Origin of the sequence: Flavobacterium macrobrachii, assembly GCF_014486675.1 — a bacterium.
Classification (GTDB): domain Bacteria; phylum Bacteroidota; class Bacteroidia; order Flavobacteriales; family Flavobacteriaceae; genus Flavobacterium; species Flavobacterium macrobrachii.
Genome location: NZ_JACTAC010000015.1, coordinates 1 through 52344, shown reverse-complemented (window position 1 = coordinate 52344; position 52344 = coordinate 1). Strand labels below are relative to the sequence as shown.

41 protein-coding genes, 1 pseudogene and 2 riboswitches are annotated in these 52344 nt (G+C 32.2%); of the genes and pseudogenes, 33 read left to right on the top strand and 9 right to left on the bottom strand.

Features of this window, described 5'->3' with window-relative positions; all coding sequences use genetic code 11:
- From IAI56_RS05450 to IAI56_RS05410, 9 genes and pseudogenes are all read left to right on the top strand, one after another.
- Window positions 1–414 (top strand): ATP-grasp domain-containing protein (locus tag IAI56_RS05450; RefSeq protein WP_483400931.1); only part of this gene is annotated, 414 nt, incomplete at its 5' end.
- A 184-nt stretch (window positions 415–598) separates the two neighbouring features.
- Window positions 599–1690, top strand: a complete 1092-nt coding sequence (gene gwsS, locus IAI56_RS05445) for a grasp-with-spasm system SPASM domain peptide maturase (RefSeq protein WP_187656910.1) — start codon at window positions 599–601, stop codon at window positions 1688–1690.
- Window positions 1683–1910 (top strand): annotated as a pseudogene (locus tag IAI56_RS05440) (cysteine peptidase family C39 domain-containing protein); the annotation flags it as partial. The gene gwsS (IAI56_RS05445) and the pseudogene IAI56_RS05440, both read left to right, overlap by 8 nt.
- A 283-nt stretch (window positions 1911–2193) precedes the next feature.
- Complete coding sequence (locus tag IAI56_RS05435) at window positions 2194–2457, top strand: hypothetical protein (protein ID WP_187656909.1); 264 nt, start codon at window positions 2194–2196, stop codon at window positions 2455–2457.
- Between the two features lie 138 nt (window positions 2458–2595).
- Window positions 2596–4344 carry a hypothetical protein gene (locus IAI56_RS05430; protein ID WP_187656908.1) on the top strand — a complete coding sequence of 583 codons (1749 nt, stop codon included), beginning with the start codon at window positions 2596–2598 and terminating at the stop codon, window positions 4342–4344.
- A 9-nt stretch (window positions 4345–4353) separates the two neighbouring features.
- Window positions 4354–5280, top strand: a complete 927-nt coding sequence (locus IAI56_RS05425) for an ATP-grasp domain-containing protein (protein WP_187656907.1) — start codon at window positions 4354–4356, stop codon at window positions 5278–5280.
- 152 nt (window positions 5281–5432) lie between these two features.
- Window positions 5433–6524, top strand: a complete 1092-nt coding sequence (gwsS, locus tag IAI56_RS05420) for a grasp-with-spasm system SPASM domain peptide maturase (RefSeq protein ID WP_187656906.1) — start codon at window positions 5433–5435, stop codon at window positions 6522–6524.
- Complete coding sequence (locus IAI56_RS05415) at window positions 6517–8709, top strand: peptidase domain-containing ABC transporter (RefSeq protein WP_187656905.1); 2193 nt, start codon at window positions 6517–6519, stop codon at window positions 8707–8709. The genes gwsS (IAI56_RS05420) and IAI56_RS05415 overlap by 8 nt, the downstream gene beginning before the upstream one ends.
- Window positions 8710–8746: 37 nt before the next feature.
- Window positions 8747–10030, top strand: coding sequence for an HlyD family secretion protein (locus IAI56_RS05410; protein ID WP_187656904.1), 1284 nt, complete (start codon window positions 8747–8749; stop codon window positions 10028–10030).
- Between the two features lie 4 nt (window positions 10031–10034).
- Here IAI56_RS05410 and IAI56_RS05405 read toward each other — a convergent pair whose 3' ends face one another.
- Both IAI56_RS05405 and IAI56_RS05400 read right to left on the bottom strand, forming a co-directional pair.
- Entirely contained in the window at window positions 10035–10649 is a 615-nt protein-coding gene (locus tag IAI56_RS05405; RefSeq protein ID WP_187656903.1) for a deoxynucleoside kinase, read from the bottom strand.
- Window positions 10649–11446: a hypothetical protein gene (locus IAI56_RS05400; protein ID WP_222940979.1), complete on the bottom strand. Its 798-nt coding sequence runs from the start codon at window positions 11444–11446 to the stop codon at window positions 10649–10651. The genes IAI56_RS05405 and IAI56_RS05400 overlap by 1 nt, the downstream gene beginning before the upstream one ends.
- A gap of 122 nt (window positions 11447–11568) precedes the next feature.
- Between IAI56_RS05400 and IAI56_RS05395 the strand changes: the two genes are divergently transcribed.
- Window positions 11569–12447, top strand: coding sequence for a GLPGLI family protein (locus IAI56_RS05395; protein WP_187656902.1), 879 nt, complete (start codon window positions 11569–11571; stop codon window positions 12445–12447).
- A gap of 7 nt (window positions 12448–12454) precedes the next feature.
- On the opposite strand, the gene IAI56_RS05390 is transcribed toward IAI56_RS05395, so the two are convergent.
- The gene (locus IAI56_RS05390; RefSeq protein WP_187656901.1) at window positions 12455–13135 is read right to left on the bottom strand and encodes a response regulator transcription factor; all 681 of its coding nucleotides are present in this window, start codon (window positions 13133–13135) and stop codon (window positions 12455–12457) included.
- Window positions 13125–14696, bottom strand: a complete 1572-nt coding sequence (locus tag IAI56_RS05385; RefSeq protein ID WP_187656900.1) for a sensor histidine kinase — start codon at window positions 14694–14696, stop codon at window positions 13125–13127. The genes IAI56_RS05390 and IAI56_RS05385 overlap by 11 nt, the downstream gene beginning before the upstream one ends.
- Before the next feature lie 121 nt (window positions 14697–14817).
- Here IAI56_RS05385 and IAI56_RS05380 point away from each other — a divergent pair, with 121 nt between their 5' ends.
- Complete coding sequence (locus IAI56_RS05380; protein ID WP_187656899.1) at window positions 14818–15663, top strand: GLPGLI family protein; 846 nt, start codon at window positions 14818–14820, stop codon at window positions 15661–15663.
- Between the two features lie 25 nt (window positions 15664–15688).
- Window positions 15689–18418 (top strand): carboxypeptidase-like regulatory domain-containing protein, encoded by a 2730-nt coding sequence (locus tag IAI56_RS05375; protein WP_187656898.1) that lies wholly within the window; start codon window positions 15689–15691, stop codon window positions 18416–18418.
- 36 nt (window positions 18419–18454) lie between these two features.
- On the opposite strand, the gene IAI56_RS05370 is transcribed toward IAI56_RS05375, so the two are convergent.
- Together IAI56_RS05370 and metK are read right to left on the bottom strand one after the other, a co-directional pair.
- Window positions 18455–19381 carry a hypothetical protein gene (locus tag IAI56_RS05370; protein ID WP_187656897.1) on the bottom strand — a complete coding sequence of 309 codons (927 nt, stop codon included), beginning with the start codon at window positions 19379–19381 and terminating at the stop codon, window positions 18455–18457.
- Between the two features lie 514 nt (window positions 19382–19895).
- Window positions 19896–21146 carry a methionine adenosyltransferase gene (metK, locus tag IAI56_RS05365; protein ID WP_187656896.1) on the bottom strand — a complete coding sequence of 417 codons (1251 nt, stop codon included), beginning with the start codon at window positions 21144–21146 and terminating at the stop codon, window positions 19896–19898.
- Between the two features lie 799 nt (window positions 21147–21945).
- Between metK and IAI56_RS05360 the strand changes: the two genes are divergently transcribed.
- The 19 genes from IAI56_RS05360 (at window position 21946) to IAI56_RS05270 (ending at window position 48293) form a co-directional block, all read left to right on the top strand.
- Window positions 21946–23238: an O-acetylhomoserine aminocarboxypropyltransferase/cysteine synthase family protein gene (locus IAI56_RS05360; RefSeq protein WP_187656895.1), complete on the top strand. Its 1293-nt coding sequence runs from the start codon at window positions 21946–21948 to the stop codon at window positions 23236–23238.
- A 62-nt stretch (window positions 23239–23300) separates the two neighbouring features.
- Entirely contained in the window at window positions 23301–23996 is a 696-nt protein-coding gene (locus IAI56_RS05355; RefSeq protein ID WP_187656894.1) for a phosphoadenylyl-sulfate reductase, read from the top strand.
- Window positions 23997–24020: 24 nt separating this feature from the next.
- Window positions 24021–24926, top strand: coding sequence for a sulfate adenylyltransferase subunit CysD (gene cysD, locus IAI56_RS05350; RefSeq protein ID WP_187656893.1), 906 nt, complete (start codon window positions 24021–24023; stop codon window positions 24924–24926).
- Between the two features lie 24 nt (window positions 24927–24950).
- On the top strand, window positions 24951–26189 hold the full coding sequence (locus IAI56_RS05345) for a sulfate adenylyltransferase subunit 1 (protein WP_187656892.1): 1239 nt from the start codon (window positions 24951–24953) through the stop codon (window positions 26187–26189).
- 4 nt (window positions 26190–26193) lie between these two features.
- Entirely contained in the window at window positions 26194–27018 is an 825-nt protein-coding gene (gene epsC, locus IAI56_RS05340; protein ID WP_187656891.1) for a serine O-acetyltransferase EpsC, read from the top strand.
- 18 nt (window positions 27019–27036) lie between these two features.
- Complete coding sequence (gene cysK / locus IAI56_RS05335; RefSeq protein ID WP_187656890.1) at window positions 27037–27948, top strand: cysteine synthase A; 912 nt, start codon at window positions 27037–27039, stop codon at window positions 27946–27948.
- A gap of 49 nt (window positions 27949–27997) precedes the next feature.
- Window positions 27998–28816 carry a uroporphyrinogen-III C-methyltransferase gene (gene cobA, locus IAI56_RS05330; protein ID WP_187656889.1) on the top strand — a complete coding sequence of 273 codons (819 nt, stop codon included), beginning with the start codon at window positions 27998–28000 and terminating at the stop codon, window positions 28814–28816.
- Window positions 28806–30458: a diflavin oxidoreductase gene (locus IAI56_RS05325; RefSeq protein ID WP_187656888.1), complete on the top strand. Its 1653-nt coding sequence runs from the start codon at window positions 28806–28808 to the stop codon at window positions 30456–30458. The genes cobA and IAI56_RS05325 overlap by 11 nt, the downstream gene beginning before the upstream one ends.
- A gap of 25 nt (window positions 30459–30483) precedes the next feature.
- Window positions 30484–32124, top strand: coding sequence for an NADPH-dependent assimilatory sulfite reductase hemoprotein subunit (locus IAI56_RS05320; protein WP_187656887.1), 1641 nt, complete (start codon window positions 30484–30486; stop codon window positions 32122–32124).
- A gap of 125 nt (window positions 32125–32249) precedes the next feature.
- Window positions 32250–34820, top strand: coding sequence for a TonB-dependent receptor (locus tag IAI56_RS05315; protein ID WP_187656886.1), 2571 nt, complete (start codon window positions 32250–32252; stop codon window positions 34818–34820).
- 41 nt (window positions 34821–34861) lie between these two features.
- Window positions 34862–36313 carry a TSUP family transporter gene (locus IAI56_RS05310; protein ID WP_187656885.1) on the top strand — a complete coding sequence of 484 codons (1452 nt, stop codon included), beginning with the start codon at window positions 34862–34864 and terminating at the stop codon, window positions 36311–36313.
- A gap of 168 nt (window positions 36314–36481) precedes the next feature.
- Window positions 36482–36585, top strand: a riboswitch (SAM riboswitch).
- Window positions 36586–36658: 73 nt separating this feature from the next.
- Window positions 36659–40045: a bifunctional aspartate kinase/homoserine dehydrogenase I gene (thrA, locus tag IAI56_RS05305; RefSeq protein WP_187656884.1), complete on the top strand. Its 3387-nt coding sequence runs from the start codon at window positions 36659–36661 to the stop codon at window positions 40043–40045.
- Between the two features lie 8 nt (window positions 40046–40053).
- The gene (locus tag IAI56_RS05300; RefSeq protein ID WP_187656883.1) at window positions 40054–40479 is read left to right on the top strand and encodes an OsmC family protein; all 426 of its coding nucleotides are present in this window, start codon (window positions 40054–40056) and stop codon (window positions 40477–40479) included.
- Complete coding sequence (locus tag IAI56_RS05295; protein WP_187656882.1) at window positions 40476–41651, top strand: trans-sulfuration enzyme family protein; 1176 nt, start codon at window positions 40476–40478, stop codon at window positions 41649–41651. Before IAI56_RS05300 ends, IAI56_RS05295 begins: the two co-directional genes overlap by 4 nt.
- 68 nt (window positions 41652–41719) lie before the next feature.
- Window positions 41720–41824, top strand: a riboswitch (SAM riboswitch).
- A gap of 225 nt (window positions 41825–42049) precedes the next feature.
- Window positions 42050–43027, top strand: a complete 978-nt coding sequence (locus IAI56_RS05290) for a homocysteine S-methyltransferase family protein (protein WP_187656881.1) — start codon at window positions 42050–42052, stop codon at window positions 43025–43027.
- Between the two features lie 10 nt (window positions 43028–43037).
- Window positions 43038–43550, top strand: a complete 513-nt coding sequence (locus tag IAI56_RS05285) for a hypothetical protein (protein ID WP_187656880.1) — start codon at window positions 43038–43040, stop codon at window positions 43548–43550.
- A 144-nt stretch (window positions 43551–43694) separates the two neighbouring features.
- Window positions 43695–46370: a methionine synthase gene (gene metH / locus IAI56_RS05280; RefSeq protein WP_187656879.1), complete on the top strand. Its 2676-nt coding sequence runs from the start codon at window positions 43695–43697 to the stop codon at window positions 46368–46370.
- A 69-nt stretch (window positions 46371–46439) separates the two neighbouring features.
- Window positions 46440–47396 carry a methylenetetrahydrofolate reductase [NAD(P)H] gene (gene metF / locus IAI56_RS05275; protein ID WP_187656878.1) on the top strand — a complete coding sequence of 319 codons (957 nt, stop codon included), beginning with the start codon at window positions 46440–46442 and terminating at the stop codon, window positions 47394–47396.
- 48 nt (window positions 47397–47444) lie between these two features.
- Entirely contained in the window at window positions 47445–48293 is an 849-nt protein-coding gene (locus tag IAI56_RS05270; protein WP_187656877.1) for a TlpA family protein disulfide reductase, read from the top strand.
- 121 nt (window positions 48294–48414) lie between these two features.
- Here IAI56_RS05270 and IAI56_RS05265 read toward each other — a convergent pair whose 3' ends face one another.
- From IAI56_RS05265 to IAI56_RS05255, 3 genes are all read right to left on the bottom strand, one after another.
- On the bottom strand, window positions 48415–48972 hold the full coding sequence (locus tag IAI56_RS05265) for a transcriptional regulator (protein WP_187656876.1): 558 nt from the start codon (window positions 48970–48972) through the stop codon (window positions 48415–48417).
- 2 nt (window positions 48973–48974) lie between these two features.
- The gene (locus IAI56_RS05260) at window positions 48975–49316 is read right to left on the bottom strand and encodes a type II toxin-antitoxin system HigB family toxin (RefSeq protein WP_187656875.1); all 342 of its coding nucleotides are present in this window, start codon (window positions 49314–49316) and stop codon (window positions 48975–48977) included.
- A gap of 165 nt (window positions 49317–49481) precedes the next feature.
- A complete protein-coding gene (locus IAI56_RS05255; RefSeq protein WP_187656912.1) occupies window positions 49482–50714 on the bottom strand; it encodes an ABC transporter permease in 1233 nt (410 codons plus the stop codon).
- 4 nt (window positions 50715–50718) lie between these two features.
- Between IAI56_RS05255 and IAI56_RS05250 the strand changes: the two genes are divergently transcribed.
- Entirely contained in the window at window positions 50719–51963 is a 1245-nt protein-coding gene (locus IAI56_RS05250) for an exo-beta-N-acetylmuramidase NamZ family protein (RefSeq protein WP_187656874.1), read from the top strand.
- Complete coding sequence (locus IAI56_RS05245; protein WP_187656873.1) at window positions 51956–52258, top strand: hypothetical protein; 303 nt, start codon at window positions 51956–51958, stop codon at window positions 52256–52258. Before IAI56_RS05250 ends, IAI56_RS05245 begins: the two co-directional genes overlap by 8 nt.
- The last annotated feature ends 86 nt before the right edge of the window (window positions 52259–52344 follow it).

Sequence of the window (52344 nt, the reverse complement as noted above, 5' to 3'; positions counted from 1 at the left end):
GTTTATTGTTATACAAAATTTGTGGATAAGAATTTAAAAAAGAAGGAGCATTTTTTCCCTTCTTTATTACAAGAATACATCCAAAAGAAGTATGAATTAAGAATATTTTTTTTAAACGATAAGTTATATTCAATGGCTATATTTTCTCAGGAAAGCGAGCAAACTAAAATAGACTATAGAAATTATCAAAAAGAAAAGCCTAATAGAAGAGTTCCTTATAAATTACCAATAGAAATCGAAGAAAAATTGATTTTTTTTATGAGAAAAATTGAGCTTAATTCAGGTTCAATAGATATGATTGTTACTTATAGTAATGAATATTATTTTTTAGAAGTTAATCCGGTTGGTCAATTTGGAGCCTTATCATATAATTGTAATTATAATATTGAAAACTTAATAGCAGACTATTTATGATATGAATAAAAGTGAAGTAAAAAAAATAGTAAAAAGAAATTTAATTAAAATGCCATTGATTTATAATACAGAATTAGATTATAAAGAGAGTGCGGTCTCAGATGGTAAAATAACAAAATCACTAAAGTTTGTAAGCAATAGATTTGCTATATCTTCATTTTATAAACAAATTTCTAGATTTTAAATGGTGGACAAGAATTATTATAATTTTTTTTCAACCTCTATTGTTTCAACAGGAGCTAATAGAGGTTTAATTATTGATTTACAAAGACAGAATTTTCATATTGTTCCTAATACCTTTATTGATGTTATAGAGTTTTTTAAAAAGAAAGTGTCTATTGAGGATGTTTATGAAATGTACAATGAAGAAAGTAAAGTTGTTATGAACGAGTATATGGAGTTTTTATCTAGCAATAGTCTAGGTTTGACATGTGATAGTGATGAATTTGATAGATTTGTTGATATGGATACTACTTTTGATTTTCCTTCATATTGTAGTAATGCGATAGTTGAAGTTTGTCCAGATACATTAAAACATTTAGAAAAAATCGTAAATTGTCTAGAAAAACTTCTTCTTGTAAATGTACAGTTTACATGTTTTTATCCAATTCCAATAGAAGATTTAAAGCATCTTTTAGTTGTAACCAAAAGTATTGAGGCTAGAGGAATTGAGTTAATTTTAGAATTTTCTGAAGATCTTTTAGTTTTTCTACCTAAAATAGACGAATATAATTTTAGTATTACATCAATCACCATTCATAATACAAAGAAGGAAATTCTTTATGGTAAAAAAACAACCTTTAAATTGAATTTTTTAAAAAACAAAATAGAGTCTTTTAAACATTGTGGAATTGTTGATATAAAATATTTCAATACTAATAAATTAAAAGTACTAGAATCATTAAATCACAATTCTTGTCTGCATAAAAAAATCTCCATAGACAAAGATGGTAACATAAAAAACTGCCCATCAATGTCACAAAGCTTTGGCAACATAAAAGACACTACACTAGAAGAAGCATTGAATCATCCTGATTTTAAAAAATACTGGAACATTACCAAAGATCAAATAGATGTTTGTAAAGATTGTGAGTTTAGGCACATTTGTACTGATTGTAGAGCTTATGTTGAAGAACCCGAAAATCAGTACTCAAAACCATTAAAATGTGGTTACAATCCTTATACAAACGAATGGGCAGAATGGAGTACAAATCCATTGAAGCAAAAAGCAATTGAGTATTATGGAATGCAAGAATTGGTAAAAAAAGATGGGTAAAAAATTTCCTCACTACAAACAAGCCGATTCCAAAGACTGCGGTCCAACTTGCATGAAAATCATAGCTAAATACTATGGTAAAACTCTTAACATACAACAACTTCGTAATTTATCTGAAACAACCTGAGAAGGAAGTAATTTGTTAAACCTCTCCGAAGCTGCCGAGCAAATTGGTTTCAGGACTTTGGGCGTTAAAATCAGCACTAGTAGGTTAAGGGAAATAGTATAGTCTAGTGTATTGCTTTGAACAAGTTAGAATTAGCTTGTTTAAAGATTATTGAGAATATGTTATGAATTCAAATATTGTCTAAAGAAATATTCTCTAAAAGGTTAACATAATTAGGATAAAAAGTAGCGTTACTTTTTATTTATTCCTTATAGATTTGAAATAATTAAAATCATTCTTACATTATGTTATATTGAAACAAAGTGTACGTTGTGGAAAGTAAGCTTATGTATAATGTTTTTAGGAAATCAATTTAATAATTAAAATTTTAGGAATTATGAAACTAGAAAGTTTAAAGAATGACAAGTTTAAAGAAAACACTTTAAAAAAAGAGCAAATGTTTCAATTAAATGGTGGTGGTACAAAAACTCCTGGTGGTCATGGATGTGGTACTGGAACCTTAGCGTCTAATCCTAATGCCCATTATGAGTATGATTTTGGATATGATATTGATCGTAATGGTAGTATTACTTACCATGACAGAACAAATGTTAGGATAATTAGTGCCGCAGAATGCGGTGAAATACAGGGGCGTTTTTAAAATTAATACAAAAACTAGTTGTTTTCAAGTAAGCCTATTCATTTAGGCTTATTTGATGTACTAATAAATCCCGTCAATACTATTTTGATTATTATGAGTAATCAAAATAAAATTTATAATGCATACACATTTAAAATAATGAGAAGAGTAGCTATTGTATCATTAATTTTCTTTTTAAATATTTTTTTTACTTTTTCAGTTACTGGTCAAAACAGATTATTTAAAAGTAGTTATCATCAAAAGAATTTTGAAAGAAATAAAATCTATGATCAAACTTATAATTTATGGAAATACAAAAATAAATGGATTCCTAATAAGCAAGATACTTTGTTAAATTCATATTTCGTGGATGATAGGAGCTACAAAGGTTTAATTAATTATGGTTTAACTTTTAGAAATAAGGTTTATAGAACTTTTCAATACGTGGAAGGACTTTATATGCATTTTTTGAAGGTGGAATTTGAAAAAGCGAGATTCAACCCGAATGATAGTATCATAGAAATAGAAGGATATGTGTCAGGCGGTTGGGGTGATTTAGCATTGAATTTACAGAATGAGAATAGTGTAGAAAACACTATTGATGTATTTCTTGGAGAAAAAATAGATACAATCAAGCATTGTTATTATAGAAAAATTGTTAATGAAGAATATATAGAAACGAAATTGAATAACAAAGACGTAGATGAAACTACAATAATTGACTCCTTTCCTGCTTTCTATTTTAAAAATTCTTCACACTATCGAACAAAAGCAAAAGGGAAAAGATATTTTAAGATAAAAGGTAAAGTTACTAAAAATACTCTACTCGCTTTTGGTGGTCTAAATTGTTATTCTGAGATTTTTGATATTGGAGCAATGATATATGAACCTGATAAGAACAAACAAAAACGGATACTTAGGAGAGAGGAAATGGAATATAGACCGCTTATCGTTCAAAATAGATTGGTTGCAGATATAGAGAAGGAAAAGCAAAGTGCAAAAGAGGTAAATTATTATACGTTTACTGAAAAAGCCGAAAATTATATTTTAAAAAGACAATATGCTTTCGCCAAAGAAAGCTATCTCCTTTTAGATAAAGAATACAAAACAATTTTTGCAAGAGATATTCACAATGCTATACGATGTGCTGTATTATCTAGAGATTTTAAAAATGCATTTTATTTTGGAAAAAAATTAGCCCAGAAAGGGGTTGAAAAAAAATATTTTAATTCTAAAATACTTAGTTCATTGAGAAAAAATCGTGAATGGAATGAATTTATCTCAGATTATGACTCATTATTTATTGAAAGCCGAAATAAAAAAAATATTAATTTAAAAGAACAAATAGAGCAATTAGTTGAAGAAGACCAAAAAGAATATGGCTTAGAAACTAGAAATGATAAAGTTCTCTATGAAACTACTGAAAGGGTTACAAATAAATTAATAGAATTATTAAAAAAAGAGGGTTATCCGTCTGAAGAAAAAATAGGGGTTTATGTAAAAAATGATACTATTTTGATAGCATCTCCTGATTATCATGTATTAATTAGACATGCTATTCAGCAGAAACCTAAAGATCTCAAAATTTTGAATGAGTTGCTCAATAAAGGTATTGAAAAGTATGAATATGATAGTAAAAGAAGTCCAAATAACGTCATGTTTTACAATTCTTGCTTTCATATCTATAAGGGTAATTTATACAATTCAAAGTCATGTGGTAAAAATGATTTGGCTGTAAAGAAAATCATCTTCAGATTTAACAATCCAAACGGATTTATTATGGATTATGGAAATTTTATAGTTTCAGAATACAATGCTAGCAATCCAAAAGAGAAAGATGATTATTATAACCAAAATTTTAATTTCATAATGAAGCTCACCGATGACTGGGAGTTTTATGAAAAATAAGTAATCATTATGGTTTTAATCTACAGTAAAGATGTTGACGATTTTGTGAATAATGTAATAGATTATTTAAATATTGACTTTTTTAGAATAGGAGAGTTTGATAAAGTTGAAATTGAATCAATGAATTTTAGTAATGAAAGTAGTTCCTATATTTTAAAGAATGAATATTTAAAAAATATAGAATTGGAAAAAATTCGGAGTATTTGGTTTAATGGAGGATGTATTAATTCAGGTACTGATGATTATGAAAATAAATGTTATGAAGTTTTGAATGATGCTTTTGTTTTACAAAAACCTATTAAAAAAATAGGAAAGCGAATAGCTGACTTTGAAACTAATAGACTTGATATGATGATAGAAGCAAAACAACAAGGATTAAAAATCCCACATACATTAATTACTGGGGGAAAAGAAAAACTGCTAAAGTTTTACAAGAAATATGAAAATAAAAATGGTATTATTTCTAAAAGAATATTAGATAGTTACTTTTATGAGGATGATGAGTTTTTGTATAATTTTAACTCAACTTTCCAGATCACTTCGGAAATTCTCTCAGAGTTACCAAACGAATACACTATTTCTTTTTTTCAAGAGAGAATTATAGCCGATTTTGAGATTAGGGTAATCTACATTGATGGTACTTTTTATTCAGCCGCTGTTCACAATTTTGATGATAATATAGATATTAGGAGTAAATTCAGAAATATGGATAGTCTAAGAATTGTTCCTTTTCAATTACCTTTAAACATAATGAATAAACTTGAAAATGTTTTTAAAAAATTTAATTTGAATTACGGTTCTGCAGACCTTATGTACAGCAATGATGAGTATTATTTTCTCGAAATTAATCCTACAGGACAAATAAGTTTCATCAATAATGTATGTAATTTCAAACTAGAAAACAAATTGGCTGAAATTTTAAAAAATGGAAAATAAAAAACCTGTAAATGTTTTTAATACTTTAAAAGTTAATAAAGAACATCAAAATCAGATAAAGCATAAAAGCAGTCTTATCACTATCCAAGCTTATCAAAATTCTCGAAATATATCCAAACCTTTCGTCAAACCCATTTCAAAAATAATTTAAATTGAAAGAATCTAAATTCGTCTTATTTGCAGATTGTATTCCTGTTAAGGGTTTTAATAGAAGCATAATTTGCGATACTCAAAATAATAAACATTATCTCATACCGAATGGGTTATATGATGTATTAATTCAGTACAATGGTAAATCGGTTGAAGATATAAGAAATGATTTTAAGCAAAAATATAATGCGATAATTGATGAATATTTTGATTTTCTAATCGAAAATAAATTAATTTTTTTTAATCCAAATCCTGACTTATTTCCCAAGATAGATATTGTTTGGGATTCTCCTTCATCTATTACAAACATATTGATTGATTATGATGAGATAATTCACGATTTTAAAAAGTTATTAATTCAATTTGAAACTTTAAAATGTTCCTACATTCAGTTACGCTTTTTTAGTAAAATTAATATCGATTATTTACGATATATCGCTCAACTTTTAAAAGATGGAAAATCGAGGATTGTTTCCATTGATTTTATAATACCACATAATGAGTTCTTGGTAATTGAAGATTTGAATTCATTATTGTCAGATAATAGTAGAATACATTCAATTATTATATACAATTCTCATAACAATAAGAGCTACAATTCTATAACTCAAAAAATGGGTTACATAATGGAAGTCAAAAGAAATATACTTAATGAAAAACATTGCGGAATTATTAATCAGGAGTATTTTTATTCAAACATTCAACTTTTTACAGAATCCCAACACCATAACACTTGTCTAAATCGTAAAATCTCCATAGACAAAGACGGCAACATAAAAAACTGCCCATCAATGTCACAAAGCTTTGGCAACATAAAAGACACTACACTAGAAGAAGCATTGAATCATCCTGATTTTAAAAAATACTGGAACATTACCAAAGATCAAATAGATATTTGTAAAGATTGTGAATTTAGACATATTTGTACTGATTGTAGAGCTTATGTTGAAGAACCCGAAAATCAGTACTCAAAACCATTAAAATGTGGTTACAATCCCTATACTAACGAATGGGAAGAATGGAGTACAAATCCATTGAAGCAAAAAGCAATTGAGTATTATGGAATGCAAGAATTGGTAAAAAAAGATGGGTAAAAAATTTCCTCACTACAAACAAGCCGATGCCAAGGATTGCGGGCCAACCTGCCTGAAAATCATAGCCAAACACTATGGTAAGAACCTCAATATACAACAGCTTCGTAGTTTGTCAGAGACTACCCGTGAAGGAAGTAATTTATTAAACCTCTCTGAAGCAGCAGAACAAATAGGTTTTAGGACTTTGGGCGTGAAACTTTCTTTTGAGAAAGTAAATGAAGCACCTTTACCTTGTATTTTGCATTGGAATGCTAATCACTATGTAGTCCTTTATAAAATCAAAAAAGATAGGATATTTATTTCTGATCCTGCTTTTGGATTGCTTGAGTACAGTAAAGCAGAATTTATAAAAAACTGGATTGGTAATAAAGCTGAGGAAGACACCGAGGAAGGAATTGCTTTATTGGTTGAGCCTACACCTAAATTTTATCAATCAGAATTTGATAAAGAAGAAAAAGCATTTGGTTTTGGATTGTTATTCAAATATATATTTCCTTATAAATCTTTTGTAGTTCAGTTAATAATCGGTCTGCTGGCTGGAAGTTTGTTGCAACTTATTTTTCCGTTTTTAACGCAGAGTGTTGTTGATGTAGGTATCCAAAATCAAAACATCCATTTTATTTATATGGTTTTGGCTGCACAATTGTTTTTGTTTTTTGGAAAAACGGCTTTGGAACTTATCAGAAGTTGGATATTGCTCCATCTATCTACCCGAATTAATATTTCCTTGATATCCGATTTTTTCATCAAACTGATGAACTTGCCTATATCCTTCTTTGATGTTAGGATGACTGGAGATATCATGCAACGCATCAGTGATCATCATAGAATTGAACGAATATTAACTACTTCGTCGTTGAATGTTTTGTTTTCGATTTTCAATATGTTTATCATGGGCGGTGTTTTGGCGTATTATAATTTGAAAATTTTTACTGTTTTTTTTATTGGAAGCTTACTGTATTTTTTGTGGGTAACACTTTTTCTCAAGCGAAGAGAAGCTCTAGATTATAAGCGATTTTCAGAAGTTAGTCAGGAGCAAAGCAAAGTAATTGAACTCATTAACGGCATGCAGGAAATAAAACTGCACAATGCTGAAAAACAAAAACGTTGGGGTTGGGAATATGTTCAGGCACGACTTTTTAAAGTCTCGATGAAAGGATTGGTTTTGGAACAAACACAAAGTATAGGTTCTAATTTTATTAATGAATTAAAGAATATCATCATCATTTTTCTGTCTGCTAAATTGGTCATTGATGGACAAATTACGTTAGGTATGATGATGGCAATCAGTAGTATAGTAGGAAGTTTAAATGGACCAATTGTTCAATTAATAAGCTTTATTAGAGAAGCACAGGATGCAAAGATTTCACTAGCACGTCTTTCTGAAATTCACGAAAAAGAAGATGAAACAGCTAGTATTGATGAGAAAATAAAAGAAATTCCTAAAGATGCCACAATCACTATCAAGGATTTATCTTTTCGCTATATTGGTTCCGATGTAAATGTTTTAGAAAATCTAAATCTAATTATTCCTCCAAATAAAATAACAGCGATAGTAGGAACTAGTGGAAGTGGAAAAACTACTTTAATGAAATTACTTCAACAATTTTATGAACCTAATGCTGGAGAAATTTTAGTAGGGAAAACATCTCTGAGTAAAATAGCTCCAAAATATTGGCGAAGCCATATTGGTTCTGTCATGCAAGAAGGTTATATTTTTAATGATACTATTGCCAATAATATTGCTATTGGTGTTGATAGCATCGATAAGGAAAAACTACTTTATGCAGCTGATGTTGCCAATATTAAAAATTTCATTGAAGATTATCCGCTTGGTTTTAATACCAAAATTGGTATGGAAGGCGTTGGGATGAGTACTGGACAAAAGCAACGATTATTGATTGCAAGAGCCGTTTATAAAAATCCTGAAATGTTGTTTTTTGACGAAGCAACATCGGCACTTGATGCCAATAATGAAAAGGAAATTATGGAAAAATTAAATGTGTTTTTCAAAGACAAAACAGTTGTTGTAATTGCTCATCGACTAAGTACCGTGATGAATGCTGACCAAATTGTAGTGTTGGAAAAAGGAATAATTATTGAGACTGGAAATCATCAAGAGCTAATAAAACGAAAAGGAAACTACTACGAATTAGTGAAAAATCAATTGCAGTTAGGAACATAGCACTTCGACTGCGCTCAGTGTGACAAAAAAACTAAATATGCCTGAAATTAAAGAAATAGAATTAAGAAGCGAAGAAGTACAAGAAATCTTGACGCGTGTTCCTCATTGGATGATTCGTTGGGGGAATGTTGTCATACTATTGTTACTTTTTTTAGTATTTTTGGTTTCCTGGTTTGTAAAATATCCTGATATCATTGTAACTGAAATCGTCATCACTACCCAAATTCCACCGGAAAAATTAATTGCTAGAACTTCGGGAAGAATAGAAGCTATTTTAATTGAGGATAAAGAAAATATTTCGAAGAATACGCCATTAGCAATAATAGAAAATGCGGCAAATTATAAAGATATTTTTCTTTTAAAAAGTATAGTTGATACTATTAATTTGGATAAAACTTCATTTCCATTTCATTTGCTCAAAACAACTCAACTAGGTGAAGTTGAAAGTTCTTTTGCTTTATTTCAAAAAGAATATATTGCTGATGAGCTTAATTCAAAATTACAACCCTACAAAGTTGAGAATAATGCACAAAACTATGAAGGTCAACAATTGAAAGAGCGTTTGATGTTATTAGTAGCACAGAAAGAGATTACTCAGAATGAATTGGTTCTGCAAAAAAACGACTTGGAACGTTATGAGAATTTGTTCAAAAAAGGAATTATTGCAGCGCAGGAAATAGAAAAGCAACGGTTACAGTATTTGCAAGCAGAAAAGAATTATAAAAGCTTATTGAGTTCTGTTTCTCAAATGAAATCTTCTTTGAATGATTTGAATAGAACAACCAAAACAACTAAAATAAACGAGACCAAAGAAACTGTAATCCTTGAGCGAAATTTATTTCAGTCTTTTTATGAATTAAAAAAAGTAATTAAAAATTGGGAATTGAATTATGTTTTACGTTCTTCTATCGAAGGAAGAGTAACTTTTCTTCAAATATGGACGGAAAATCAAACGGTAAATGCTGGAGACAATGTATTTGCAATAATCCCATCCGTTGGTAAAAATTATTTGGGTAAAGTTAAAGCTCCAGCTCAAAACTCTGGGAAAATAAAAGTTGGTCAAGAGGTAAATATTCGTTTATCTAATTTCCCAGATCGTGAATTTGGAATGCTAAAAGGAAAAATTAGCGCCATTTCCTTAACTCCAGATAAAGAAGGAAATCTTTTAATCGATGTTTCATTGCCAGAAGGTTTAAAAACTTCTTATAAAAAGCAAATCACATTTCAACAAGAAATGTCTGGTTCGGCTGAAATAGTTACTGAAGATTTACGATTGATAGAACGATTATTGTATCAGTTTAGGGATGTTTTTAGGAGATAAGTTTCTAAAACAACCCGTTTAACTCGGCATCAATTCTATTGATAATCATTCCTAAATCTTCGGGATTGTTGACAAAATCGATATCATCAACATCAATGATTAATAATTTCCCTTTTTCATAAGTACTAATCCAAGCTTCATAGCGTTCGTTCAATCGGCTCAGGTAATCAATCGAAATCGAGTTTTCATAATCGCGTCCGCGTTTGTGAATTTGTCCCACAAGATTTGGGATGGAACTTCGCAAATAGATTAACAAATCCGGTGCGCCAACCAATCCTTCCATTAATTCGAATAGCGAGGTATAGTTTTCAAAATCGCGATTGGTCATTAAACCCATTGCGTGAAGATTGGGTGCAAAAATGTGTGCATCTTCATAGATTGTTCGGTCTTGGATGATGTTTTTTCCGCTTTCTCGAATTTGCAAAACCTGACGAAATCTGCTGTTGAGGAAATAAATTTGCAAATTGAAACTCCAGCGTTCCATTTGATGATAAAAATCGTCCAAATAAGGATTGTCAACTACATCTTCAAAATGAGGTTCCCATTTAAAATGTTTTGCCAAATATTTTGTCAAAGTTGTCTTTCCTGCACCGATGTTTCCTGCGACTGCTATATGCATTATGGTATTTTTATTTTATAATTCTTAATTTCTTGGCTGGTAAAAATAGATAAAATTTGGTCTTTGTAATAAAAATTTCCAAACGAATTCTCAACAATTTCTATTTCTATCACCGATTGGGTTTTGGTATTCAAGTAGTATAATTTTACTCCAACTGAAAATAGGAGCTTTTCATTATCAATGATTTGAATGTTTTCAAAGGCAGGAATATTGCCTAAGAGCGTCTTTTTTCCAAAGATATCGCAGGAAAACCAATTGTTGTATTCGTCAATCCAATAGAACGTATTGAAATCGGTTTGATAAAATTTAATTTCGTGTTCTATCGGAATGGGTAATTCTTTCACGGTGTTTTTTAGGTAATCAAAAAGAATTAATTTTTGAGTAATGGCATTGTAAATCCAAAACTGATTTTGTCCTGCCAAACCAATTTTTGAAATGATTAAGGAATTGTTTATTTCGGTAAAGTCTATTTTCCTAATTTCATTCAGCTGATTATCGAGCATAATGGCTGTATTGAATTGCTCGTAAAACAAGACAATTTGCAAGGGATTAATAATGTCAACCGAAGTGATTTTTCCTAGCGGAAGGTTTTTGTATTCCCAAGTTTGGTTTCCAGATTGTTTTACAAAAACATTATTTTTTATGAAATAGCTATTTCTAAAATTATCTAAACCACAATAAAAATCAGCCGAAGATGAAGTTTCTTGTTCCAAAACTGTTTTAATGCGTTGAGCATAACCAACAATTGGCATTGTAAAAAGCACTATAAAAAGACAAAAAAATATTCTCTTACTCATACAGCTAATTTAATTAAACTAAATCAATTTTATGCAGTCTTATAATTTTTAACAAAACTTTGGTAACACTTTACTTAAACAATCGTCATATTTGTTATCGAAATGACAAAAATAATCTAAAAATGAAAAAGTTTTTCTTCCTACTAACTGTTTTACTAACAACAGTTTCATTTGCTCAAAAAGAGTTTCAAGGCATGGCAGTTTATGAATCCAAAACCAGTACTGCCGATTTCAAATCCCGATTTGAGGCAAACAAAGAAATTACTCCAGATATGCAAAAAATGATTGAAGAACGTATGAAGAAAATGTTTGAAAAAACATTCATTTTGAATTTCGATAAATCAGCTTCTATATATAAGGAAGAAGAAAGACTTGATGCTCCGGGACAAGGACAAGGCGCAATGCGTATGATGTCGTCGTTTATAGGTGGCGGCGGAACGCATTATAAAAATGTAAAGGAAAAAATTTATAAAGTTGACAAAGAATTTATGGGAAAAGAATTTTTGGTAAAAGATTCTTTAACAAACTATAATTGGCAGATGAGTGGTGAAACTAGAGTAATTGGCGGTTATAATTGTTTTAAGGCAACAGCTGTAATTCCAGCTAGTAAAACTGATTTTAGAAATTTCCGTCCAAAGCGAAATGACGATAAAAAAGACGAAAAGCCTATAGAAGAAGCTAAAAAAACCAGTTTTTTAGACGAGGTAGATTTGCCAAATGAAATCACAATTACGGCTTGGTACACGCCAGAAATTCCAGTGAGTCAAGGTCCAGAAGGTTATTGGGGTTTGCCAGGTTTAATTCTTGAAGTTAATAATGGAAAAACGACCATACTTTGTTCTAAAGTAGTTTTAAATCCAAAAGATAAAGCCGATATCAAAGCTCCAACTACAGGAAAAGAAGTTTCTCAAAAAGAATATGATGAAACGGTGACCAAGAAAATGGAAGAGATGAGCGAAATGGGTGGACGCGGTGGTTTTCAAATGAGAACAGGACGATAAAAAGTCTCTAGCATGTCAATTTATATCCTTGACTTCTAATGTTAATGATTTGAATTGTTGTATCGAGACTTAATTTTTTTCTGAGCTTAGTAATAAATACATCCATACTTCTGCCGGAGAAAAAATCGGTAGTATTCCAAATTTTTTTCAAAATCACTTCTCTGTCAATAATTTCATTTTTGTTTTCAATCAATAATTGTAATAAAGCTGTCTCTCGATGGGTAAGGTTTTCTACTGTATAATTGTGAACGAGTAGTTGTTTTATTGGATAGAATAAATAGTTACCAATGGCAATTGTGTCTTCATTGGTTTTATTTTCAATTCTGCCCAGTAGCGATTGCATCCGAACAATTAATTCTTCCATGCTAAAGGGTTTTTTCAAATAGTCATTACCTCCAAATGCAAATCCATCAACCACATCTTGCGTTTGCGACTTGGCAGTTAAAAAAATGATTGGCACATTTTTATTTATTTTTCTAACATCTTTGGCAACAGAAAAACCATCTTTTAAAGGCATCATTACATCAAGAACCAAAATATCTGGATTTTCTTTTAAGAAAAAATCAAAGGCTTCTTCACCATTTTTTCCGTGAATAACCTCGAAGTTTCGTGTTTCTAAACTTTCTTTTATAATTTGTGCCAATGCTAGCTCATCTTCGGCTAGTAAAACTCTGATTTTAGTACTCATTTGGCAATGTTATTTTAAATAAAGTTGGATTTGAATTTGACACTAATTCAAGTGAACCACCATGTTTTTCTATAATTTTTTTCGAATAATATAAGCCAATTCCAAATCCTTTTACATTGTGAATGTTTCCTTTTGGAATGCGATAAAACTTTTCGAATATTTTTTCTTTATGAATTTTGTCAATTCCAAACCCGTTATCTTCAATCAAAATTGTATTTTGGATTTTGTCACAATTTACGGAAATCTTAATTTCATTTCCGCCATATTTTACTGCGTTATCAATGATATTCGAAAAAACATTTTCTAGATGAAAATTATCAACATTGGCATAAATTTCGAAAGTTTTTGTTTCTAATACAATATTTTTCTCTTGAAAATTTAATTGGTGTTTTTCGATGCAGTTTTGTAATAATAAAATCAGATTTGTTTTTTCTTTTTTTATAGATAATTGATTTGTTTCTAGTGTTGCCGTTTCTAATAATCGTTCGACCATTTCTTCCAATTTTTTGAGCTGATTACCTGATATTTCTAAATACCTATTTGTTTTTTCTACGTCTTTTTCTGTATTAAAACTTTTTATTCCTTCAATAGCTGTTCCGATTGTGGTAATTGGCGTTTTGAATTCATGAGTGATATTGCTAATCAAATCATTTTTTATTTCATCTATTTTTTTCTGCTTATTGATGGTTTTTAACAGATAAAGTAAGCAAGTAATTATCGATAATGACAATACTAACGAAAGCAAAATCTCTGATAAACTTCTTTTTAATACCAATGCTACTGGATTTGAAAACTGTATTGCGATTTCTTCTTTTTTGGGTAAATATGCTGATTTTGATATACTTTTCAATGACAAAGAACCTTTTTTATTGGTTTGAAAAGTGTTGTATAAGGTATCACATTTATAATGTTGAAGCTGATAATCAATAAGTATGTTTTTTCTTTTTAGTTCTTTTTCTAAAGCAGTGCTTAAGGCTTTAAACTCGATAGTATCTTGAATCATTGAAATAACAATCTTATTGGCAAGATTTTTAAGAGCCATGATGCTGTCTGTGTCTTTCTTTCCTTTAAAAACACTTATCGCTTTGATTGAAGTTGGCTCGATTTCTTTAAAAGAAACTTTTGATGAACTTAATGTTGTCTCGTTTGAAATAATTTGATTTTCAATTTGCCTTTTTATAGAGTCGCTTATTTTTTTATTGGTTTTTAAATCTGATTTTATTTCTACGCTTACTAAAGTGGAAGTTGTATCCAGTTTTGAACCTATACTATTTTCTTTCTGTTTTGGGATATTTTTAAATGCCGATTTTATGTCAACCGATTCAAAAAACTGATCTGAGTTTACCTGCTTATCATTATTTACAAAGGCTACAAAATTATCTTTTAAATAATCAACATAATAATACTCAATACTTTTGTCCAAAGCACTCTGTACTTCCGAAATCAATCTTGTTTTATTTTGATTATAGTTTTTTATATTCCAAAACACCTGAAGTCCAATGGTGGCAACAATTGTTGTAGAAATAAATAAAATTAGATAAAAGTTTTTTTTTCTTTTCATATATCAAAAATAGTAACAAAAGAAGTTTAATTGTCAACGTTAACAAACGTTAACTTTATTTAACAATTTGTATGGTTTATTATATTTTATTTTGTACCATTAAACATCAATTTATAAAAATATGAATACGAATTTAACTAAAAGAGCATTAGCCGTTTTATTACTAGCTACAAGTGTAATTACTGCACAAGAGTTTCATGGAAAAGCAGAGTACTTTTCTAAAAGAATTATGAAGAAAGTAACGGAGCAAGTGACTGAGAAAATTGAGATGAAAAATAATCCTGAACTTCAAGGGTTGTTAGAAGAAGCAATGAAAAAAGCATCAGAGAAACAATACGTGCTTATTTTTAATAAAATTGAGTGTCTATATGAAGAAGAACAAAAATTGGACAAACCTGAAGCAAATAATGGAATGTCAGTTACAGTAAGTTTTTCAAGTGCTGGAAAAAAGTATCTTAATTTGAAAGACAAAAATAGTATTGTTGAAGACAATATTTTTGGAAAGGAGTTCCTAGTAGTTGAGCCATTAGTAAAACCGGAATGGAAACTTATTGATGAAACGAAAAAAATTGGCGAGTATAATTGTTTTAAAGCCGAATTAGTCATTCCAGTTAGCGAAAAGCAAAAAAAAGAATATGAAGAGTTTTTGAAAAAAGAAGAAAAAAAACCAGCACTTTTCAAAATAGAAAAGCCAGAAGATAAAATAGTAACGGCATGGTATTCACCAGAAATTCCAGTAAGTTTTGGTCCAGATAATTATTGGGGTTTACCAGGATTGATTCTTGAAGTTAATGATGGAGATAATATGCTTCTTTGCTCTAAGGTAGTTTTAACTAATAAAGAAAAAACAGAAATAAAAGCGCCAACAAATGGAAAAAAAATAACTCAAAAAAAGTTTGACGAAATTCTAAAGAAAAAAACGGAAAGTATGCAAAATGAAGATGGAGTTATTATCTTTCAACAATAATCAAATTATTTTGTAAGTCAAAAAAATGAAAAAATCTATCCTATCTTTATTTCTATTAATTTCAACAATTTCTTTTTCTCAAACGGTTCGTTTTGAAGGTATTATTCAAGATGATAGCAAAGCACCGCTAGAAATGGCAAATGTTATGGCAATGAACCAAACCACCAAAGCCATGGATGCGTATGCAATCACAAACGACAAAGGGAAATTTTTACTAAACCTAAAATCCAATTCGACTTATACCATTAAGTTGAGTTATTTGGGAATGCAAAACAAAGAAATCACCATTACAACACAAGGAGAAAATATTACTCAAAACATCACTATGGAAAGTGGTGGAATTGAACTTCAAGGTGTTGAAATTGTTCGAGAAATGCCAGTTTCGATAAAAGGTGATACGATTGTCTATAATTCAGACTCTTTTACAACCGGAACAGAAAGAAAATTAGAAGATGTTCTTAAGAAACTTCCTGGAGTTGAAGTAGATGCTGATGGTCAAGTAAAAGTAGAAGGGAAATCGGTAACGAAGTTGATGGTAGAAGGAAAAGATTTTTTTGATGGCGATACCAAATTAGGTGTAAAAAACATTCCTGCCGATGCGATTGATAAAGTTCAAGTACTTCGTAATTACAACGAAAACTCCATCATGAAAGGCGTTGAAAACAACCAAGACAATTTAGCAATGAACATCAAACTGAAAGAAGGAAAGAAGAACTTTTGGTTTGGTGACATGACAGCTGGAATTGGTGTTGGACATGACGATACGCGTTATGCTATAGCACCAAAAGCGTTTTACTATAGTCCAAAATACAGTCTTAATATTATGGGAAATAGTAATAATGTAGGTCAACAAGCGTTTACTATTCAAGATTATTTCAGGTTTAGTGGCGGTTTCAGAAATATTATGGGTAAAGGTGGCGGAGGCATTATTTTAGATAGTAATTCACTTGGAATTAGCTTTTTTCAAGATAACAGAGTTAAGGAAATTGAATCGCATTTTGGAGCAACCAATTTTTCGTACAATCCATCAAAAAGCTGGAGTTTAAGTGGATTTGCAATTGCAACTTCTACTTTGGTTGATACCGAAACAGCTTCAACGGTTAATATTTTGCTGCCAAACTCTACTGATATTTCATCCACCGAAGTTAGAGACGATACCGGAAGTCAAAAAAACAATTTAGGATTATTCAAGTTGAGTACAACCTATAAACCTACGTCGAAGTTTCAATTGGATTATGATATTTTAACCCGAATTTCAGCTCAAAGAGAAAACAACGAGTTGCAACGTCAAGTCTTTAATTATATTTCAGGAATTGATACCGATGAAAGTGTTTTAACTTCCAAAAAACAAGATCCTGTTAATATCAATCAAAACTTGAGTTTTTATTATACACCAACAGAAAAACACGTTTTTGCTTTTGAAAGTCAGCATTTGTATCAAAACGAAGATCCTTTGTACAACGCCAATTTAGAGTTTCAGCCTTTTGATTTTTTTGGTTATAATCAAACGCAAAATCGAAATGATATTACGCAAAGTCGTTTTATCAAAACTAATAAACTCGATAGTAGATTGGATTATTATTATGTGTTGACACCAAAAACGAATTTGAATTTTACGTTAGCTAATTCTTATGTATATCAAAGTTTGAACTCATCCATTTTTCAACGATTGGATGACGGAAGTATTAATAATTTGAATGTTGCCGAAAACAATAACGACGCAAGTTATCGCTTTAATGATACTTATCTTGGATTTCACATTAAATGGTTAACGGGTAAATTCACGTTTACGCCCGGAGTTACTTTACATCGCTTTGATTTAAAAAACACCCAATTAGGAACCGATGTAAATCAAGATATATTTCGTTTGTTACCCGATTTTAATATGATTTACCAAATCAAAAAATCAGAATCGTTGACCTATAATTTTGGATTGACTAATAATTTTACTAATATCAACAATTATGCTTTAGGTACAATTTTCAACAGCTACAGCAGTTTGTTCTCAGGAAATCGCGATTTGACCAATTCGATAATGCAAAGTCATTCTTTGAATTACCAAAAGTTCAATATGTTTAATTTTGAAAATTTTGGAGCAAATTTGAGTTATACAAGAACAGTTGATGCAATCAAATCAAGAGCTTTATTTGAAGGTGTAAATCAAATTGGTGCACCCATTAATTCGCCATTTGGTGACGAGAATTTTTCAGCAAGTGGAAGATATGGTCGCTCTTTTTCGAAATATTACAAAGCTAATTTAAGCGCAAGTGTTAACTGGAGTAAGTTTTATAATATTCAAGTGAATCCTATAAATAATGCAGAAAATGTTGTTGATACCGAAAGTTTTACTCAAAATTACCGCTTAAGCGCATCGACCAATTTTAAGAATTTGCCTAATTTAGAATTGGGATATTCTTATTCGGTAAACCAATATCCAAATGATAATTTCTACACCGATAGTCCAACGGCTAAACTGGATTATTTCTTCCTGAAAAGCTTTTCATTTTTAGCCGAATATGAGTTTTTTCATTACTATAACAAAGCCAAAACCGTTGATCAAGAATACGACTTTTTATCAGCAAGTTTGACCTATCAAAAAACAAAAGCCAGTCATTGGGAATACAAAGTAGCAGCAACCAACTTGCTAAATACAACAGCTCTAAACGACGATAATTTTTCGCAGTTTTCCACTCGAAATTCACAATATAGAGTACAACCACGATACATTATTTTTAGTATGAAATATAATTTATAGAAAAAAAGCCAGTTAAATACTGGCTTTTTTATTGTATTACCATCTACAACGATTGGGTGATGAGGTTTGTATTTTGCGAAAGGAAAGGTATTTGTACCACCATTTTGTTTCAGTAAATGGAGATTTTCTAATATCTTCAAAATGCTCTTTTTTTCCTTTGTAGATTAAAGTACAAGGGATAGGTTTGTTAAATTTTCGTGACCAATAATTAACTAAAAATCTAAATTCAGCAACAGGAATTTTAAATCCGTTAAAATTTTCTTTTATGAAAGGATTATTTATAAAAACGATATGAACATTATCTTCTTCAAAATCAAAAAGTTTTGTTTTTTTAGTGTCAATTAGCAAATGGTTATTTCGACTTTTTTCTGTCACAAGATTACTGAACATGGTAAGATTTCCAGCATTTCCTAATCCGATGTAGCTTTTTAATGTCCATAGACTAATTAAAATTGAAATAGAAAATAATGGAATAAAATATTCTTTTTTGAATGAAAATGTCTTTACAGGTGTATTTTTGAAATAAGTGTAAATAAATCCAAAAAAACCAATATTGAAAAGTAGACCTTGGATAAATCGATGTCTGATATCTTCAATTTTAGAAAAATGAAGTAAATGATATCCAACAACGGCTATTATAATGAAAATAAGATACAATTGAAGAGAGTTTACTAATTTTTGCGGAATATTATTTTGTTTAAAATCAATTGTACAACCTATCAATAGAAACAAAGCCATAGCACTAAAGTCTGCAAAAACCGACAACGATAAATAGCTGTGAAAAAGAAGTAAAGTAATGATAGTGTATTTTCTGGTTTTAGAATGGAGAATTCCAAAAGGAATAATACATTCTACTATTAGGGTTGAAATTTGGAAAAACCTTGATAAACTTGGTTTTACTATAAAATCTACATTAAATAAGTTTGAGATAGTAAATTCATTTATACCATTAACACAGCTCACACAAGGGTTGAAAAAATCGGTATTTAGTTTATGGAAACCAGTGTAAAAATAAATTGTTACTGTAGCAATTCTAAAACAATAAGAGGTCAAATCATGATTTATGAAGTAATTTTTTTTGAAAAGCTTTACTGTCAAGAGACAAAAAATAAGCAATGAAAAAAATAGTAATAAAGTTGAGTGATTTCCAATTCTAGGAAAAACTAATATCAATAAAGAGATTGAAATGAGGATGTTACAGAAAACGCCCCACCATTTTTTATAGTCAATTATAGTTACTATAAGAAAAAATAAAAGCAATATCATTACTGTTGGATTCTTGTAAATCAATTTGTGAAAATTCATTACAATCGCCCCATTGAATAGTGTCAAGAGAAGGAGAAAACTTGAACCAATTTGAATTTTATTTTTTATATTTTCTAGAAATTTTATCATTACAATAGTTGATGATGCAAGGTAATAAAAAAACCATCTTATTTTTTAAGATGGTTTACTATTACTTTATTTTAGAAATCGATTAAATCCCAAAAGTTGCTTTTACTTGATCAACAAAATCCAATTTTTCCCAAGTAAACAATTCAACTGTTACGACTTTTGGTTCACCATTTGGCAATTGAAAAGTTTTAGTAACCGTTTCAGGTGTTCTTCCCATGTGTCCATAAGCAGCAGTTTCGCTGTAAATAGGATTTCTCAATTTCAATCTTTGCTCAATAAAATACGGACGCATATCAAAGATAGCTTCTACTTTTTTACTGATTTCTCCGTCAGTTAAATTCACTTTCGAAGTTCCATAAGTAACAACGTTAATAGAAGTTGGTTTAGCAACTCCAATAGCATAAGAAACCTGAACTAAAATTTCGTCAGCAACTCCAGCAGCAACCAAGTTTTTAGCAATATGACGTGTAGCATAAGCCGCACTTCTATCTACTTTACTTGGATCTTTTCCAGAAAATGCACCACCACCATGAGCACCTTTTCCTCCGTAAGTATCAACAATAATTTTTCTTCCTGTTAAACCAGTATCTCCGTGTGGTCCACCAATTACAAATTTTCCAGTTGGATTAATGTGATAAGTAATATTGTCATTAAATAAATGAGCATATTGAGGATATTTTGCCTTAACTCTAGGAATCAAAATAGAAACCAAATCCGATTTAATTTTAGCCAACATTGCCGCTTCTTCATCAAAATCGTCGTGTTGTGTAGAAATTACAATTGCATCAATTCGTTGCGGTTTGTTGTCATCAGAATATTCTAAAGTAACTTGCGATTTAGCATCTGGACGTAAATAAGTAATTTCAGAATTTTCTCTTCTCAAAGTAGCTAATTCTCTCAACAAAGCATGAGATAAATCCAATGCCAATGGCATATAATTTTCAGTTTCGTTAGTTGCGTAACCAAACATCATTCCTTGATCTCCAGCACCTTGTTCTTCTTTGCTTGCTCTATCAACACCTTGATTAATGTCTGCCGATTGCTCGTGAATTGCAGAAAGAATTCCACAAGAATTTGCCTCAAACATATATTCGCTTTTCGTGTAACCAATTTTTCTAATTACTTCTCTAGCAATGTTTTGAACATCTAAATAAGTGTTCGATTTTACTTCACCAGCCAAAATTACTTGACCAGTAGTAACTAAAGTTTCACAAGCCACTTTTGACTCAGCATCAAATGCTAAAAAGTTATCGATTAATGCATCAGAAATTTGATCTGCAATTTTGTCTGGATGTCCTTCACTAACTGACTCTGACGTAAATAAATAAGCCATACTATAATTTAATTTTAAATTAATTTTTATGACGAAAAATTCTAATTGCGGGAAAAAATACTAAAGGAGAGTTTCTGCTTTAGCATTTTTTAATGAGGTTGCAATCAGTTCAAATTTTTCCTCTTGATTTCGGGTGCAAATGTATAAAGACTATTTCTAATAGAAAAAACAATTTTACTTTTTTTGAATTATTTATGATTTTTTGAAAAATCTAAATACGTAGTATTTAAATATATAATAAAAACTTTCAAATGTTAAATTTTCAGATTTTATTTTTTTTATTCAAAAAAACTTCTGAAGTTTGCTCCATCAAAAACAAAGAAAAATGAATTTAATTATGTGCAATATGTGTTGTATGATGTGGAAACTTCCGCAGAGTATTTCTATTGCATAATTTTAATTTTTTAAAATATATCCAAATGAAACCTCTGCAAACCGCAGAGGTTTTTTTTGCTCTGAATTTATTTCAGAATTTGAAGAAAAAAGATAATAAACAGTTCAAGTAAATTTACATTAACAAAAACAAGAATGATAACAGTAGGCAAAAATATGATGATGAACAAAATGATGCGCATGATGATGTGTTGCATTTATATTCCCTGTTGCCAAAAGCATAAGACTTAATCGTAGTTATATCTATATTTTAAAAGTCCTTTTGGTAGCCATCCAAAAGGACTTTTTTTATTCAATAATGTTTTTCACACAGGTATTTCGTCTAAGCTCAATATAAACTAAAGTCGAAGTGTTTATCAAAAAAAAATAACAATCTAAATATTTAATAATCTAAAATTCTAAAAAAATGAGTACACAAAAATTTTCAACCAACGCACTTCACGCAGGACACGATGTTACTAAAAATGCAGGAACTAGAGCGGTTCCAATTTATCAAACATCATCGTATGTTTTTAACAATTCAGACCACGCAGCCAATCTTTTTGGACTTGCCGAAGCCGGATTTATCTACACCAGATTAAACAACCCGACCAACGACATTCTAGAACAACGTCTAGCAAAGTTAGAAGGCGGAATTGGCGCAGTCGTTACCGCATCGGGAACAGCTGCCATTGCAACCACATTTTTAACTTTATTAAAAGCTGGAGATCATATCGTTGCATCCAACAGTTTGTATGGTGGAACATACAATTTACTAAAAGTAACCTTACCACGATTAGGCATCACAACAACGTTTGTTGATCCTTCAAATCCAGAAAATTTCACAAAAGCATCGCAAGAAAATACAAGAGCGTATTTTGTAGAAAGTCTAGGAAATCCAAAACTTGACGTACTCGATTTAGAAGCCATTTCTAAAGAAGCAAAAGCTTTTAAAGTGCCTTTTATTGTGGACAATACTGTGGCAACGCCTTATTTGTTAAACCCAATTAATTATGGTGCTGACATCGTTATTCACTCACTTACAAAGTACATCACAGGAAACGGAACGTCACTTGGTGGCGTAATCATCGATGCAGGAAACTTCGATTGGAGCAACGGAAAATTCCCAGAATTTACAGAACCTTCAGCTGGATATCATGGCTTGAAATACTACGAAGTACTTGGTGCAGCGTCATTTATTGCTAAAATACGAATTGAAGGTTTGCGCGATTTTGGTGCTGCTTTAAGTCCGTTTAACGCTTTTCAAACCATTCAAGGATTGGAAACTTTAGAAATCAGAATTAAAAAACATTCCGAAAATGCTTTGGCTTTAGCCGAGTGGTTGCAAGCTCAAGAAGAAGTTGCTTGGGTAAACTATCCGGGTTTAACAACTTCAAAATATAAAGAATTGGCGGATAAATATTTGCCAGAAGGAAAAAGCGGTATTGTAACTTTTGGATTAAAAGGCGGTTTTGATGCGGCGAAAAAAGTTGCAGATGAAACAAAATTATTCTCGCTTTTAGCCAATATTGGTGATACAAAATCATTGATAATTCATCCAGCAAGTACCACACACCAACAATTATCAGATGTTGAGCAAGAAACAACAGGAGTTTCTAAAGATTTAATCCGTCTTTCAGTTGGTTTAGAAGATATCGACGATTTGAAAACCGATTTAAAAAAAGCTTTTGTAGCACTTTCAGTATCAAAATTAGTATAATCCAACAATTGAACTGGCAAATTTAACCAAGTAGTTTAGTATAAAGTAGTACATACAAAAAAATGGAAAACAGAATAAAGGAAATAGTAAACAAATCAGAGAAGATTAATGATAGCATACTTGAAATCAGTAAAAATTTTCCTGAAAACATCGTTTTTTCTACCAGTTTCGGGATTGAAGATCAAGTAATTTCACATGCCATTTTTTCTCAAAACATTACTAACATTGCTGTTTTTACTTTAGATACGGGGAGATTATTTCCGGAAACATATGCTGTTTGGGACAAAACATTATTACAGTATAAGGCAACTATTAAAGCTTATTATCCAAATAATGACAAAGTTGAAAATTATGTAAATACAAATAGTATCAACGCATTTTACAATTCGGTTGAATTAAGAAAAGAATGTTGCTTTATTAGAAAAGTAGAACCATTAAATCGCGCGCTTCAAGGTGCAAAAATATGGATTACGGGTTTAAGAGCGGAGCAATCTGAAAACAGAAATTCAATTCAAAAACTGGAATGGGACGAACAACGGCAACTGTATAAATACAATCCGTTATTAAATTGGACAACAGCTGAGGTTGTAAACTATTTAAAAAAACATGGTGTTCCCTATAACACGCTTCATGACAGCAATTTTGTGAGTATTGGTTGCGCACCCTGCACAAGAGCTTTAAAAGAAGGAGAAGATTTTAGAGCCGGTCGATGGTGGTGGGAAGATCAATCAAAAAAAGAATGTGGTTTACACAGATAATTTAGAAATAGAAAAAGAATAAAAATGTCAAATTCAAATCATTATTTAGAACAACTGGAAAACGAAGCAATCTATATTCTTAGAGAAACAGCGTCTCAATTTGAAAAACCAGCTTTGTTGTTTTCGGGAGGAAAAGATTCAATTGTTTTGGTGCATTTAGCCTTAAAAGCATTTCGCCCTGGGAAATTCCCTTTTCCATTAGTACATATTGATACGGGTCATAATTTTCCTGAAGCCATTGAATTTAGAGATTATTTGGCTAATAAAATTGGTGAGAAATTAATTGTAGCTTCAGTTGAAGACAGTATAAAAAAATACAATTTAAAAGAAACTGCGGGTCGTTTTCCTTCCAGAAATGCATTGCAAACCTACGCGCTTTTGGATGCTATCGAAGAAAATGAATTTGATGCTTGTATTGGTGGAGCCAGAAGAGACGAAGAAAAGGCAAGAGCTAAAGAGCGTATTTTTTCTGTTAGAGATGATTTTGGGCAATGGGATCCAAAGTTACAACGCCCGGAATTATGGGATATCTTAAATGGTAAAGTTCAAAAAGGGCATAATGTACGTGTGTTTCCAATTAGTAATTGGACCGAACTTGATGTTTGGAACTACATTCAAAAGTATGACATCGAACTACCTAATTTGTATTTCGCTCATGACCGGGAATGCATCGTTCACCAAGATAAATTGGTAGCTACGTCTCAATTTATCCAACCGCTTCAAGGCGATAAAGTTGTTGTTGAACGCGTTCGATACAGAACGGTTGGTGATATGACCTGTACGGCAGCGGTTCCATCAAACGCAAATTCTATTCAAGATATTATTGATGATATTATTCAAACCAGAATTAGCGAAAGAGGACAAACGCGTTTAGATGATCAATTGTCGGAAGCAGCAATGGAAGACCGAAAAAAACAAGGATACTTTTAATTTTTTCATAAACAATAAAGTAAAATGAACACATTACGATTTATAACAGCAGGAAATGTTGACGACGGAAAAAGCACCTTAATCGGAAGGCTATTATATGATTCTGATAGTATACACACCGATCAATTGGGCGTTTTACAGAAACAAACCAAACAAGAAGGGGTTGATATTGATTTATCTTTAGTTACAGACGGACTTAGAGCTGAACGAGAACAGGGAATTACGATTGATGTAGCGTATAAATATTTTTCTACCAAAAAAAGAAAATTCATAATCGCAGATGCACCGGGTCATGAGCAATATACTCGAAACATGATTACAGGAGCTTCAAATTCTGATTTGATTATTATTCTTGTTGATGCGCGAAAGGGAATTACCGAACAAACAAAACGTCATGCCAGTATTGGTTCATTAATGGGAATTAAAAAAGCAATTATTGCAATTAATAAAATTGATTTGGTTAATTATTCTGAAGAAATTTTCAATCAAATTCGAAATTATTTTGAAAAATTAAAATCAGAGCTGAACTATAATGAGATAAAATACATTCCAGTTAGTGCTTTAGTTGGCGACAATATTGTTACACTTTCCGAAAATACTCCTTGGTATTACGGTAAAGCTTTATTAGAAACTTTAGAATCTATTGAAACCGATACTACAATCAATTTAGATTCTCGTTTTCAAGTACAATGGGTGATTCGTCCAAAAGATGAAGAAAATCATGATTATCGAGGTTATGCAGGATTGGTTCTCAGCGGAAGTTATAAAGTTGGTGATGTGGTCACCATTTTACCAGCTAAAATTACAACTTCAATAGTAAAAATTGAGCGCAATTTAGAAACTATTGAAATAGCAAAAGCAGGAGATAATGTTGTATTGCATTTTGAAAACAATATAGATATTAGTCGTGGAGATTCAGTTTATTTATCCAATCAATTACCAGTAGAATCTAATCAGATTAACAGTTGGATATCATGGTTAGACACAACACAACTTCAATTAGGAAAAACCTATTTACTGCAACATCGTTACAAAAATGTTCGTGTTAAAGTGCAATCTATTAACCAAAAATGGAATATCAACGAATGGCAATTCACGGATGCCAACGAAATAAAGTTGAACGATATCGCTCAAATTACGTTAAAAGCCAATCAACCCTTGTTTTATGATTCATTCGATAAAAACCCAAAATCAGGAAATGCCATTTTGATAGATGAAACTACATTCAATACTGTTGGAGCATTAATGTTTTTAAATAATTAATAATATGAGCCAAACCAATAGCAATAGCATCATTTTGTTTCAAAAAAATCTTTTAGAAGAAAGGAATTTTATTGACAAATCAAAAGCCGAAAATTGGTTAGAACAATTATTTGCATGGTTGTTTTGCACTAATCAAGAATGTGTGGATTTTGATTTATTTCTTCAAAAAGAAACCCAGTTGAAAACTGATTTCGAATTGATTTTGTCTCAAGTACAAGTTGGTGATAAAGATTTAGTTAATGATTTTTTTAATAGTTTGTTAGATATCTATACTGATTTAGCTTCTGACTTGCAAGCCATATTAAATTTCGACCCAGCTGCAAAATCAAGAAGTGAGATTCTTTTATCGTATCCGGGTTTTTTTGCCATTTTCGTTTACCGAATAGCTAATAAACTATGGGAGTTCAAAATCCCCGTTTTACCCAGAGTTCTTTCTGAATATGCACATAGTAAAACAGGTATCGATATCCATCCGGCGGCAACTATAGGCAAACAATTTTTTATTGATCATGGTACCGGAGTTGTTATTGGTGAAACTGCAAAAATTGGGAAAAATGTAAAAATTTATCAAGGTGTAACCTTAGGTGCTTTAAGTGTGAGCAAAGACAAAGCAAATGAAAAAAGACATCCAACCATTGAAGATGACGTAATCATTTATGCCAATGCTACCATTTTAGGAGGAAATACAACCATTGGTAAAGGAGCAATTATTGGTGGAAATGTATGGATTACTGAAACAATTCCCGCTCAATCACTAGTGTATCATAAAAGTGAAATCATTGTTAAAACCAAAATAGAAAATAACGAAATTTTAGATTTCAGCATATAAACATTTAACCGTAAAAAGATGAAAGCAAATACAATTTTAGAAACTATTGGTAATACACCAGTTGTAAAAATCAATAAACTGTTTGGACCAAATAAAAATGTGTTCATTAAGTTAGAACGTAACAATCCCGGAAACAGCATAAAAGATAGAATTGCATTGGCAATGATAGAAGATGCAGAAGCAAAAGGATTATTAAAACCTGATAGCGTTATTATAGAACCAACTTCCGGAAATACAGGTATTGGATTAGCATTAGTTGCTGCCGTAAAAGGTTACAAAGTAATTTTGGTAATGCCCGAATCCATGAGTGTTGAACGTAGAAAATTAATGGAAATTTATGGCGCTACTTTCGATTTAACGCCTCGCGAAAAAGGTATGAAAGGTGCTATTGAAAGAGCTGCAGAATTAGTAAGCCAAACACCAAATGCTTGGTCACCGTCGCAATTTTCAAACACTGCTAATGTAGTTGTGCATCAAAAAACAACTGCGCTAGAAATCTTAGCTGATTTCCCAGACAGATTGGATTATATCATTACAGGTGTTGGAACTGGTGGTCATATTTCAGGTGTTGCCTCAGTTGTAAAAGCAAAGTTTCCAAATGTAAAGATAATAGCTGTTGAACCTGAATTATCTCCTGTATTGAGCGGAGGTTCTCCATCACCACATCCGATACAAGGAATTGGAGCAGGATTCATACCCGATAATTATTACGGAAATCTTATTGATGAGGTAATTCAAGTTTCCAAAGATGATGCTTTTGAATTCACCAGAAAAAGCGCAAAACTTGAAGGTATTTTAGTAGGTATTTCTACTGGAGCATCGCTGGCTGCAGTGGCAAAAAAGATAAGTTCCTTGCCAGATGATGCTGTTGTCTTAACATTCAATTACGATACAGGAGAGCGTTATTTATCAATCGAAGGTTTATTCTAATCAGAAGACATTCATCGAATAAAATTCATCTTTATTTAAAAAAATATAAATGATACAAATAGTCAAAAAAGGGAAAGTGATTTTAGCTGGTGCTGGTCCTGGTGATCCTGATTTAATTAGTCTAAAAGCTTTAAAGTATTTACAAACAGCTGACGTAGTTTTAACCGACAGATTGGTTTCGCCAGTATTAATTGAAAATTATGCTCGAAAAGATGCTACAGTTGTATATGTTGGTAAACAATGCTCAAAAGGAATTCATACGCCACAGCAAGACATCAATGAGTTAATGGTTGAATTTGCACTACAAGGAAAGTTGGTCTTGCGTTTGAAAGGTGGCGATGCATCGCTTTTCTCTAATATTTTAGACGAATTAAAAGTGGTGAAAGAAAATAATATTGCCTATGAAATAATCCCAGGAATTTCTGCCGCGTTTGGAGCAGCCGCTTATACAGGTATTCCTTTAACAGCCCGAGACCATTCAAGAGGTGTTCGTTTTTTGACATTATATGATTTGAATAATATTACGAATCAACAATGGCTAGATTGGTCAACTACAGAGGATACTTTGGTTTTTTACATGAGCGGTCAACGATTAGAAACTTTGACAAAAAAACTTCTGGATAATGGAATTGATACCAGTAAAGGTATCGCAGTAGTCCAACAAGCAACAACGCCAAATCAAAAGACACAAGTTTTTTCTTTTGAGGATTTAAAAACGTCACAATTACCAAATTTTGATTACGTGCCAACGTTATTGATAATTGGCAAAGTGGTGAATTTGCACCATGACTATTCTTGGTTTACCGAGAGTAACAACTTTGAATCTTATTTCGATAATCACAAAAATATTTACCAAGATGCTATCTGAAACTAAACTATCATTATTACAACAATTAGTGCAAAACGCATCCAAAGAAGAAATTATTTGGACCAAAGGCTATTTGACTGGTTTTTTAGATCAAAATCTAATTGCAACATCAAACCCTACAATTGTAGAATCACAAGCGGTTTCTGTAAAACCGTTAATCATTTATGGAACGGAAACGGGAAATTCTAAAAAAGTAGCCTCGCAACTATTAGCCAATTTTAAGAAAAATAAAATTCAGGCAAAATCAGTTGATGTTTTTCAGTTTGATGCTTCTAAACTAGAGAAGGAAACACTTGTATTATTCGTAATGAGTACTCAGGGTGAAGGCGAATTTCCGCAGAATGCCGTTGCTTTTTATGAAAATTTAAAAGCAGCTGATGTAAACTTAAATAAGGTTTCCTATGCTGTTTTAGGTTTAGGAGATACTTCCTATCCTTTATTTTGTAATGCCGGAGTTTTGTTAGACGAAGTATTAGCAGAAAAAGGAGCGCAACGATTACTTCCTTTAGTAAAAGCTGATGTTGATTTTGCAGAAACGGTATCACTTTGGGAATCCGATTTGCAAAAAGTATTTCAAAACCAAGGAAGTTCTGAAGTGGTTTCAAAAACTACCGCAACAGCTTCAACCAAAAAAAAATACACAGGAAGAATTAGCCATAAAGTAGTTCTGAACGATAAAGGTTCCAACAAAGAAACTTATCATATCGAAATAGAATCAGATGATGTAATTGCCTATGAACCAGGTGATGCTTTGGGAGTTTTTCCAAAAAATAAAGAATCCGAAATAAAAGCCATCGCTGACTTTTTTGATGAGGATAATTATTCAATTCTTAGCGATAAAAATATTAAAGGATTATCTAAAAAGTCTTTAGATGCGTTATCCAAAGTATTGGACATTACTATTGATGAAGATAAAACGGACTTATTAGATGTTATTACTAAATACCAACCTAAAAAAGTAAAATTAGAAGAAATAGTTGCTTTACTTCACCCTATTGCCCCAAGATTATATTCTATTTCTTCTTCGTCAGAAGCACATGATGGTCAAGTTCATTTAACGGTAAATCTCAATACATTTAAAGTAGGCGATGAAATAAAATCAGGATTGGCTTCTCAATTTTTAGCGGATTTTCCTTTAGAAACTGAATTGGAGTTTTACATCCATAAAAATCAAAATTTCCGATTACCATCTGAGGATACCGATTTAATAATGATTGGACCGGGAACCGGAATTGCACCATTTAGAAGTTTTTTGGCTCACCGAGACGCAACAGGTGCAGAAGGGAAAAACTGGTTATTCTTTGGCGAGCAACATTTTGTCTTAGATTTTTATTATCAAACCGAAATTCAAGAATGGATAACTACCGGCGTTCTGTCAAAACTTGATACGGCTTTTTCCAGAGATCAGGAACGTAAAATTTATGTACAGGACAGAATTAGAGAAAAAGCAAAAGAATTCAATGCCTGGATAGAAAACGGAGCAAGTATATATATCTGTGGTCAAAAAAATCCAATGAGCCAAGATGTAGAACAAACCATACTAGAAGTAATTGCCTCCGAACGAAATATCACAATTGAAGCAGCGGGTTTAGTTTTAGAAGAATTAGAAAATAAAGGGAAATATCAAAAAGACGTGTATTAATTACGTGGTATAAAAATTAAAAAAGATGAGCGAAAAATTATCTCCAATAGAAGCAATAAAGACCAAAAGCGATGGGCTAAGAGGAACTTTAAAAGAAAGTATCGATCTTGATAATCATACAGGAAATGTGCGTCCAGATGATGAAACACTAGTGAAGTTTCACGGAATGTATGTGCAGGATGATCGTGACAGAAGAGCTGAACGCGCTGCCAAAAAACTAGACAAGTTATATTCATTCATGATTCGATTGCGAATTCCAGGTGGTGTAATCAATGCCAATCAATGGATTGCAACGCACGAAATTTCAGAACAATTTGGAACAGGTACATTAAAGATAACTACTCGTCAAACCGTTCAATTGCATGGCTTGTTAAAACACCAATTACGCCCAACTATTCAAGCATTTAATTCCGCCAAGTTGGATTCCATTGCAGCTTGTGGTGATGTAAATAGAAATGTAATTGCGAGTTCACATCCTCAAATCTCACCACTTCATCAGCAGATACATGAATACGCGGATAAAATATCGACCTTATTACTGCCAAAAACTCAATCGTATTATGAAGTTTTTATCGATGGTGAAAAAATATACGAACGCTCTGCCGAAGCCGATCCTTTGTATGAAGATCGTTATTTGCCAAGAAAGTTCAAAATTGCGATTGCCATACCACCAAGTAACGATGTTGATGTTTTTACCAATGATATAGGATTAATAGCCATTATTGAAAACAATGAATTAAAAGGTTTCAACATAGCTATTGGTGGCGGATTAGCAACGACACACGGGAATGCAAACACATACTCACGATTGGGAAGTATTATTGGTTTTACCGATACCGAAGAAAAAACATTAAAAGCAGTTTACGAAATTTTAACCGTGCAACGTGATTTTGGAAATCGTGTCGACAGAAAATTATCTCGATTGAAATATACGGTTGATAAACTAACTGTTGAAGGTTTCAAAAAGGAATTGGAAAGTAGAGTAGGTTTTAAATTTTTACCAGAGCAACCTTTTCAATTTACCGAAAGAAATGACCGATTTGGTTGGGAACAAAACCATCAGGGAAGTTGGTTTTATACTTTGTTTGTTGAACATGGAGTTGTAAAACCTTATCAAAAACAATTCTTATTTGAAGTGGCCCAACTCAACATTTCTAATTTCATTTTTTCGGGTAATCAAAACCTGATTTTGGGTGAAATAAGTAACGAGAATAAGCCAAAAATTGAAGCCTTACTTAAATCACATGATATAGAAAAACAAGTAAGTGCCCTTCGCAAAAGTTCTATGGCTTGTGTGGCATTACCAACCTGTCCTTTGGCATTGGCAGAAGCCCAACGCTACTTGCCTGAATTGGTTACTAAAATAGAACCGATATTAGAAAAATACGGATTAACAGAAGATGAAATTTCAATCCGAATGACAGGTTGTCCAAACGGATGCGGTCGGCCATATGTGTCAGAATTAGGTTTTGTTGGAACTAGTCCAGGACAATACAATTTTATGTTAGGCGGTGACCGTTTCGGTGAAAGATTAAATAAACTTTATAAAGAGAAACAAACCGAAGCGCAAATTTTAGAAGAAGTAGACCGCTTGTTTTCAAATTATGTTACCAATAAAATAACTGATGAAACTTTTGGAGATTTTGCGTTTAGAACAATTTTATAGATATGAGAATAGAAACTTATAAAAAGAGGAAGACATGTTTTTTGAAACAAAATTATGTGATAATGTATTTATGTTGTTGAAACAGAGAACACAATAAATAATATAAATCATATAAAATAAATAAAATGAAAAATAATAAAAAATATATAAACGCAATTGTTTTTTTTCTGATTGCATTCAATCAAATTGCTAAAGCTCAACAAAATGCAAATCAAATATCAGGAGTTATTTTAGATAAGACTAGTTTGACGCCTATTTCGTATGCCAATATTATTGTTAAAAACAGCAATGTTTCGGTAGTGGCTGATGTCGAAGGAAAGTTTGTCATAAACGCAGAACTTCAATTCCCGATTGTTTTGTTGATATCAAACTTCGGTTATAATTCTAAAAAAATAGAATTATCCTCATATCAAAACAATCTGGTTGTTGAATTAGAACCAAAAAAAACTCAACTGACAGAAGTTTTGGTTACATCCAGAAGAAGAACGGAAATAGTACAAGAAGTGCCTATACCCATTGCGGTGGTTACTGCCAAACAAGTAGAAGAATCGGGTTCATTTAATGTGAATCGGGTTAAAGAACTGGTACCTTCTGTACAATTGTATTCGTCTAATCCTAGAAATACTTCATTGAACATTAGAGGACTGGGCTCCACTTTTGGTTTGACCAATGATGGTATTGATCCTGGAGTTGGGTTTTATGTTGATGGCGTGTATTTTGCCAGACCTGCTGCCACTTCACTTGATTTTATTGATATTGAAAGAATTGAAGTATTGCGTGGTCCTCAAGGAACACTTTTTGGAAAAAACACAACTGCAGGTGCTTTTAACATTACTACAAAAAAACCAAATTTTATTCCGTCCACAACTGCTGAGCTAAGTTATGGTAATTATGGATTCATTCAGGCGAGGAGCTCGATCAATGGAGAATTATTTAAAAAATTTGCGGGAAGATTGTCATTTTCAGGAACGCAAAGAGATGGTGTAATTGAGAATGTCAGAACAGGAAACTTTGTAAATGATATCAATAATTTAGGAGTAAAAGGACAATTGCTATATGTTCCAAATGAAAAAACAGAAGTTTTATTATCGGCTGATTTCTCCCAACAAAGACCTGATGGTTATGCACAGTTGATTGCTGGAGTAGTAACTACACAACGAGCTGCTTACAGACAGTTCAATCAGATTATTGCCGATTTAGGATATGAGTTGCCTTCATTGAATGCCTTTGATAGAAAAATTGACCACGATACACCATGGCGATCAAATAATGATTTAGGTGGTGTTTCTATAAATGTAGAAAGAGACATAGCTGGAGGAACTTTAACCTCAACTACAGCTTGGCGCTATTGGAATTGGGATCCTTCTAATGACAGGGATTTTACAGGTTTGTCTGTTCTAAAGAAGTCACAAGCACCATCGATTCATAATCAGATATCTCAAGAAGTTCGTTATGCTGGTGAATTATCAAAAAAAGTTTCGGTAGTTTTTGGTGTGTATGCTATTGGACAAGATTTAAAATCGTCTCCATACCACACTGAAGAATCGGGTGATGCACAATGGCGATTTTCTCAAAGCACGCCCAGTAGTTTGTGGCAAACACCTGGGTTATTTGAAGGATACGGAATTAAAACAAGATCGTCATTGAAATCGCTAAGTGCTGCTGTATTTGGGCAATTGGATTGGGCTTTGACATCAGATTTGCACATACTACCAGGATTACGTTACAATTATGATGAGAAAGAAGTTGATTTTGATAGAAAAACATACGGAGGTTTACAAACAACTGATCCTGCATTGATAGCACTTCAGAAGTCAGTCTATTCGGATCAGGCATTTAAAGCCAATGTTTCAGATAACAATTACTCAGGTCAATTAACCGTTACCTATAAAATCTCAGATAATTTTAATTCATTTGGAACCTATGCTAGAAGTTTTAAACCAGTTGGTGTGAATTTAGGAGGATTGCCTACGGCGAATGGCGAAGTGCTTACTGATTTGGCTGTCGTTAAACCAGAGGAAGTAGAGCATTTTGAAATCGGTGTAAAAACAAATCCAACACCAAATTCAAGAGTTAATGTCACTATTTTCAGTACCAATATCAAAGACTACCAAACCCAAGTACAAACAGCTGAATTGGGCGTAAACAGAGGTTATCTTGCCAATGCGGAAAAAGTTAGAGTGAACGGTGTTGAACTGGAAGGAAATATTAGATTATTAAAAGATTTAAATCTAAATGCAAGTTTGTCTTATACAGATGGTATATATGTTTCTTTTAAAAATGCTCCAGTACCTTTAGAAGAAACGGGTTCGGCACAATCTTTTAAAGATGTTTCGGGTGGAAGATTGCCTGGTATTTCGAAATGGTCAGGTGCGGTTGGCTCTGAATATACTGTTGATGCCAAATTTCTTAAAAGAGATGGACGATTTTTTGTGGCTTTGGATTCCTATTTCAGATCTGAATTTTCATCAAGTGCTTCGCCTTCAAAATACTTAAATGTTGCCGGTTATGCACTTTTCAATGGACGATTTGGATTTAGAGTTAAAAACGGTTTGTCAATCTCAGTTTGGGCACGCAATCTTCTGAATAAAGATTATTACGAACAATTATTTCCTGGTGCTGGAAATACTGGACATTATGCTGGTGTTTTAGGAGATCCACGAACCTATGGAATTACGTTAAAGTATGCCATTTAAAAAAATTTAAAAAGATAACTATTGTCAAATAAAAATTTAAAATGACGAACACACTTTTCCCGGTTTTCTTAAAAACAGAAACGGCTCACTTTCTAATTGTTGGCGGTGGTAATGTTGGTTTGGAAAAAGCAGAAACATTGCTCAAACAAAATCCTAAAATCAGAATTACAATTGTCGCTACGTATTTTCATGCTAATCTAAAAGAAATTATTCAACAATATGATAATGTAAATGCAATAGAAAGAGCTTTTGATGAAGATGATTTATTAGGTAAAGATTATGTCATTATTGCTACCGATAAACCCGAAGTGAATTTGGCTGTTCGTGAATTAGCAAAATCAAAAGGAATCAAAGTTAATGCCGCCGATCAACCAGCCTTATGTGATTTTTATTTAGGTTCCATTGTAAACAAAGGAAGTTTAAAAATTGCGATTTCTACCAATGGAAAATCACCCATTTTAGCCAGGCGTATGCGTGAATATTTCACAGAGGTTATTCCCGATAATATTGAAGATAATTTGACCGTTTTAAATGATTTTAGAAATAATCACAAAGGAAATTTCGCAGAAAAGTTAGCCGACTTAAATAAGATTACAGAAAACTTTAATGCGAAACCAAAGATTAAAGAAAGCAAAAAATTTAAACAATTAGTCTTTGTTTTAACTCTTTCCTTTTTAATGCTTTTTACAGGCTATGGGCTATCAACATTTATATCTATTGCTGATTTAAAGTTTAGTCTGAGTTCCATTCCAAATGAGTTTTACGGAATGTTACTCATAGGTTTTTTGGCCCAATTAGTAGATGGTGCTGTAGGTTTGGGTTACGGAGTTACATGTGCTACCAGCATGATGCTTCTGGGAATTAATTTGCCGGCCATTAGCGGAAGTATTCATACGGCTGAAATGTTCTCGAGTGGAATTAGCGGTTATTCCCATTATAAGTTTGGAAACGTAAATAAAAAGTTATTGTATTGGTTGGCTATTCCTGGAGTAATTGGCGCTATTAGTGGTGCTGTTTTACTTATTTATTTAGGAAACAAATACGTATCAATTGCTTATACGGTTTTGTCAATATATACTATGATTATAGGTATTCGATTAATCATTTTAGCTTTTAGAAAAGTAAACGAAAAAAAGAAAATTAAACATACCGGAGTACTTGGATTTTCAGGAGGTTTTTTAGATGCTTTTGGTGGCGGAGGTTGGGGACCAATTGTAACGTCAACCTTATTGTCTAAAGGAAGAAAATCCAGATATGTTATTGGCACTGTGAGCTTAGCAGAGTTTTTCGTAACACTGGCAGCAGCATTAACGTTTTTTTATTCTTTGGGCGTAAGCCATTGGTATGTTATTCTAGGGCTTATCATTGGTGGTAGTATAGCTGCTCCAATAGCTGCAAAACTTGCTGGGAAATTGCCTCAAAAAACAGCTTTGTTGCTGGTTGCAGCTTTAGTAATTGTTTTTAGTTGTCGAATGATATTAAAACTTTTGTAAAATGTTACAAAAGATTTAATTCGTTTGTTGGATTAGAAGAAGTTGAGGATTTGAAAGCTGATTTTTAAGCGGTTTTTGAAAATATTATTTAAAATCAATTGGTTTAAAATTTGCGTTTTTAATAAACAAGTAGTTATTTTGCGCCTTTAAGTTCATAAAATTTTTGGAATGTTATAAAGAAAGCTGGAGGGAATAGACCCAATGAAAGCTTAGCAACCCTACAACCCGTAGAAGGTGCTAAATTCTATCTCAGAATTGAGAGAAGATAACACAAAAAGCTAGTTTTTTCTAAACTTTCTATATGATATTTCCAGGCACAAATCATTAAGATTTAAATTGGAAAATATGTTAAACACAATCATTTTACAAAATTTCACTACCGAAAGTGGTGTAAATTATCCTGTTATTTATTTAAGCTATCAACTTTTTGGTCTCGAATTAAATTCGGCACCAATAGCTATGGTTAATCATGCGCTGACGGGGAATTCAAATGTTGTTGGGGAAAATGGTTGGTGGAATGATTTAATTGGAGAAGATAAAACTATTGATATTCTAAAATACACGGTTATATCTTTTAATGTGCCGGGAAACGGTTATGATACCAGAACAATAAAAAATTATCTAGATTTTACTACTAGAGATATCGCTAGGCTTTTTATTGAAGGGATTAAAGCTTTAAAAATTAAACAATTATTTGCTTTAATTGGAGGTTCTGTAGGCGGAGGAATTGCATGGGAAATGGTAGCATTGGAACCAAAATTAACTCTGAATCTAATTCCTATTGCTACAGATTGGAAATCAACAGATTGGTTAATAGCCAACTGTTATGTACAAGAACAAATCCTTAATAATTCCCGAAAACCCATAGAAGACGCAAGAATTCATGCCATGCTTTGTTATCGTACTCCTGATTCTATTAAAGAAAAATTTCAGCGTAATACCAATGAACATTTAGATACTTTTAAAGTCGAAAGTTGGTTAAGTCATCACGGTGTAAAATTGCAACAACGATTTCAGCTTTCAGCTTACAAAATGATGAATCAGTTACTCAAAACGATTGATATTACTAGAAATAGAGAATCTTTTGAAGCTATAATTTCCGAAGTAGAAGCTAATATTTACATTATAGGAATCAACTCTGATTTGTTTTTTACAGCAAGTGAAAATAAAGAAACCTACGAAGAAATTAAAAAATTTAAAAATAATGTATTCTACAGCGAAATTGAATCACAACATGGTCACGATGCTTTTTTAATAGAATATGAACAATTAGAAAATTTATTAGAAGTCGTTTTTAAAAACAAAAAGGATAAACAAATGAAAGTATTGAAATTTGGGGGTAAATCATTATCAAATGGTGAAGGAATAAATAAAGTTTTAGATATTATTATTGATAAAAAGAACAAAGGAGAAAATATCGCAGTGGTGGTTTCTGCCCGCGGAAATGCAACAGATGAATTAGAAGATATTTTAACTATTGCTGCCAAAAATGGAAATTATAAGCCATTATTAGAAAGTTTTAAATTGTATCAGCAAGGTAATTATACCAATGTTGATTTATCGGAGGAATTTGAAAAATTAGACAAGCTTTTTGAAGGCGTTAGTTTAATTGGAGATTATAGCGAAAAAATTAAAGATCAAATACTTGCTCAGGGAGAATTACTTTCGGCAAAATTACTTTCAGCAGTTTTAATTGAAAAAGGTGTAAATGCTTGTTTTACAGACACGAGAGAATTGATAAAAACAGACTCCAAGTTTGGTGATGCGCAACCATTAGAACAGCTTTCTAAGAAAAACGTAATTGCCTATTTTAAACAAAATAATGGTTCGACTGTCAATATCGTTACTGGATTTATAGGTTCTAACATCAATAATGAAGCTACTACTTTAGGAAGAAACGGAAGCAATTATACCGCTTCATTATTGGCAAATTATCTTAATGCTGTCGAACTTCAAAATTACACACATGTTGATGGAATTTATACTGCAAATCCTGATTTAGTTCCGGACGCAAAAAAAATTGATTTCTTATCCTATAATGAAGCCAATGAATTAGCCAATTTTGGGGCAACTATTCTTCACGCGAAGACTATCATACCATTATTGGAAAAAAATATTCCGCTGCGTATTTTAAATACTTTTAATCATGAAAATAAAGGAACATTAATAACTTCTAATGTTGAATCAGTTGGAATTAAAACACTTTCTGTACTAGAAAACGTAGCATTGGTTAACCTTGAAGGAAGAGGATTATTAGGAAAAACGGGTGTTGACGCTCGTATTTTTAAAGTAATGGGAGATCATGATATAAGTGTAAGTATAATTTCTCAAGGTTCTTCAGAAAGAGGTATTGGTCTTGTTGTTGCAGCAGATAAAGCAACAAAAGCGATGATTGAATTAGAGAAAGAATTTGAAAATGATTTTTATTCAAAGGATGTTAATAAAATTTCTGTGAATGATAACGTTTCTGTAATTTCTATAATTGGTCAAGATTTAAGTACGTTTTACAAGCCTTACACAGTTTTAATTAAAAACAAAATTATACCGATTCTTTTCAATAATACGGTTACTGGAAAAAACGTGAGTTTGGTGGTGAAAAAAAATGACCTACATAAAGCTTTAAACGTAATTCACGGAGAAATTTTTGGGGTTTCAAAGAAAATAAATATTGCTATTTTTGGACACGGATTGGTCGGCGGAACATTAATCAATCAGATATTAACTTCCGCTGATTCTATCGAAAAACGAAAAGATATCAAACTAAATGTTTTTGCTATTGCCAATTCTAAAAAAATACTCTTTAATAAGAATGGCTTAAATCAAAATTGGAAAAATGAAATACAAAAAACAGGAATTTCATATACCATTGATGATGTTATTGCTTTTGCCAATGCAAATCACCTAGAAAATTTAATAGCAATTGATAACACAGCTAGCAGCTCATTTGTCGAAAATTATATTCCGTTAATAGAAAACAGTTTTGATTTAATTACTTCTAATAAAGTTGCCAATACATTAAGCTATGAATTTTATAAAGAAGTAAGAGCTGCATTAGCTATTCATCAAAAAAATTATTTGTATGAAACCAATGTTGGCGCCGGATTACCATTGATTGACACTATTAAATTATTACATCATTCAGGTGAAAATATAACCAAAATAAAAGGTGTTTTTTCAGGAACATTAAGTTATCTGTTTAATACTTTTTCTTCAAAAGAAGTGCTTTTCAGTGAGGTTTTACAAGAAGCTATTGATAAAGGATTTACCGAGCCAGATCCAAGAGAAGATTTATGCGGTAATGACGTAGCAAGAAAATTACTGATTTTGGCAAGAGAGTTAGATCTTCAGAATGAATTCGAGGAAATTAGCATTCAAAATTTAATTCCTGAAAACTTAAGAGGTGGCGATAAGGAAAGTTTTATTAGTAGAATTACTGAGTTAGATACGGTATATGCCACCATAAAAGCAAACCAAAAGCCAAATCATGTTTTGAGATATATTGGTGAATTATCCGGAGATTTACAAAAAGATAAAGGAGTTTTAGAAGTCAAACTAGTTTCTGTACCAGCCGATTCAACTTTGGGTGGCCTTAAAGGTTCCGATTCTTTTTTTGAAATTCACACAGAATCTTATGGAGATAGACCTATTGTAATTCAAGGCGCAGGTGCAGGTTCTGCAGTTACAGCAAGAGGTGTTTTTGGAGATATTTTACGATTATCGGATAAAAATTAAATATAAATATGAAAGTTACTTTAAATAGAATCAATGATGCCTATCATTTTCAAGCTAAAAATGAGCGAGGACATATCATAGAATTAGACAGTCGTGCCGAATTTGGAGGCAGTGATTTGGCTGCAAGCCCAATGGAATTATTACTGGTTGCATTGGCCGGATGCAACGCTATAGATATTATTTCTATTCTCAAAAAACAAAGACAAGAAGTTACTTCTTATAAAACAGAAGTTGAAGGTATTAGGGTTCAAATTGATGAGGCAAAACCGTTTAAAGAAATAAATCTTATAATCTATTTAGAAGGAAATATTCTACCCGAAAAAGCATTGAAAGCAGCTCAATTATCTTTCGATAAATATTGTTCCGTTTCCAAAACAATAGAGTCAACAGCAAAAATCAATTATAAAGTAATACTAAATAACCTTGCCATATGAGTGAATTTGAATTCGGATTTGAAACCAATGCCATTAGAAACCAACTAGAAAGAACTCAATATCTTGAGCATTCTGTGCCGTTATATCTGACTTCAAGTTTTGTTTTTGAAGATGCAGAAGATATGCGTGCTTCTTTTGCCGAAGAAAAAGAGCGTAATATTTACAGTAGATTTTCTAACCCAAATACTAGCGAGTTGGTGCAAAAAATTTGCCAAATGGAAGGTGCAGAAGACGGATTTGCATTTGCAACAGGAATGGCAGCTGTTTATTCAACATTTGCAGCATTACTAAATTCAGGCGATCATATCGTTTCTGCCGGAAGCGTTTTTGGTTCGACTCATACTCTTTTTACCAAATACTTCCCCAAATGGAATATTACAACTTCTTATTTTGATGTCAATAAACCAGAAACAATAGAAAGTTTTATTCAGCCAAACACCAAAATTTTATATGCCGAGTCTCCAACTAACCCGGCAGTAGATATTATTGATCTCGAAGTCTTGTCAACTCTTGCCAAAAAACACAATTTGATTTTGATTATTGACAACTGTTTTGCTACACCTTATCTTCAAAAGCCAATTCATTTTGGCGCCGATCTGGTAATTCACTCAGCAACCAAATTAATCGATGGACAAGGACGCGTTTTAGGAGGAATAACAGTTGGAAAGGCCGATTTAATAAGGGAAATTTATTTGTTTTCCAGAAATACCGGACCAGCATTATCACCATTTAATGCTTGGGTGCTGTCTAAAAGCCTTGAAACATTGGCTGTTCGTGTAGAAAAACATTGTGAAAATGCATTAAAAGTTGCTGATTTTTTGGAAAATAATCCCAATGTACTTTCTGTGAAATATCCTTTATTGAAATCACATCCACAATACGAAGTAGCCAAAAAGCAAATGAAGTTAGGAGGTAATGTAGTTGCTTTTGAAGTAAAAGGCGGAATTGAAGCTGGAAGGTCTTTTTTAAACAATATAAAATTATGTTCACTTTCTGCTAATCTCGGTGATACAAGAACTATAGTTACGCATCCTGCTTCAACTACACATAGTAAATTGACAGTAGAAGAACGTCTGGCAGTTAGTATAACTGATGGATTAGTTCGTGTTTCGGTTGGTTTAGAAACTGTGCAGGATATAATAAATGATTTAGATCAAGCGCTAACCAAATAAAAAATTAAAAAAATACATAAAAAATTAAAATTTAGTCTTTACTTTTGCAACGTTCATAAACTTATTGTTCGTTATCACGAAAGCTGGAGGGAATAGACCCGTTGAAAGCTTAGCAACCCTTTGCCAAAAGAAGGTGCTACATTCTATCCCGATAAATCGGGAGCAGATAACCCCGAGAATTCTTCTCACTTTCACGATAACATACCATAAAATTTTAACAGAATTCCTAACTGTCTTTTCGACTTTTGGAGAAATCTGGAGCGAATGGCTTGCGCATTGTTGCAGTCCATATTCCCGCTTTGCGTCTCGTTCCAAAAAACGAGACTACAATCGGGGCTAATTAATAATCTTTGTGTATCTCTGGGTTTCTTAGTGAAACTTCGTGAAATTTAAAAAATATGTCAAAAATACAACAAGCCATCAAAGAAAGAATCCTTGTCCTTGACGGCGCTATGGGAACCATGCTGCAACGAAACAATTTCTCCGAAGAAGACTTCCGAGGCGAGCGTTTCAAAGATTTTCCACATCCGCTAAAAGGCAACAACGATTTGCTTTCCATCACCCAACTCGAAGCCGTAAAACAAGTCCATCGACTGTATTTTCAAGCTGGAGCAGACATTGTAGAAACCAATACATTTTCAGGAACAACCATCGGAATGGCAGATTACCACATGGAAGATTTAGTTTACGAGCTAAACTATCAATCCGCCAAAATAGCACGCCAAGTAGCCGATGAATTTACAGATAAACCACGTTTTGTAGCTGGTTCCATCGGACCAACAAACCGAACAGCATCAATGTCACCAGACGTAAACGATCCGGGTTATCGAGCTGTAACGTTCGATGAATTAAGAATAGCCTACAAACAACAAGTCGAAGCCTTAATTGATGGCGGTTGTGATGTGCTTTTAGTAGAAACCATTTTCGACACACTAAATGCCAAAGCAGCACTTTTCGCTATCGAAGAAGTAAAAGATGAACGAAACTTAGATATTCCTGTAATGGTTTCTGGAACAATAACTGATGCTTCAGGAAGAACACTTTCTGGACAAACAGTTGAAGCGTTTTTGATTTCAATTCAGCACATTCCGTTACTAAGTATTGGATTTAATTGCGCACTTGGTGCAGACCAATTAAAACCGTATCTAAAAAGATTAGCTCACAATACACAGCTCAATATTTCGGCGCATCCAAATGCTGGGTTGCCAAATGCATTCGGACAATACGACCAAACACCAGCCGAAATGCAAGCATTAATTAAAGAATATTTACAAGATAATTTAATCAATATCATTGGTGGTTGTTGCGGGACAACACCAGAACATATCAAAGCAATTGCTGATGTTGCCAAAGAATTCAAGCCAAGAAGAGTATAAATTTTAAAAAATGAAAAAGTCTATATTATTATTTACATTTGCTATTACTGTTATTTTAGGATGTTCCTCTAGTGACGATGATAATTGTACTAAAACAATTGTTATCCCAAGTAGAACAATTATAACTCCATCAGGTTCTACATTTATTCCTGAAAGTTCTCTTCTAGTACCATGTGATTATGTTATTACACCTATTCAAGAACAATTACCACTTCAAAACTTTTCCTATGAAGTATTAAACTTTGTATATACTCCAGACACAGGAAATAATACTAGTAGATTAAAATTTGATATAAAACTGAATAATCTAAATAATTTTTCCATCAATGGATTTGCTTACATAACACTAAATGTAGACGGAACAGTTTCTTCTTCAGGATTATTAAATGGAGCGACTTCAAGCTGCAGTCAAATAAGTCCTAATTCTAGTTGTATTTTTTCTTATGATAAAGAAATATCCCTTGAATTAGGTCTTGTTCAATCTATTCAGTTAGTTGATGTTAAATATTATTTAGCAAACTAAAAACTGATTACATGCTGCAACCGAGTTTAAACCAAGAAAATTAGAGTTAGGATAAGCGTTTTTCCTGCAAGGTTTTAAAACCTTGTAGGTGTATTTTTTAGAATTTTAGTTTAATTAAAAACCTTGCAGGATTAGAAAAATAAGATGTCAAGAACAAACAAAATAAATTTACAACTTTCAGGTTTAGAACCGCTTTTCATTAATGAAGAATCTATTTTCGTGAATGTAGGCGAACGTACTAATGTTACTGGTTCCCGTAAATTTCTTCGATTAATTAAAGAAGAGAAATACGAAGAAGCACTTGAAATTGCTAGAAATCAAGTCGAAGGTGGCGCACAAATAATAGACGTCAATATGGACGAAGGAATGCTCGATGGTGTGTATGCCATGACAAAATTCCTAAATCTAATTGCCGCCGAACCCGATATAGCTCGAGTTCCAGTAATGATTGACAGTTCCAAATGGGAAATCATCGAAGCTGGATTGAAAGTCGTTCAAGGAAAAGCCGTTGTAAATTCCATTTCACTAAAAGAAGGAAAAGATGCTTTTATTCATCATGCCAAATTAATTAAACGATATGGCGCAGCAGTAATCGTAATGGCTTTTGACGAAGATGGTCAAGCCGATACGTACGAGAGACGCATTGAAATTTGCAAAAGAAGTTATGATATTTTAGTAAACGAAGTCGGTTTTCCAGCACAAGACATCATTTTCGACCCCAATATTTTTCCAGTTGCAACTGGAATGGACGAACACAAACTAAACGCCATAGATTTTTTCAGAGCCACAAAATGGATTCGTGAAAATCTTCCATATGCTAATATTTCTGGTGGAGTTAGTAACGTTTCGTTTTCGTTTCGAGGAAATGATACCGTTCGTGAAGCGATGCATTCGGCATTTTTATATCATGCCATTCAAAACGGAATGACCATGGGAATCGTAAATCCAGAAATGCTTGAGATTTACGACGAAATTGACAAGACATTATTAGAACACGTTGAAGATGTACTGCTAAATAGAAGAGAAGACGCAACCGAAAGATTGTTGACTTTAGCTGAGAGTTTCAAAGGGGATGTAAAATCGAATGAAAAAGAAATTGCCGAATGGCGAAACGGTACGGTACAAGAACGGTTAACGCACTCATTAGTAAAAGGAATAGATGAATTTATCGAAATTGATGTTGAAGAAGCGAGAGTAAATTCGGCGAAAGCTATAGAAGTTATTGAAGTAAATCTGATGGCAGGAATGAACGTCGTAGGCGATTTATTCGGAAGCGGAAAAATGTTTTTGCCTCAAGTGGTGAAATCAGCTCGTGTAATGAAAAAAGCAGTAGCTCATTTGTTACCATTTATCGAAGCACAAAAAACGGGTGAATCGTCATCTGCAGGAAAAGTGCTGATGGCAACGGTAAAAGGCGATGTACATGATATTGGAAAGAATATTGTAGCCGTAGTTTTAGGATGTAATAATTTCGAAATCATCGATTTAGGTGTTATGGTTCCGCCAGAAAAAATCATTCAAGCTGCTGTCGAACACAATGTAGATATTATAGGATTAAGCGGATTAATCACGCCTTCATTAGACGAAATGGTTTATTTGGCAAAAGAATTAGACAAATTAAACATCAAAATTCCGATTATGATTGGTGGAGCGACAACTTCTCGTGCGCACACAGCCGTGAAAATTGCACCAGAATATAAAGAAACTGTAGTTCACGTAAACGACGCATCGCGTGCAGTGACAGTTGCAAGTAATTTGCTTCAAGCTGAAACCAAAGAAGGTTACGTAAAAGCAATTCGTGAAGAATACGACAAATTGCGTGACGGTTATTTGAATAGAAGTCGCGATAAAAATTTCCATTCGATTGAAGATGCAAGAAAGAATAAATTAAAATTAGATTGGGATAATTTTACACCAGTGAAACCAAATTTCATCGGAACAAAAACCGTTGAAGTAGAACTTTCTGAATTGGTTGAATTTATAGATTGGACGCCATTTTTCAACTCGTGGGAATTGTACGGAAAGTATCCTGCGATTCTAACAGATGAAATTGTAGGCGAACAAGCAACCAATTTATTTGCCGATGCACAAGAAATGCTAAAACAAATTGTATCAGAAAAATGGTTGACTGCCAAAGGAATTCTCGGAATTTTTCCAGCAAATACAATCAATGATGATGACATAGAACTGACAACAGACAACCGACAACCTATAACTTTTCTAACTCTAAGACAACAATCACAAAAAACCGCTGGCGCACCAAATATTGCATTGTCTGATTTTATCGCTCCAAAGGATTCAGGAAAGCAAGATTACATAGGATGTTTTTGTGTCACAACAGGTTTTGGTGTAGATGAAAAAGCAGCCGAATTCGAAAAACAACTGGACGATTACAATTCGATTTTAGTGAAAGCACTCGGCGATCGATTTGCTGAAGCATTTGCCGAATATTTACATTTAAAAGTTCGTAAAGAAATTTGGGGTTACGCCTCGGATGAAAATTTATCCAATCAAGATTTAATCTCTGAAGAATATATTGGAATTCGTCCAGCGCCAGGTTATCCAGCTTGTCCAGACCATTTAGAAAAACCAACCATTTGGAAATTACTAAATGTTGAACAAGAAATAGGAGTGAAGCTAACCGAAAGCATGGCAATGTGGCCAGCCAGTTCAGTTTCGGGATATTATTTTGCAAACCCGCAAAGTAAGTATTTCGGACTAGGAAAAATAAAAGAAGATCAAGTAATAAATTATGCCAAACGTAGAGGAATTTCTACCGAAATGGCAACCAAATGGCTTTCGCCGAATATAGCAGATTAAAAACAGTTGTCAGTTTTCAGTTTTCAGTTATTTTGGAAACAGACAACAGACAACAGACAACTAAAAATTATGAAAGTAACAGAACACATAGATAACGCCAACGGAAAACCATTATTTTCTTTTGAGATTCTTCCTCCTTTGAAAGGACAAAATATTCAGTCTATTTTTGATAGTATTGATCCGTTGATGGAATTCAATCCGCCATTTATTGACGTGACTTATCATCGTGAGGAATACGAATTTAAGGAATTGCCAAGTGGTTTGTTGCAAAAGAAAATTGTAAAAAAACGTCCCGGAACGGTTGGAATTTGTGCTGGAATTCAGAATAAATATGATGTTGATGCTATTCCGCATATTCTTTGTGGTGGATTTACAAAAGAAGATACCGAGAACTTATTAATTGATTTGGATTTCTTAGGAATTGATAATGTCGTTGCACTTCGTGGTGATGCTTTGAAAAACGAAACCTATTTTAGACCAGAACGTGAAGGAAACGAATATGCAACCGACTTAGTTTTGCAAATTGATAACCTAAATAAAGGAATTTATTTGGATGAAGATTTACAGAATTCGGCTAAAACTGATTTCTGCATTGGTGTTGCTGGTTATCCCGAGAAACACATGGAAGCACCAAGTTTGGATAGTGATATTCATTTTTTGAAACAAAAAATAAAAAATGGCGCCGATTATATTATTACCCAAATGTTTTTTGACAATAAAAAGTTCTTTGATTATGTAGCAAAAGTTCGTGCTGCAGGAATTACAGTGCCAATTATTCCTGGGTTAAAACCCATTGCAACTAAGAAACAACTGAATTTAATTCCGCATCGATTTTCATTAGAATTACCAGATGATTTAATTATGGCTGTTGTAAAAGCCAAAGATAACGATGCTGTAAAACAAATAGGAATTGAATGGTGTACGCAACAAAGTAAAGAATTGGTTGCTGCTGGAATTCCGGTGTTACATTATTATTCTATGGGAAAAGCTGAGAATATCAAAGCCATTGCCAAAGAAGTTTTTTAAAAAGCAATAAATTAATAATTTTATCGTTATCGTTCTAAACCAAATAAAATGAAGAAAATTATTTTGATTGTTTTCCTTGGATTGAACCTAACGATGTTCGCTCAGGATTATCCTTTTTTATCAACTTCAACAAAGAAGATTAAAGGTAAAGAATATATTGATTTTTTGAATGATAATCTTGCAAAAATTGACAGTATTCAAAAATCGACTTCATATTTTCTTGAAAACGGAAAACCGTACACTCAAAAATACGCCGATTCTATTTTTAAAACTAAAGATGGTCACGTTTATACGACGCGATTTTATCGGGATACAATAACAAATCATTTTACTTATGTTTTGTATAAACGTTCTAAAATAGAAATGAGAGAAGATAATAAGTCGTTCAATAAATATATAAAATCAGACGAAAAAAACCGAAAAAATCTAAAACGTTCCGCTATTGATGATTTGGTAATGGTTGATATTGATGGCAATCAGCACGATTTTGAAAGCATTGGAAGTAAAATTATTGTGCTTGATTTTTGGTTTACCACTTGCGCACCATGCATCAAAGAAATGCCTGAAATGAATAAGTTGAAAGAAGAATTTGGAACCAATAACGTGGCTTGGTTTGGCGTAACCTATGACAATAAAGAAAAGGTAAACCGATTACTAAGCAAAGTACAATTTGATTTTATGATTGTACCCAATAGCCAACATTTAGTAGATCGTTTTGGGATAAAATTCTTTCCGACTACGTTGATTATCGATGAAAACCGAAAGATTGTTTACACCGGTAGTTTTTTTAAACACAACAACAGATTGGAAGAAATAAAAACGGAACTAACTAAGTTGGTAAAAGCTAAAAAATATTCAGTTGATGCTGGCCCAGCGTTGCAAATGGAGAATGAGTAGTTTGGTTTGACGTTTTGCGACGGTTGCGATGCCAGCGAACTGATTATTTTCCGTGAAGTAAATGTGTCAAGACAATAAAGCAATCCAATCATTATTTCAAAATGCTTTTACTGATAGTATTTTATGCAAACTCTAAATCTTCCTTGGTCAATTTGATTTTTGGATTTTTCAATTGAATAACAGCTGATTTAACTTTTATTTGATCGTTTTTTGAAAGAAATATTGGCAATAAATGCAATATGTCTATTTTTAACAAACGGTTCATAATAATTATATCCTTTAATGAAAATGGACTTATCCCATTTATTAATTCAGACATGTAAGTTTTGCTTCTATGACCTAAAATTAATCCTAATTGTTCTTGAGTTAAATTAAAAGATTTTAATTTGTCCTTAATTAATGTTTTTCTTTTTAAAAGAAATTCTCTCTCTTTTTCCGCTATTAATTCAGCAATTTCACTTTCTTTTATTTTTTCGTAACTAATATTGTCTTTTGACCAAACACGAGTTTCATACTCTTCAATTATATCTCTTAATTTTTTTCTAATAGAAACAAATGAAGAATCCTCTTTGGCAAGAAGTCTTAGTTTTCGGTCAGCAATTTGAGCTCTTTCTAAATCAAGCTCATTATTTATTTTTCCATCTTTTATTATTTTTTCTATGTCAAAATGTGTTTTCATAATTAAATGTAATTTTTAGATTTTAGCCATTTTTTTATTGTACCCTTATTGTTTTTAAAAGTAGATTCATATTCTTGATGTGTTCCAGCCCATACTACTGTTGCTTCACCGTCATCTCCCAGTTCTAATAAAATCATTGTTCTATGGATTGATATATTAAAAAAATAAAAACCATCACTGTGAACACAATCAGCATCTTTTCTAGTTGCTTTTACTTCAGCTTGATTTTTCCAATCACTCTTTTCAATATCTTTTATAAGTTTATCTATTTCAGAACACAAGGTTGTATTTCCACCGTTTTTGGCTTTTAATTTTAATAATTTATTTTTCCCTGTTAGTCTCATAATGTACAAATATATAAAAGTTCGGAAATAAACCGAACTTATTTTTTGTTTTTTTAACGTAAAGTTGTGAAATACTACTGATAACTTGGAGATTAGCGAATGATTTATTTGTAAAAATTCACAAATAATTAAACACAAGCCATTTACCAAATATAAAAAATAAATCTAATCAAATCGTATCGCTTTTGACGGCGAGATTTTGGTAATGATATACGAAGGAATTAGTAAAACCAATAAACAAATGGCAACCGTTCCAATGTTTAGCAGTAGAATGTAGAATATATTAATATCCACCGGAGCTTCGTTTACGTAGTAACTTTCGGGATTGAGCTTAATGATACCAAAATATTTTTGAAGTAATAAAAGCGATATTCCAATTAAATTTCCCCAAAAAAGTCCTTTGGTAATTAGGTAAAACGAGTTGTAAATAAATATTTTTCGAATGTTCCAATTGTTTGCGCCAAGAGATTTTAAAATCCCAATCATTTGGGTTCGTTCCAAAATCAAAACCAATAAAGCTACGACCATATTAATCGTAGAGACAACAATCATCACAATAAGAATGACAATAATATTAAAGTCAAAAAGCTTTAACCATTCAAAAATATAGTAGAATTTTTCCTTGATGGTTTTGCTGTCCATAGTCGATGAGGTTTCTTCATAAACTTGTTGTCCTTTTAAATCGATTTGGTCAAAATCGTCAATAAAAACTTCAAACGAACCCACTTCATGCGGTTTCCATTTGTTAATTCGCTGAATATGACGAATATCGCCAATAACATAATTAGCGTCAAATTCCTGAAAACCTGAATTGTAAATCCCAACAATTTTGAAATTTCTCAAATTATAACCATCGTTATCTTCTTTCATGAAATAGGTGACAAAGTTGTCGTTGAGTTTCAAACCTAATCGGTTAGCAAGATATTCTGAGATGATGACTTCTTCGTTGAGATTGGCTTTTAAGTTGGGTAATTTTCCTTGAACTAAATATTCTTCCAAGTTATCCGATTTATAATCTTTGCCTATTCCTTTAAAAATAACACCTTCAAAAGCTGTTTCGGTTCGAATAATTCCGCCTTTTCCGGCAACGGCTTGAACGTGATTGATGCCGTCAACATCATTAAATTTCGGGTAGAATTTTTGATAAATCGAAACAGGTTTGGTGCTAACATCCGATTGGTTGTCATTGTAACTCGAAATAATAATATGTCCGTTGAAAGCCGAAACTTTTTGGCGTATTTTTTGCTGTAAACCAATACCGGTAGCGACCGAAACTATCATCATAATCATTCCCAACGCAATGGCGATGATGGCGATTTTTATAATTGGTGCAGAAATACTACTTTTATGGTCTTTAGCAGTAATCAGTCGTTTCGCTATAAAATATTCTAATTTCAATGGTATGATTTCAATTTCAGTGTTCAAAAATACAGTTTTATTCTCGGTTTTGCTAATGTTGTCTTGCGCAAGCCAGAAGCCAAAAGAAAGGTTCGAATACAAAAGCGAAATTAGAGAAACTTTGATTTCATGTTCATTCGAGAATAATGTTCCATTATCATCAAATATTATTTCTGGTGCCGATAATTCTTCAGCTTATTTGCCTTTATTGAAAGACAAAAAAATTGGTATTATTACGAACCAAACCGGAATTCTATCTGATAAAACGCATTTGGCTGATTTTCTTTTAGACAAAAAAATCAATGTCCAAAAAATCTACGCACCAGAACACGGTTTTCGTGGAACTGCCGATGCGGGCGAATTAATTAAAGACGGAAAAGATACCAAAACCGGTTTGCCAATCATTTCATTATACGGAAATAACAAAAAACCAAAGCCAGAACAATTAGCCGGAATTGACGTGATGGTATTTGATTTACAAGATGTTGGCGCACGATTTTATACGTATATTTCATCGTTGCATTACATCATGGAAGCTTGTGCCGAAAATAATATTCCGCTAATTGTACTCGACAGACCAAATCCAAATGGAAGTATTGTTGACGGACCAATTTTGGAAAAAGAACATACAAGTTTTGTTGGAATGCATCAAATTCCTTTGCTTCACGGCATGACAATTGGTGAATATGCCAAAATGATTAACGGAGAAAAATGGCTTAAGAATGGCGAAGAATGTAAATTGACAGTTATTCCGTGTTTGAATTACAATCGAGAAATGGCTTATAGTTTACCAGTTAAACCATCGCCAAATTTGCCAAATGACCAATCGATAAATCTATATGCGAGTTTGTGTTTGTTCGAAGGAACGAATGTGAGTTCTGGTCGCGGAACCGAAATGCAATTCCAAATTTATGGTTCGCCGTTTCTGCCAAAAAGCAGTTTCAGTTTTACACCAATGCCTAATTTTGGTGCCAAAGATCCGATGCATAACGGAAAATTATGTTATGGCGAAGATTTGACTAAAATAGAAAAAGTGAAACAGTTGGAATTAAAATGGTTGATTAAAGCCTACAATTCCACTTCAGATAAATCGAAATTTTTCAATGATTTTTTCCTAAAATTAGCAGGAACAAAAAAGCTAAGAGAACAAATTGAAGCTGGAATTCCTGAAACCGAAATCAGAAAATCGTGGGAAAAAGGATTGAATGATTTTAAAGAAATGAGAAAGAAATATTTGATTTATGAATAAGTCATATTTAAAGAAATCAAAAATGAAACTTCCTAATAAATACAGATTAGCTATTGGAAATATCTTAGCTGTATTTTTAATAGTTAGAAGTGTTTTTGTGTTTTTTGATAAAGGATATGAAGGTTGGCAATTTATTTTAGCACCAACTTTATTTGTAATAGGATTGTTCGCATTTGCATTTGATTTTTTCTTCCAAAGACTTTATGCAAAATATTTATTGATGAATCTTATTGAACTAATAATTTTTATTGTTCTAGGTGTAGTTTACTATGATTTCTTGAAAATTATATTTTAATTTCAATATTCGGATTGATTTTCAACATTTCATCAATAAAAAGTTGTTTCTCTTTTGGCGAAATATAAATCTCATCAAATTTATTT

Coding starts and splice junctions, on each gene's coding strand:
- gwsS (WP_187656910.1), top strand. CDS start 599: ATGGTGGACAAGAATTATTATAATTTTTTTTCAACCTCTATTGTTTCA.
- IAI56_RS05435 (WP_187656909.1), top strand. CDS start 2,194: ATGAAACTAGAAAGTTTAAAGAATGACAAGTTTAAAGAAAACACTTTA.
- IAI56_RS05430 (WP_187656908.1), top strand. CDS start 2,596: ATGAGAAGAGTAGCTATTGTATCATTAATTTTCTTTTTAAATATTTTT.
- IAI56_RS05425 (WP_187656907.1), top strand. CDS start 4,354: ATGGTTTTAATCTACAGTAAAGATGTTGACGATTTTGTGAATAATGTA.
- IAI56_RS05415 (WP_187656905.1), top strand. CDS start 6,517: ATGGGTAAAAAATTTCCTCACTACAAACAAGCCGATGCCAAGGATTGC.
- IAI56_RS05410 (WP_187656904.1), top strand. CDS start 8,747: ATGCCTGAAATTAAAGAAATAGAATTAAGAAGCGAAGAAGTACAAGAA.
- IAI56_RS05405 (WP_187656903.1), bottom strand. CDS start 10,649: ATGCATATAGCAGTCGCAGGAAACATCGGTGCAGGAAAGACAACTTTG.
- IAI56_RS05400 (WP_222940979.1), bottom strand. CDS start 11,446: ATGAGTAAGAGAATATTTTTTTGTCTTTTTATAGTGCTTTTTACAATG.
- IAI56_RS05395 (WP_187656902.1), top strand. CDS start 11,569: ATGAAAAAGTTTTTCTTCCTACTAACTGTTTTACTAACAACAGTTTCA.
- IAI56_RS05390 (WP_187656901.1), bottom strand. CDS start 13,135: ATGAGTACTAAAATCAGAGTTTTACTAGCCGAAGATGAGCTAGCATTG.
- IAI56_RS05385 (WP_187656900.1), bottom strand. CDS start 14,696: ATGAAAAGAAAAAAAAACTTTTATCTAATTTTATTTATTTCTACAACA.
- IAI56_RS05380 (WP_187656899.1), top strand. CDS start 14,818: ATGAATACGAATTTAACTAAAAGAGCATTAGCCGTTTTATTACTAGCT.
- IAI56_RS05375 (WP_187656898.1), top strand. CDS start 15,689: ATGAAAAAATCTATCCTATCTTTATTTCTATTAATTTCAACAATTTCT.
- metK (WP_187656896.1), bottom strand. CDS start 21,146: ATGGCTTATTTATTTACGTCAGAGTCAGTTAGTGAAGGACATCCAGAC.
- IAI56_RS05360 (WP_187656895.1), top strand. CDS start 21,946: ATGAGTACACAAAAATTTTCAACCAACGCACTTCACGCAGGACACGAT.
- IAI56_RS05355 (WP_187656894.1), top strand. CDS start 23,301: ATGGAAAACAGAATAAAGGAAATAGTAAACAAATCAGAGAAGATTAAT.
- cysD (WP_187656893.1), top strand. CDS start 24,021: ATGTCAAATTCAAATCATTATTTAGAACAACTGGAAAACGAAGCAATC.
- IAI56_RS05345 (WP_187656892.1), top strand. CDS start 24,951: ATGAACACATTACGATTTATAACAGCAGGAAATGTTGACGACGGAAAA.
- epsC (WP_187656891.1), top strand. CDS start 26,194: ATGAGCCAAACCAATAGCAATAGCATCATTTTGTTTCAAAAAAATCTT.
- cysK (WP_187656890.1), top strand. CDS start 27,037: ATGAAAGCAAATACAATTTTAGAAACTATTGGTAATACACCAGTTGTA.
- cobA (WP_187656889.1), top strand. CDS start 27,998: ATGATACAAATAGTCAAAAAAGGGAAAGTGATTTTAGCTGGTGCTGGT.
- IAI56_RS05325 (WP_187656888.1), top strand. CDS start 28,806: ATGCTATCTGAAACTAAACTATCATTATTACAACAATTAGTGCAAAAC.
- IAI56_RS05320 (WP_187656887.1), top strand. CDS start 30,484: ATGAGCGAAAAATTATCTCCAATAGAAGCAATAAAGACCAAAAGCGAT.
- IAI56_RS05315 (WP_187656886.1), top strand. CDS start 32,250: ATGAAAAATAATAAAAAATATATAAACGCAATTGTTTTTTTTCTGATT.
- IAI56_RS05310 (WP_187656885.1), top strand. CDS start 34,862: ATGACGAACACACTTTTCCCGGTTTTCTTAAAAACAGAAACGGCTCAC.
- thrA (WP_187656884.1), top strand. CDS start 36,659: ATGTTAAACACAATCATTTTACAAAATTTCACTACCGAAAGTGGTGTA.
- IAI56_RS05300 (WP_187656883.1), top strand. CDS start 40,054: ATGAAAGTTACTTTAAATAGAATCAATGATGCCTATCATTTTCAAGCT.
- IAI56_RS05295 (WP_187656882.1), top strand. CDS start 40,476: ATGAGTGAATTTGAATTCGGATTTGAAACCAATGCCATTAGAAACCAA.
- IAI56_RS05290 (WP_187656881.1), top strand. CDS start 42,050: ATGTCAAAAATACAACAAGCCATCAAAGAAAGAATCCTTGTCCTTGAC.
- IAI56_RS05285 (WP_187656880.1), top strand. CDS start 43,038: ATGAAAAAGTCTATATTATTATTTACATTTGCTATTACTGTTATTTTA.
- metH (WP_187656879.1), top strand. CDS start 43,695: ATGTCAAGAACAAACAAAATAAATTTACAACTTTCAGGTTTAGAACCG.
- metF (WP_187656878.1), top strand. CDS start 46,440: ATGAAAGTAACAGAACACATAGATAACGCCAACGGAAAACCATTATTT.
- IAI56_RS05270 (WP_187656877.1), top strand. CDS start 47,445: ATGAAGAAAATTATTTTGATTGTTTTCCTTGGATTGAACCTAACGATG.
- IAI56_RS05265 (WP_187656876.1), bottom strand. CDS start 48,972: ATGAAAACACATTTTGACATAGAAAAAATAATAAAAGATGGAAAAATA.
- IAI56_RS05260 (WP_187656875.1), bottom strand. CDS start 49,316: ATGAGACTAACAGGGAAAAATAAATTATTAAAATTAAAAGCCAAAAAC.
- IAI56_RS05250 (WP_187656874.1), top strand. CDS start 50,719: ATGATTTCAATTTCAGTGTTCAAAAATACAGTTTTATTCTCGGTTTTG.
- IAI56_RS05245 (WP_187656873.1), top strand. CDS start 51,956: ATGAATAAGTCATATTTAAAGAAATCAAAAATGAAACTTCCTAATAAA.